Source organism: Mucilaginibacter sp. GW821-FHT07G05 (assembly GCF_059418565.1).
In genome coordinates, this window is the sequence record NZ_JBWKQC010000001.1 from 288,357 (window position 1) to 346,027 (window position 57,671).

Annotated in this window: 45 protein-coding genes (2 of these 45 cut by a window edge); 32 read left to right on the top strand and 13 right to left on the bottom strand. The window is 43.4% G+C overall.

Annotation, left to right across the window (positions count from 1 at the left end):
- The 11 genes from AC07NA_RS01095 to AC07NA_RS01145 all read left to right on the top strand — a co-directional run.
- Positions 1-2,025 carry the 3' portion of a SusC/RagA family TonB-linked outer membrane protein gene (locus AC07NA_RS01095; protein ID WP_494894926.1) on the top strand. It extends 1,236 nt beyond the left edge of the window, so the window shows 2,025 of its 3,261 coding nt (coding positions 1,237-3,261); its start codon lies off the left edge, out of view; its stop codon occupies positions 2,023-2,025.
- A 50-nt stretch (positions 2,026-2,075) separates the two neighbouring features.
- The gene (locus tag AC07NA_RS01100; RefSeq protein WP_494894928.1) at positions 2,076-3,971 is read left to right on the top strand and encodes a RagB/SusD family nutrient uptake outer membrane protein; all 1,896 of its coding nucleotides are present in this window, start codon (positions 2,076-2,078) and stop codon (positions 3,969-3,971) included.
- A 29-nt stretch (positions 3,972-4,000) separates the two neighbouring features.
- Positions 4,001-5,230: a DUF5000 domain-containing lipoprotein gene (locus AC07NA_RS01105; RefSeq protein ID WP_345208963.1), complete on the top strand. Its 1,230-nt coding sequence runs from the start codon at positions 4,001-4,003 to the stop codon at positions 5,228-5,230.
- A 28-nt stretch (positions 5,231-5,258) separates the two neighbouring features.
- The gene (locus AC07NA_RS01110; RefSeq protein ID WP_494894930.1) at positions 5,259-6,467 is read left to right on the top strand and encodes a DUF4998 domain-containing protein; all 1,209 of its coding nucleotides are present in this window, start codon (positions 5,259-5,261) and stop codon (positions 6,465-6,467) included.
- Between the two features lie 61 nt (positions 6,468-6,528).
- Positions 6,529-7,821, top strand: coding sequence for an alpha-L-fucosidase (locus tag AC07NA_RS01115; RefSeq protein ID WP_494894932.1), 1,293 nt, complete (start codon positions 6,529-6,531; stop codon positions 7,819-7,821).
- Positions 7,822-7,866: 45 nt separating this feature from the next.
- The gene (locus AC07NA_RS01120; protein ID WP_494894934.1) at positions 7,867-8,631 is read left to right on the top strand and encodes an SDR family NAD(P)-dependent oxidoreductase; all 765 of its coding nucleotides are present in this window, start codon (positions 7,867-7,869) and stop codon (positions 8,629-8,631) included.
- Positions 8,632-8,659: 28 nt separating this feature from the next.
- Positions 8,660-9,517 (top strand): fumarylacetoacetate hydrolase family protein, encoded by an 858-nt coding sequence (locus AC07NA_RS01125; RefSeq protein ID WP_494894936.1) that lies wholly within the window; start codon positions 8,660-8,662, stop codon positions 9,515-9,517.
- Positions 9,504-10,334: an amidohydrolase family protein gene (locus AC07NA_RS01130; protein ID WP_494894938.1), complete on the top strand. Its 831-nt coding sequence runs from the start codon at positions 9,504-9,506 to the stop codon at positions 10,332-10,334. Before AC07NA_RS01125 ends, AC07NA_RS01130 begins: the two co-directional genes overlap by 14 nt.
- 55 nt (positions 10,335-10,389) lie before the next feature.
- A complete protein-coding gene (locus tag AC07NA_RS01135) occupies positions 10,390-11,124 on the top strand; it encodes a (Fe-S)-binding protein (protein ID WP_494894940.1) in 735 nt (244 codons plus the stop codon).
- Between the two features lie 2 nt (positions 11,125-11,126).
- Complete coding sequence (locus AC07NA_RS01140; RefSeq protein ID WP_494894942.1) at positions 11,127-12,497, top strand: lactate utilization protein B; 1,371 nt, start codon at positions 11,127-11,129, stop codon at positions 12,495-12,497.
- A 2-nt stretch (positions 12,498-12,499) separates the two neighbouring features.
- A complete protein-coding gene (locus AC07NA_RS01145) occupies positions 12,500-13,078 on the top strand; it encodes a LutC/YkgG family protein (RefSeq protein ID WP_494894944.1) in 579 nt (192 codons plus the stop codon).
- Between the two features lies 1 nt (position 13,079).
- Here the strand turns inward: AC07NA_RS01145 and AC07NA_RS01150 are convergent, their stop codons facing one another.
- Positions 13,080-13,979 carry an AraC family transcriptional regulator gene (locus AC07NA_RS01150; protein ID WP_494894946.1) on the bottom strand — a complete coding sequence of 300 codons (900 nt, stop codon included), beginning with the start codon at positions 13,977-13,979 and terminating at the stop codon, positions 13,080-13,082.
- Positions 13,980-14,278: 299 nt separating this feature from the next.
- Here AC07NA_RS01150 and AC07NA_RS01155 point away from each other — a divergent pair, with 299 nt between their 5' ends.
- The 7 genes from AC07NA_RS01155 (at position 14,279) to eutC (ending at position 25,586) form a co-directional block, all read left to right on the top strand.
- Positions 14,279-16,231 (top strand): SGNH/GDSL hydrolase family protein, encoded by a 1,953-nt coding sequence (locus tag AC07NA_RS01155; protein ID WP_494894948.1) that lies wholly within the window; start codon positions 14,279-14,281, stop codon positions 16,229-16,231.
- A gap of 27 nt (positions 16,232-16,258) precedes the next feature.
- Positions 16,259-18,601, top strand: coding sequence for a glycoside hydrolase family 95 protein (locus AC07NA_RS01160; RefSeq protein WP_494894950.1), 2,343 nt, complete (start codon positions 16,259-16,261; stop codon positions 18,599-18,601).
- 71 nt (positions 18,602-18,672) lie between these two features.
- Entirely contained in the window at positions 18,673-20,706 is a 2,034-nt protein-coding gene (locus AC07NA_RS01165) for an alpha-amylase family protein (protein ID WP_494894951.1), read from the top strand.
- Positions 20,707-20,833: 127 nt separating this feature from the next.
- Positions 20,834-22,018, top strand: a complete 1,185-nt coding sequence (locus tag AC07NA_RS01170; RefSeq protein WP_494894952.1) for an MFS transporter — start codon at positions 20,834-20,836, stop codon at positions 22,016-22,018.
- Positions 22,019-22,095: 77 nt separating this feature from the next.
- Entirely contained in the window at positions 22,096-23,448 is a 1,353-nt protein-coding gene (gene eat / locus AC07NA_RS01175; protein WP_494894954.1) for an ethanolamine permease, read from the top strand.
- A gap of 1 nt (position 23,449) precedes the next feature.
- Complete coding sequence (locus AC07NA_RS01180; protein ID WP_494894955.1) at positions 23,450-24,832, top strand: ethanolamine ammonia-lyase subunit EutB; 1,383 nt, start codon at positions 23,450-23,452, stop codon at positions 24,830-24,832.
- Entirely contained in the window at positions 24,825-25,586 is a 762-nt protein-coding gene (eutC, locus tag AC07NA_RS01185; RefSeq protein WP_494894956.1) for an ethanolamine ammonia-lyase subunit EutC, read from the top strand. The genes AC07NA_RS01180 and eutC overlap by 8 nt, the downstream gene beginning before the upstream one ends.
- Here eutC and AC07NA_RS01190 read toward each other — a convergent pair.
- Both AC07NA_RS01190 and AC07NA_RS01195 read right to left on the bottom strand, forming a co-directional pair.
- Positions 25,583-26,083 (bottom strand): DUF4251 domain-containing protein, encoded by a 501-nt coding sequence (locus AC07NA_RS01190; protein WP_494894957.1) that lies wholly within the window; start codon positions 26,081-26,083, stop codon positions 25,583-25,585. The genes eutC and AC07NA_RS01190 overlap by 4 nt on opposite strands.
- Positions 26,084-26,159: 76 nt before the next feature.
- The gene (locus AC07NA_RS01195) at positions 26,160-28,238 is read right to left on the bottom strand and encodes a glycoside hydrolase domain-containing protein (protein WP_494894959.1); all 2,079 of its coding nucleotides are present in this window, start codon (positions 28,236-28,238) and stop codon (positions 26,160-26,162) included.
- A 143-nt stretch (positions 28,239-28,381) separates the two neighbouring features.
- Here AC07NA_RS01195 and AC07NA_RS01200 point away from each other — a divergent pair, with 143 nt between their 5' ends.
- A complete protein-coding gene (locus AC07NA_RS01200) occupies positions 28,382-29,359 on the top strand; it encodes a glycosyl hydrolase (protein ID WP_494894961.1) in 978 nt (325 codons plus the stop codon).
- Between the two features lies 1 nt (position 29,360).
- On the opposite strand, the gene AC07NA_RS01205 is transcribed toward AC07NA_RS01200, so the two are convergent.
- Positions 29,361-30,263: an AraC family transcriptional regulator gene (locus tag AC07NA_RS01205; protein ID WP_345208983.1), complete on the bottom strand. Its 903-nt coding sequence runs from the start codon at positions 30,261-30,263 to the stop codon at positions 29,361-29,363.
- A 394-nt stretch (positions 30,264-30,657) separates the two neighbouring features.
- Here AC07NA_RS01205 and AC07NA_RS01210 point away from each other — a divergent pair, with 394 nt between their 5' ends.
- From AC07NA_RS01210 to AC07NA_RS01240, 7 genes are all read left to right on the top strand, one after another.
- The gene (locus AC07NA_RS01210) at positions 30,658-33,906 is read left to right on the top strand and encodes a SusC/RagA family TonB-linked outer membrane protein (RefSeq protein WP_494894963.1); all 3,249 of its coding nucleotides are present in this window, start codon (positions 30,658-30,660) and stop codon (positions 33,904-33,906) included.
- An 18-nt stretch (positions 33,907-33,924) separates the two neighbouring features.
- Positions 33,925-35,832 carry a RagB/SusD family nutrient uptake outer membrane protein gene (locus AC07NA_RS01215; RefSeq protein ID WP_494894965.1) on the top strand — a complete coding sequence of 636 codons (1,908 nt, stop codon included), beginning with the start codon at positions 33,925-33,927 and terminating at the stop codon, positions 35,830-35,832.
- 57 nt (positions 35,833-35,889) lie between these two features.
- Complete coding sequence (locus AC07NA_RS01220) at positions 35,890-37,116, top strand: DUF4959 domain-containing protein (protein ID WP_494894967.1); 1,227 nt, start codon at positions 35,890-35,892, stop codon at positions 37,114-37,116.
- A gap of 32 nt (positions 37,117-37,148) precedes the next feature.
- Complete coding sequence (locus tag AC07NA_RS01225) at positions 37,149-38,360, top strand: DUF4998 domain-containing protein (RefSeq protein ID WP_494894969.1); 1,212 nt, start codon at positions 37,149-37,151, stop codon at positions 38,358-38,360.
- Positions 38,361-38,580: 220 nt separating this feature from the next.
- Positions 38,581-39,927: a sugar porter family MFS transporter gene (locus AC07NA_RS01230; protein ID WP_494894971.1), complete on the top strand. Its 1,347-nt coding sequence runs from the start codon at positions 38,581-38,583 to the stop codon at positions 39,925-39,927.
- A 63-nt stretch (positions 39,928-39,990) separates the two neighbouring features.
- Positions 39,991-43,341 (top strand): DUF5107 domain-containing protein, encoded by a 3,351-nt coding sequence (locus tag AC07NA_RS01235; RefSeq protein ID WP_494894973.1) that lies wholly within the window; start codon positions 39,991-39,993, stop codon positions 43,339-43,341.
- Positions 43,342-43,434: 93 nt separating this feature from the next.
- Entirely contained in the window at positions 43,435-43,653 is a 219-nt protein-coding gene (locus tag AC07NA_RS01240; RefSeq protein ID WP_494894975.1) for a VF530 family protein, read from the top strand.
- On the opposite strand, the gene AC07NA_RS01245 is transcribed toward AC07NA_RS01240, so the two are convergent.
- Together AC07NA_RS01245 and AC07NA_RS01250 are read right to left on the bottom strand one after the other, a co-directional pair.
- The gene (locus AC07NA_RS01245) at positions 43,650-44,951 is read right to left on the bottom strand and encodes a DEAD/DEAH box helicase (RefSeq protein ID WP_494895996.1); all 1,302 of its coding nucleotides are present in this window, start codon (positions 44,949-44,951) and stop codon (positions 43,650-43,652) included. The genes AC07NA_RS01240 and AC07NA_RS01245 overlap by 4 nt on opposite strands.
- 99 nt (positions 44,952-45,050) lie before the next feature.
- Positions 45,051-45,566 carry a DUF6265 family protein gene (locus AC07NA_RS01250; RefSeq protein WP_494894977.1) on the bottom strand — a complete coding sequence of 172 codons (516 nt, stop codon included), beginning with the start codon at positions 45,564-45,566 and terminating at the stop codon, positions 45,051-45,053.
- Positions 45,567-45,728: 162 nt separating this feature from the next.
- On the opposite strand from AC07NA_RS01250, the gene AC07NA_RS01255 reads away from it, so the two are divergent.
- From AC07NA_RS01255 to AC07NA_RS01265, 3 genes are all read left to right on the top strand, one after another.
- Positions 45,729-48,452, top strand: coding sequence for a carboxypeptidase regulatory-like domain-containing protein (locus AC07NA_RS01255; protein ID WP_494894979.1), 2,724 nt, complete (start codon positions 45,729-45,731; stop codon positions 48,450-48,452).
- A gap of 170 nt (positions 48,453-48,622) precedes the next feature.
- Positions 48,623-49,468 carry an aldo/keto reductase gene (locus tag AC07NA_RS01260; protein WP_494894981.1) on the top strand — a complete coding sequence of 282 codons (846 nt, stop codon included), beginning with the start codon at positions 48,623-48,625 and terminating at the stop codon, positions 49,466-49,468.
- 91 nt (positions 49,469-49,559) lie between these two features.
- The gene (locus AC07NA_RS01265; RefSeq protein WP_494894983.1) at positions 49,560-49,733 is read left to right on the top strand and encodes a hypothetical protein; all 174 of its coding nucleotides are present in this window, start codon (positions 49,560-49,562) and stop codon (positions 49,731-49,733) included.
- A 68-nt stretch (positions 49,734-49,801) separates the two neighbouring features.
- On the opposite strand, the gene AC07NA_RS01270 is transcribed toward AC07NA_RS01265, so the two are convergent.
- The 3 genes from AC07NA_RS01270 to AC07NA_RS01280 all read right to left on the bottom strand — a co-directional run bounded on the left by AC07NA_RS01270 (position 49,802) and on the right by AC07NA_RS01280 (position 51,749).
- A complete protein-coding gene (locus AC07NA_RS01270) occupies positions 49,802-50,239 on the bottom strand; it encodes a carboxymuconolactone decarboxylase family protein (RefSeq protein WP_494894985.1) in 438 nt (145 codons plus the stop codon).
- 74 nt (positions 50,240-50,313) lie between these two features.
- The gene (locus AC07NA_RS01275) at positions 50,314-50,886 is read right to left on the bottom strand and encodes a Crp/Fnr family transcriptional regulator (protein ID WP_494894986.1); all 573 of its coding nucleotides are present in this window, start codon (positions 50,884-50,886) and stop codon (positions 50,314-50,316) included.
- Positions 50,886-51,749, bottom strand: coding sequence for a YitT family protein (locus AC07NA_RS01280; RefSeq protein WP_494894987.1), 864 nt, complete (start codon positions 51,747-51,749; stop codon positions 50,886-50,888). The genes AC07NA_RS01275 and AC07NA_RS01280 overlap by 1 nt, the downstream gene beginning before the upstream one ends.
- 159 nt (positions 51,750-51,908) lie before the next feature.
- On the opposite strand from AC07NA_RS01280, the gene AC07NA_RS01285 reads away from it, so the two are divergent.
- Positions 51,909-52,382 carry a DUF4920 domain-containing protein gene (locus AC07NA_RS01285; protein ID WP_494894988.1) on the top strand — a complete coding sequence of 158 codons (474 nt, stop codon included), beginning with the start codon at positions 51,909-51,911 and terminating at the stop codon, positions 52,380-52,382.
- 76 nt (positions 52,383-52,458) lie between these two features.
- Here the strand turns inward: AC07NA_RS01285 and AC07NA_RS01290 are convergent, their stop codons facing one another.
- The 4 genes from AC07NA_RS01290 to AC07NA_RS01305 are packed head-to-tail and all read right to left on the bottom strand — an operon-like array spanning position 52,459 to position 55,698.
- Positions 52,459-53,715, bottom strand: coding sequence for an aspartate kinase (locus tag AC07NA_RS01290; RefSeq protein WP_494894989.1), 1,257 nt, complete (start codon positions 53,713-53,715; stop codon positions 52,459-52,461).
- On the bottom strand, positions 53,715-54,524 hold the full coding sequence (locus AC07NA_RS01295) for a DUF3298 and DUF4163 domain-containing protein (protein WP_494894991.1): 810 nt from the start codon (positions 54,522-54,524) through the stop codon (positions 53,715-53,717). The genes AC07NA_RS01290 and AC07NA_RS01295 overlap by 1 nt, the downstream gene beginning before the upstream one ends.
- A gap of 15 nt (positions 54,525-54,539) precedes the next feature.
- Complete coding sequence (locus AC07NA_RS01300; protein ID WP_494894992.1) at positions 54,540-55,007, bottom strand: GNAT family N-acetyltransferase; 468 nt, start codon at positions 55,005-55,007, stop codon at positions 54,540-54,542.
- Position 55,008: 1 nt separating this feature from the next.
- Entirely contained in the window at positions 55,009-55,698 is a 690-nt protein-coding gene (locus AC07NA_RS01305) for a YggS family pyridoxal phosphate-dependent enzyme (protein ID WP_345209002.1), read from the bottom strand.
- A gap of 41 nt (positions 55,699-55,739) precedes the next feature.
- On the opposite strand from AC07NA_RS01305, the gene AC07NA_RS01310 reads away from it, so the two are divergent.
- On the top strand, positions 55,740-56,327 hold the full coding sequence (locus AC07NA_RS01310) for a DUF4296 domain-containing protein (protein WP_494894993.1): 588 nt from the start codon (positions 55,740-55,742) through the stop codon (positions 56,325-56,327).
- Positions 56,311-57,671, top strand: the 5' portion of a protein-coding gene (locus tag AC07NA_RS01315; protein ID WP_494894995.1) for an endonuclease MutS2. Its footprint extends 1,000 nt past the window's final position; only the first 1,361 of its 2,361 coding nucleotides appear in the window; the start codon lies at positions 56,311-56,313; the stop codon falls past the right edge of the window. The genes AC07NA_RS01310 and AC07NA_RS01315 overlap by 17 nt, the downstream gene beginning before the upstream one ends.

A 57,671-nucleotide genomic window follows, 5' to 3' on the forward strand; every position in this document is an offset into this window, starting at 1 on the left:
TCGGGTACTTTCAACGAGTATAACGGTCCGCAAACACCTGATGGTGGTTTCTCGACTGATCTTTATAACCTGGCATCACATACCAGCCCGGTATTGTTCCCGGCATTTTACGAGCCCGATGCAGCCAATCAAAATGTTCAGCACATATTATTCGGTAATACGCCGGGCGTAAGCACAGGTTCAACCGAAAACATTAACCCTTATGCGTACTTGCTGCAAGGCCACAAAAACTCATCCGAATCGAGGATGCTGGCACAACTGGAGTTAAACCAAAACCTTGATTTTATTACTTCGGGCCTTAACTTCCACGGTATATTCAGCACCAACAGGCATGCAAGCTTCCAGTCGTCAACTTACTATAACCCGTTTTATTATAATATTGATACGTATGATAAGCTTTCAAATACTTATGTGCTTAAATGGTTAAACAACCAGCCCGGCCAGGCGCAGGAATACCTTTCCTACTATCCCGGTGCCAGCGTATTGGATAACTTCATTTACTTTCAGGGCGTGTTAGATTATGCCAAAACATTTGGTAAAGATCATAACATCAGCAGCGCGTTGATCGGCACACGCCAGCAAACGCTTTATGCTAATGCCAACAGTTTATTCAACGCTTTGCCTTTCCGTAACCTTACACTGGCGGGGCGTGCTACCTACTCATACAAAAGCAGGTATTATTTAGAGTTTAACTTTGGTTATAACGGTTCAGAGCGTTTCTCTTCGCAGCACCGTTACGGTTTCTTCCCAACCATTGGTGGTTCTTGGATCGTGTCTGAAGAGAAATTTTGGGGCGACCTTTCTCAAGTAGTCGACCGCTTTAAATTGAGAGCCAGCTACGGTTTAGTAGGTAACGATGCCATTAGCGACAGGAGGTTCTTCTACCTGTCCGACGTAAATCTTAACGGTGGTGCAGGCTCATCATTTGGTAGCAGCAATGGTTACAGCCGCAACGGGGTTACCATACGTAATTATCAAAACGATGACGTAACCTGGGAAACCTCAAAACAGATCAACTTAGGCGTAGAGTTTACTTTGTTTAAAAACTTTAACGTAGTTGCAGAGGTATACAAAAACAACAAATACAATATTTTACAAAACCGTAGCTTCAGCAGTATACCAAGCACTACGGGTTTAGAGGCCGCTATTGCAGCCAACATCGGTAAAGCCGAATCAAAAGGTATTGATATTCAAATTGATGGTAAAAGGCAAATAGGCAAAACAGGCTTTATATCGGCACGCGGTAACTTTACTTATACCGAAAACAAGTATACCAAATTTGAGGAGCCGGATTATCCAGAAGCTTATCGTCACCTGACCGGACAGGCCATTAACCGCAATTTCGGTTATGTAGCCGAGCGTTTATTTGTTGATGATGAAGAGGCCCGCAACTCACCTACGCAGATTTTCAGTACTGGTGGTATCGCGCCAATGGGTGGTGATATCAAATACCGCGATTTAAATAACGATGGTAAAATTGACGGTGCCGATCAAACGTTTTTAGGTAACCCTTATATTCCGCAAATAGTGTATGGTTTTGGTGTATCGGCGGGATACAAAGGTTTCGATATATCAGCATTCTTCCAGGGACAGGCTAAGGTATCCTTCTTTATCGATCCTGCTCGTACCAGTCCGTTCATCAAAAGCCCTGATTCATACTATACAGGTAACACCCAGCTATTGCAGGATTACGCCGACAATCACTGGTCGGAAGATAACCAAAACCTGTATGCCATGTACCCAAGGTTAGGTGCCAACGGCGCGCAAATTGAAAACAACAGGCAAACAAGCACCTGGTGGATGCGCGACGGCAGCTTTATTCGCTTGAAATCGGCCGAGATAGGTTACAGTTTAACCGCGACAGCTGCTAAAGTTTTAGGCTTAAGAACCGCGCGTATATATGTTAACGGCCTCAACCTTATTACCTGGAGCCCTTTCAAAATGTGGGATCCGGAATTGGGCGGTAATGGCTTCGCCTACCCTATACAAAAAGTGTTTAACATGGGTATAAACGTGGGTATATAACATTAACTGATAAATATTTAGATATGAAATCGTACTATAAATATATATACATGATAGTTATCGCTGTAACAAGCGTATCGTGTAAAAAGTACCTTGATGTTACGCCTGATAACGTAGGTACTATTGATTATGCATTCAGGAACAGGAACGAGGCCGAAAATTATCTGTTCACCTGCTACAACACCTTGCAAAATTTCGCGGGCACGCAAAACGATCCGGGTTTTACTACCTCGGGCGAGGTGATATTTCCGAATAATCTTACCGATAATCAGGGCGTTAACCCAACAGGCTTTAATATTATACGTGGCACACAAACCACGCAAAATGTAGGCCTTAACTATTGGGATGGTGAAAATGGAGGGCAGGCGATATTTGTTGCACTAAGAAGATGCAATACCATGCTGGAGAATATTGACAAGCCTATTGACCTTACCGTAGGCGAAAAAGCCAGGTGGATTGCAGAGGTTAAATTTTTGAAAGCCTACTATAATTACTTTTTGTACCGTATGTACGGTCCGATTCCTATTATGGATAAAAACCTGCCTGTAACCAGCCAGCCTGAAGATTTAAAGGTAAAACGTGCGCCGGCAGATTCTGTAGTGAATTATATAGTAAGGCTTATTGATGAAGCAGTGCCTGATCTGCCGCCTTTCATCCAAAACCAAACCCAGGAACTGGGCCGTATTACCAGGACTATAGCACTTAGTGTAAAAGCCGAAGTATTAGCCACAGCTGCAAGCCCGTTATTTAATGGCAATCCTGATTTTGTAGGTTTAAAAAATAAAGACGGTGAAGCATTATTTAGCCCTACTTATGATGCCACAAAATGGGACAGGGCTGCAATTGCCTGCAATGAGGCTATACAAAATGCTGAAGCCAATGGTTATCGTTTGCATACGTTGCTTACATCGGCATCAATCCCTCAAAACTTAACCGACTCATTAAAGAAAGTATTAAACCTGCAAACTACTATTACCGATAAATGGGAAACTAACCCGGAGATAATATGGGCGTTAAACCCAACCTTCGGCTTCGGCAACCAGGAATATTTTATGCCAAGGTTAACCTCAGACGCGGCTAAAAACCTGATTGCTCAGGGTACACTGGCAGCACCTATAAGTCAGCAGGAGTTGTATTATACCGAAAATGGCGTGCCTATTAATGAGGATAAGAACTGGGATTATAATGGACGCTACAATTTGCAAACAGGAGATGATGCTAACAGGTTCTACATCCACAACGGCTATCAAACTGTAAAAGCACACTTTCACCGCGAGGCTCGTTTTTATGCCGATCTTGCTTTTGATGGTGGTGTTTGGTATGGTAACGGCATCTTGGGCAACGGTGAAAACGCGTTATGGGTATCGGCCCGAAGCAGTTCGTCATTTGCCGGCCCTAAAGATAATATTCGTATTAACGTAACAGGGTACTGGCCTAAAAAACTGGTTAACTACTTAACAGTATACGATAAAACCATGACCTGGGAAGATTTTCGCTTGCCTCGTATCAGGTTAGCGGGCATGTACTTATTATATGCTGAAATACTGAACGAACAAGGCAGGCCTTATGCTGAGGTATTAAGCTATGTTGACAGGGTTAGGGCTCGTGCAGGTTTAGCAGGTGTTGAAGCGGCATGGACAAACTTCTCAAAAACGCCAACCAAATTCACCACTAAAGATGGCTTACGCCAGATCATTCACCAGGAAAGAAGAATAGAACTTTGTTTTGAAAAGCAAGCAGGCTGGGATTTACGCCGTTGGAAAGAATTGCAAACTGCCATGAGCAGGCCATTGCAAGGTTGGAACGTGGCCGAAGAATCGCCAATAAACTACTATCGCCCACGTACTATTGTAACACCGGTTTTCAATACACGGAATTACCTGTGGCCAATTAAAGCCGACGCGCTGATAGTAAATACTAACCTTGTTCAAAATCCGAATTGGTAACCTGTTATCCAATTAATAATTGTGAGATTATGAAAAATATTAAAAATTACTCATTACAGGTACTAATAGGCTTGTTAATGATTGGCATAGCTTCATGTAAGCGAAACGATGGTTACAACACCGGGCCTATATCAAATGATGGTACAAAACCGGGCGTGGTAACCAATATTAAGGTAGATAACTTTAACGGTGGTGCCAATATCACCTATGACCTGCCGAACTCCGACAATATTTTGTACGTGTTGGCTAAGTATCATATTAATGATAAAGCATCACGCGAAACAAAATCATCATACTACAAAGATACCGTTGTGGTAAATGGCTTTAAGGCCTCGCAAGATTATGATGTGACATTGTATACGGTTAGCCGCGCCAATGTAATGTCTGATCCTATTACAGTAAAAGTTCACCCCGAAACCCCGGTGTATCAACTGGTACGCCCAAGCGTGGCTATTACGCCCGATTTTGGTGGTGTTAACGTAAAGGCGCTTAACCCGTTACGTAAAGAAATAGGTATTATAGTAGTGGCTTATGATGATGTAACCAAAACACTGGAAGTGCAGGATCAGCATTTTACCAAGACCGATACCATTGATTATTCATTGCGTGGTTATAATACAGATGCCCGCGATTTCGGAGTTTACGTTACCGACCAGTGGGGAAACATTTCTGATACACTTAAAGCAAACCTGAATCCTCTTTTTGAAGAAATGCTTGATAAAAGTAAGTTCTTTAACTTTCCGTTACCAACAGACGCGCCCTTATATTCGGGCGGTGGTTGGATAGTTAGAAACCTTTGGGATGGCAATACCGGCGAACCGGGTTGGCATACAGATGGTTCTACTCCGCCGTTTACGTGCACATTTGGTGTAGGACCAACTTATAAATTAAGTCGTTTTGTAATGTGGGAAAGATCGGGTACCTGGTCTTATGGCCATGGTAACCCACGCGATTTTAGTATATGGGGTTCAAATGCTAACTCACCTGCCGATGCCAGGTTGCCGTTGCAAGCTCCGGTAGGCGCTGTTGTGGGCGATTGGATCAATATGGCTAATTATCATTTTCCTGATCCGCCATCTGGTTTCCCGCCTACAGCTATAACACCTGCCGATATCGATTTTGTAACCAAGGGTGTAAACTTTAATGTGCCGTTTAACGCGCCATCGGTTAAGTTCATCCGTGTTTCGGTAGCCAGAACATGGTCGGGTGGCGATTTTGCGCATATTTTGGAATTCTCCTTCTATGGCAAACCGGAATAAGTTTTTGAACTATTAAAATCAGCAAAAAATGAAAAAGATCATATATATCATATTTAGTTGCCTGGCGCTTGCTGCTGTGTACAGCTGTAATAAGCAGGTGACGGATTTTAAGGAATTTTATAAAGACCACGAAATTGTATATACCGGTGCAGTAGGTAATGTAACCACCCATCCGGGCAATTTACGTGTAGAATTGAAATGGAAATCGAGCACCGACCCAAGTATCACAAAGTATGTGGTTTACTGGAACAACAGGGCAGATTCGCAAGTGGTTAATATCACTGCTAAAACTGATAGCGTTAGCACTATCATCAATGGCCTTAACGAATTTGTTTACTCGTTTGTAATTTACTCTCAGGATGGTAAGGGTAACAGGTCAATATCCAAAGAAGTAAATAACGTTAAGGTTTATGGCCCAATTTATAATAGCACGCTGTTAAACAGGGCTTATGATGGCAATACCCCCTTTGTTAATTTAACAACAGGTGCTGTGCGTTTAAACTTTACCAATGCAGATACTATCAATATTGCTACCGAAATACGATACACTAAAACTTCCGGTGAAAATGTAACGCTCAATTTAAGCGGCGACAGTTCGAGTATCTTACTGCCCGATTTTAAATACGGTACTGATGTTACTTATAAATCATCATACATACCGGAACGCTCATCAATAGATGTTTTCCAGGTGGCCGATTATAGTACCTATCCTACAATCTTCAGGTTGGTTCAGTGCCCTAAATCATTATTTAAAGCGATAAGCCTGCCTAATGATGTACATGCCGACTTTGGTACCAGTCTCGAAAAAATGTGGGATGGTAGTGTAGGTCCGCAAACCTATCCTAATATCTTTCACTCCAATGAAGCAAGGTTACCGCATCATTTCACCTTTGATTTGGGAGCGGTATACAATTACCTGGCCCAGGTTGAAGAAACCGGCAGAGATCAATCGCATAATCCGCTTGATTTTGAAATATGGGGCATAGCTACAGATAATATCAATGCCGCGGCTACAAATTTACCATCAACCGATGCCGGCTGGAAAGATGAAATGGTAGCCAAAGGCTGGACTTTGCTTAAAGAAGTTGTAAGAACGGATGACGGAAAGGCTGCATATAAAACGGACTTGTTAAGCAGTCCTCATCCCGTACGTTATATAAGGATTCGTGTTAAAACAAACTTCTCCGGCGAAAACTACAGCAATATCAGCGAGTTTACCTTCTGGAATAGAGAATAAAACAATTGAATAACATTAGCCCGGCCAATCACCGGGTTAATGTTTTATAATAGCATCTGTTATGAAAAAATATTTATTAGCCATATTCCTGTTATCTGTATTAAGTACAAGCTTTGGGCAGGCACCGCCTAAAACACCCAAAGCGGTTATGGATAAGTTTATGGATCATCGCTTTGGTATGTTCATCCACTTTGGGCCGGTAACTTTACGCGGTACCGAAATAGGGTGGAGCCGAAACGAGCAAGTTCCGGGCGATGATTATGATAACCTGTACAAGGAGTTTAACCCGGTACTGTTTAATGCTGATGAATGGGTGAAAACGGCGAAAGATGCCGGTATGAAATACCTTACCATCACCAGCAAGCACCACGATGGTTTCTGTCTGTGGCCTACCGCTTATTCTGATTATAACATTACTAAATCACCATTTAAGCGCGATATAGTTGGCGAACTGGCCAAAGCCTGTAAAAAGCAGGGGATTGTATTCTGTATATACTTTACCGTGCTCGACTGGCACGATGCCGATTACCCCGAACACCGCAATGCTAAAGAGCCTAAGGTAAAAGGCGACATGAAAGCGTTCGTTGGCCGTATGAAAAACGAACTGACGGAAGTCATCACCAAATACCACCCGGCAATGCTTTGGTTTGATGGCTACTGGGAAGAGCCCTGGAAAAACGAATACGGCCGCGAAGTGTATAACCACATCAAAAGCCTTGATGTAAATATTGTGGTAAATAACCGCTTAGGTAAAGATCCAAATACCCTTTCGGGCGATGGCGCGGTAGGGGATTACCTCACTCCGGAACAACAAATTGGCAAGCTGAACATGGTTGAACCCTGGGAAACCTGCATGACTATTTGCAACCAATGGAGCTGGAAACCTAACGATGGCATGAAATCGGCCAAGGAATGTATACAAACCTTAGCTAAAACTGCCAGCGGCAATGGTAACCTGTTGTTCAATGTTGGCCCCATGATGGATGGCCGTATTGAACAGCGACAGATCAATCGTTTAAAAGAAATGGGCGATTGGTTAAAAGTATATGGTTCTGCTATTTACAGCACAAAGGGTGGCCCTTATGTACCTAATGATGTTTATGGAACTACACGTAAAGGGAATAAAATATTTGTTCACCTCTTTAAAAAAGAAGGCAATATGCTTACCTTGCCGGCCTTAAAGGATGCCGTTATTAAAAAAGCAACCTTTATGAATGGCACCGTATTGAGCTTTAAACAAGGCACTACGGTAACCATTGATCTGCCGGAGAATTTACCTGATGCAAACAGTAATGTTATTGTACTGGAATTGGATAAAAACGCTGAAAGCCTGCCGGTGGTTACAACCTCATAATTTTGTAATCAACACTTTATAAATATATAACCGTATAATAATTTAATGTTCAACTTACAAAACAAACATGCCGTTATTACCGGCGGAGGTAGTGGTATAGGCAGGGCAATATCTGTTCTGTTTGCCAAGCAGGGCGCTACAGTGCACATCATCGAATTAAACAAAGCCGCGGCCGAGCAAACCGTTGCCGAAATTGAGCAGGCCGGTTCAAAGGCTTTTTCTTATGAGGCAGATATCAGCAAGCAAGAGCAGGTATTAGCCGTATTTGAGGAAATTGGTAAGGTAGATATCCTGGTAAATAACGCGGGCATAGCACATGTTGGTAATCTCGAAAATACTACGGAGGCCGATCTTGACCGCCTGTACAATGTAAATGTGAAGGGCGCGTACAACGCGTTATATGCTGTTATTCCGGTGATGAAAGCTAATGGCGGCGGCGTTGTGCTCAATATGGCATCGATTGCATCGTCGGTGGGTATCAGCGACAGGTTCGCTTACTCCATGACCAAAGGCGCAATTTACGCCATGAGTCTTTCCGTAGCGCGCGATTATATTAACGATAATATCCGTTGTAATACCATTTCGCCGGCACGTGTACATACACCGTTTGTTGACGGTTTTATCGCCAAGAACTATGCCGGTAAAGAGGCCGAAATATTTGAAAAACTGTCAAAAAGCCAACCGATAGGCCGTATGGGCAAGCCTGAAGAGGTAGCAGCGCTGGCATTGTACCTATGCTCTGACGAGGCCGGGTTTATTACCGGTACCGATTACCCTATTGATGGCGGGTTTATCAAACTGAACAACTAATTTCCATATACCACAATACAAATACTTCATGAAACTGATAAGATACGGACAGCCGGGTAAAGAGAAAACCGGTGTGATTATAGATGATATAAAATACGATACATCTGCCTTCGGTGAAGATTATAACGAAGCTTTTTTTGAAAATGATGGCCTTGCCCGTTTACAGCAATATGTAGATGAGCACAAAGAAGGCTTAACTGCAATTGCCGACGCTGAAAGATTAGGCTCACCGGTAGCGCGCCCATCTAAAATTGTATGTATCGGTTTAAACTACCGCGATCATGCCGAAGAAACCAACGCGCCAATTCCATCAGAACCGGTGATCTTCTTTAAATCGACCACCGCACTGGTTGGTCCTAATGATGATATTACTATCCCTAAAAATTCGGTTAAAACCGATTGGGAAGTGGAGTTGGCTATCGTTATCGGCAAAAAAGCATCATACGTTGAAGAAGCGGAAGCGTTAGACTATGTAGCCGGTTATTGCCTGCACAATGATGTATCTGAACGTGAGTTTCAGTTAGAGCGTAACGGTACATGGGATAAAGGCAAAGGCTGTGATACGTTTGCGCCGGTTGGTCCGTTTTTAGCCACTAAAGAAGAAATAGCCGATGTGCACAACCTGCGTTTATGGTTAACCGTTAATGGCGAAACCATGCAGAATGGCTCAACCTCTAACTTTATATTCAATGTGCCTTATCTGATCCACTATGTAAGCCAATTCATGACCTTGCTTCCGGGTGATATTATTTCTACCGGCACACCGGCAGGTGTCGGTTTGGGCTTTAAACCTCCGGTATACTTAAAACCCGGCGACGTGGTTGAATTAGGCATTGACGGATTAGGCACTTCAAAGCAAACGTTGGTAGCTTATGCTAAAAATTGATTCGCATCAGCATTTCTGGATATATGACCCGGTAAAAGATGCCTGGATAACCGACGACATGAGCGTTATCCAAAGGGATTTTTTACCCGACGACCTCGCACCTCTACTGCAATACAATCATATAAGTGGTTGCGTCGCCGTACAAGCCGATCAATCTAACAAAGAGAGCGATTTTTTGCTTGGACTTGCAAAGGATAGCCACATTATAAAAGGCGTGGTAGGTTGGGTTGATTTTCAGGCTGATGATATTGAATCGCTTTTGAAGCATTACAGCCGGTTTCCGAAAATGAAAGGTTTCCGGCATGTTTTACAAGCCGAGCCTGATGTTAGGTTTATGCTTGGCGCCAAATTTATGCACGGTATCTCGCTGCTTAAAAAGTACGATTTTACCTACGATATTTTAATAAAGCCGCAACATTTACAGGCAGCAGCCGAGTTTGTTGCGGCTTTCCCCGAACAGCGCTTCGTTATCGATCATTTGGCAAAACCATTGATCAAAGACGGCCTGATAGACGAATGGCAGGAGGGTATAGGAAGGTTGGCCAAATTTCCGAATGTATATTGCAAGGTATCTGGTTTTGTAACCGAGGCCGACTGGCACAGCTGGCAGGCCGCCGATTTTATACCTTATTTTGATATAGTTTTTAACTCATTTGGTTTAAAGCGGGTAATGTTTGGTTCCGACTGGCCGGTTAATGTACTGGCGGGCGGATATAACCGGGCATTAAAGGTACTTACCGATTACACAGCTAAGTTTACAGAAACAGAGCAAGCGCAATTCTGGGGGCAAAACGCAATGGACTTTTATCGTCTTTAAAAAACCGATAATCCATGTTTTTGATGAAAGAAGGCAGCTATCTTTACCAATTACTATGAAGGTCGGATTATTTATTCCTTGTTATATTGATCAGTTTTATCCCAAGGTAGGTATAGCAACACTGCAACTATTAGAGAAGCTTGGGGTTGATGTGGATTATCCTCAAAACCAAACCTGCTGCGGGCAGCCCATGGCCAATTCGGGCTATGAGCATTTAACAAAAGGCACTAACGAATTATTCATTAACAACTTTAGCGGGTACGATTATATCGTCTCTCCGTCAGGGAGTTGTGCATTGCATATCAAGGATCACCTGCACTCTGATAAGCAGCATGCCGCGGGCGAAACCATCAGGAAAAGGATATATGAACTTACCGAGTTTTTAACCGATGTGCTGCATGTAAAGGAGTTAAAAGCAAACTTTCCGTACAGGGTTGGTCTGCACCAAAGCTGCCACGGGCAACGAGGTTTGAAGATATCGCAAATGACGGAATTAACTGCCGAACCTTTTTCAAAACCGGGTACCCTTTTAAATATGGTGAATGGTATACAAATGGTAAACTTAAGCCGTAACGACGAATGCTGTGGCTTTGGCGGTACATTTTGCGTTACCGAAGAAGCCGTATCGGTAAAGATGGGAAAAGACCGTGTTGCCGATCATATACAACACGATGCCGAGTACATTACAGCGGCAGATATGTCGTGCCTGATGCACATGGAAGGGATACTTAAACGTGGCAAAAGCCCGGTTAAAGTGATACATATTGCCGAAATTTTAAACGCCGAATAAGGATGAGTGAGATAAAAGACCATGCAGCCTTATCAGAGGTATTTAATAAGGATGAAGACCGTGTTAACTGGCACGACGAAACCCTTTGGTTTATACGCGAAAAACGTGACCGTGCCTCGCACGGCATAGCGGATTGGGAATTATTACGTGAAACCGCTTCGTTAATAAAGCATAATGTGCTCTCAAACATGCACAAATATTTGGTGCAGTTTGAGGCGAACGCGCAGGCAAACGGCATAACCGTACATTGGGCTGCCAATGCTGCCGAGCATAACGAAATTGTGTTATCCTTACTTAAAAAAAAGGAGGTGACACGCATGGTGAAAAGCAAATCGATGCTTACCGAGGAGTGCCACCTGAATGATTACCTGCAAAAGCATGGGGTAGAGGTGATCGACTCCGATTTAGGGGAACGCATTGTACAATTGGCCAACGAACCGCCAAGCCATATCGTACTGCCCTGCATCCATAAAAAGAAAGAAGAAATAGGCGATATATTCCACGAGCATTTGGGCACACCGGCAGGTATGTCTGATCCGCAGGTACTTACCGAAACAGCCCGGATCCACTTGCGCGAAACTTTCCTTACCCGTAAGGCGGCTTTAACCGGCGTAAACTTCGCTATTGCCGAAACCGGCGAGTTTGTGGTTTGTACCAATGAGGGTAATGCCGACATGGGCGCGCACCTGGCCGATATACATATTGCCAGTATGGGCTTTGAAAAGCTGATCCCGAAACGTGAAAATTTGGGTGTGTTTTTGCGCTTGCTTACCCGCAGCGCTACCGGACAACCTATTACCACCTATTCCAGCCACTTTAAAAAGCCAAGGCCGGGACAGGAAATGCATATTGTTATTGTAGATAACGGCCGCAGTGTGCAGTTGGGACGTGAAGATTTCCGCAATTCGCTGAAGTGTATCCGTTGTGGGGCTTGTATGAATACATGTCCGGTTTACCGCCGTAGTGGGGGGCATAGCTACCATACCGCGGTAGCGGGGCCAATAGGTTCTATCTTAGCGCCTAACCTGGATATGGAAAAATATTCCGATCTGCCATTCGCGTCAACGTTATGTGGTTCGTGCTCAAACGTATGCCCGGTTAAAATCGATATTCACGATCAGTTATATAAATGGCGACAGGTAATTGTAAAGAACGGTTACAGCAGCAAACAAAAAAGCCTGGGTATGAAAGCCATGACGTTTACACTGTCATCATCATTTGTATTTAAAACAGCAGGTAAGGCCGGGCGATTGGTAATGAAATACGCGCCTTTTGCCGTGAGTAATAAACTGAACCCATGGTACAAACAGCGCGATATGCCCGAACCACCGGCAGAATCGTTTGGGGAATGGTATAAAAAGAACAGGAAATAACAGTGAGCAGCAGAGATAAGATACTACAGGATATTCTAAAAAATCAGCCGGAACCTACCATATTGCCCGAAGGCGTAATATTCGGTTTCGCCGATACCGATCCGGTTTTGAAGTTTATTACCGCAGCGCAAACAATTGGCGCAAAGGCATATGAGGTGAACCAGCTTGAAGAAATAGCCCCACAAATAGCCGGATTATTTGATAAGGAAGGACGCATAGTTAGCGTGGTTGAAGGTGTAAATATCGGCGAAACTTATGCCGCCGCTGTACCGCATACCTTTGAAGATGTGAACGTAGCTATAATAAGAGGGCATTTTGGCGTTGCCGAAAATGGCGCAATTTGGATAACCGAGGATGTATTAGGCCATAGGGCTTTGCCTTTCATTTGCCAGCATTTAGTACTCATTATAGAGAAAAGCAAAATTGTACGGTTGATGCAAGATGCTTATGAAATCATAGCCGACAGTGATTATGGCTACAGCGCGTTCATTGCCGGGCCATCAAAAACTGCCGATATTGAACAATCGCTTGTAATTGGCGCGCATGGGCCAAGGAGCTTAAGCATCTTCCTGTTGCCCTAAATTACCGCTTGGCTGTTAACCGGTATTGCTCGGGCGATGTACCCATGAATTTCTTAAAGATCCGCGAAAAATAATAAGGGTCGTCATATCCCAGTTCCATCGCCACATTCTTGATCTTGGTTTCATCCGAATACAATAATTGGCATGCCTTCTGCATCTTAAGGTGAATAAAGTAATCAATAGGAGGCATCCCGGTTGATTTACGGAAGAGGATAGAAAAATAGGAACTGGAAAGGTTATGCTGTTTCGCCATATCTTCTACTGTTAATTTCTTATCTAAATTGGCACGCATGTGCACAATGGTAAGCGTAATTACATCGGTGCTTTCATCTTTGGCCACAGTAATATGGCTTTCGGGGAACAGAAAGGTAGCTATGAAATTATACAGACAAAAGTTAGCATTGCACAGGTTTTCAATACTATAACCCATCTCCAGGCACTGAAATATATTGTGCCATATATCAATTGCTTTATTATTGAAGGGGATGCTTACCGGCCCCTTATGCGCATCTAAATTAAGGAAACTGTTAAAGCCATTCATATTATCCCCGCTGAAATGCACCCAGTAAATAGTCCAGGGATCGTCGTTATCAGCCCAATAGCGTATATATTTATCGGTGGCGGGTATAAAAACATACTGGTTGGCTACTACTTCATAACGTTTGTCATCCAGTATATAATGGCCTTTACCTTGCAGGCAATAAAAGAAAATATTGTCCTCACAACCTTTGCGCCTTTCACGGTAATGAAAGTGTGCCCGGGGGAAATATCCTATGTGCGTAATGAAAATTTGAAAGAAAGAAGGATCTCTTTTAGATACATCCTTCCAAACCTTTTGCGGTATACTGATGAACTTTTCACCCTCAAAACCATCTCTTCTTTTTAAAACAACATTGCTCATCAAGAATATAGTAACAATATGTAACAATAATAGGATACTCCATTACAGGGTTTACGGCTGTATGGCAATGCTATATTAAAAAAATTAAACGGCAAATCAAATTTTGTCATACATATTGATAAAATGAATTAATACAAAGTATAAATCACTTAATTTATGCTTGCGGTAATGTTATAATTTCGTTTGTGAAATAAGTAGAACAGCATTATCCATCTAATTTAAAGGTTAATCCATTTTAGATAGAATAGTACAGTAATATTTTTATCAAACCGAATATAGCCATTTTAAAATCCTGATCAATGATCATCAAGTTCAAGTATTTAGTAATATTTATTGCTGCATTATCTTTTTGTATAAAAGCTAAAGCACAAACCACCACCGGTAAATGGAACGGGTTTGAGCAGGTAAATTTTACTATCGGTGCTCATAAAGCTTACTATGTAAAACCTGCAAAGCCGCTGCCGGGTAATCCGTGGGTATGGCGCGCCTCGTTTGCCGACTGGCATATCGAAATGGATACTATGTTGCTGTCGAGAGGATTTTATATTGCCTATTTGAGTGTAGACGATCAATACGGCAGCCCGTATGCTATGCAGGTTTGGGATAAATTCTATCAGTATCTTACTAAAAATATTGCTTTGGCACCAAAAACCAGTTTAGAGGCCGTAAGCCGTGGGGGTCTTTACGCTCTAAACTGGGCCAAGCGAAATCCGGATAAGGTGAACTGCATTTATGCCGAAACTCCGGTTTACGATTTTAAAAGCTGGCCGGGCAACAAAGGCAAAGGCCCCGGCGATACCACCTTATGGAAACAGCTAAAACAGGTTTATAACTTTACCGAGCAACAAGCCATCAGTTATAAGGATAACCCGATTGATAACCTCGAAGGGCTGGCATCTTTCAAAGTACCGGTAATGAATGTGATCGGCCTGGATGATAAACTGGCACCACCTGCCGAGAACAGCTTGCTGTTTGCAGAGCGTTATATCGCTTTAGGCGGCCCGGTTGCCACCTACCCGGTTACCGAAGGTCCGCAGGAATTGAGCGGACACCATTTTCCATTGAAACATGCTAAGGAGTATGCCGATTTTATTTATTACAACTCATACCCGGTAAAATCTGTACTGCCTTATAATAAGTACTATACTGTGCGCGGCGGCCTGCCTAATTTTTATAACGCGGTAACTGTTCGTAAACAAGCTACTGTTGGTTTCCTGGGCGGATCGATCACTTTTAACCCGGGATGGCGCGATAAAGTTTGCGCCTTTCTGAAAGAGAATTATCCGCAGACGGATTTCCGTTTTATTGCCGCGGGGATACCCTCTTTAGGCAGCCTGGCGCATACGTTCAGGGTGCAGCGTGATATATTGGACTCGGGCAAGGTAGACCTGCTCTTTGTTGAGGCCGCGGTGAACGATAGGGGCAACCTTACCGATAGTCTTACCCAGGTGCGCGATTTGGAAGGGATAGTACGCCAGGCAAAAAAGAGCAACCCGATGATGGAGGTAATCCTGATGTCGCTGGCTGATGGTGATAAAACCGGCGATTATACCAAAGGTATAATACCGATAGAGATCAAGAATCACGAACTGGTGGCTGCACATTACAATTCGCCATCTATCAATTTAGGCCGGGAGGTGTACGAAAAAATAAAGAACAACGAATTTAACTGGAACGACGATTTTAAAGATATCCACCCGGCTCATTTTGGGCAGGAGCTATACTTTGCCACTATAAAAGACCTGCTCTTCGCCGCTTTTAAAGAAGCTGCCAACACAAAATACAAACCAACTTCTGCTAAGCTACCGGCTTTACTAAACAAAGCCAGCTTTGAAAAAGGCACTTACTACAACATTACCAATGCCCAAACTGATAAAACCTGGACACTCGACAAAAACTGGGATCCGAAAGATGGGCTATCTACCCGTCCCGGTTATATCAATGTGCCGGTGTTGTACTCAACCCAGGCGGGTGGTACATTAACCTTGCCTTTTACCGGTACCGCCGTAGGCATGGCCATAGTATCAGGCTCTGACGAAGGTATTGTGTCGTACACCATTGATGGTAAAACTTATAAGGATATCGACCTTTTTACACCGCATAGTACCTGGCTGCATATACCAACCTACCTGCTTTTCGAGGGCGATTTAAAAATAGGCAAACACACTTTAGTATTAAAGATCACACCAAATAAAAACAATGCAAGCAAAGGCACTGCCTGCCACATTGTTTACTTTTTGGTAAACAAATAACCACAACCAATTTTATAACCTAATTAAATGACTGTTAAAAAACTCCTTGTAATTACCGCCGCTTTTGTAGCACTGTCGGCAGCGGCAATGGCGCAAACCAAGCCGTTAAAGCTATGGTATACCAAACCCGCCGCGATTTGGGAAGAAACCCTGCCGCTGGGCAATGGCCGTTTAGGTATGATGCCCGATGGCGGCGTTGACAACGAAAAGATAGTACTGAACGATATTACGCTATGGTCGGGCGCGCCGCAGGATGCCAATAATTATGAGGCTTACAAAAACCTGCCCGAAATACGCCGGTTGCTTCAGGAAGGTAAAAACGACGAGGCGCAAGCCCTCATCGATAAAAACTTCATCTGTAAAGGTGTTGGCTCGGGTAGTGAACCTTTTGGTTGTTACCAGGTATTGGGCGAGCTGAACATCCACTTTGATTATGGCAAGGGCAAAGATCAGCAGTCAGAGTTTAAAAGCTACCAGCGCGAATTGTCGCTCAATAACGCGATAGCTAAAAGCACGTACACTGTGGATGGCGTTACTTACAAAAGGGAATACTTCACCAGTTTTGGCGATGACGTGAGCATTGTAAAGTTAACTGCCGATAAACCCGGAAAATTGAATTTGAGTATCAGTATCAGTCGACCGGAAAGATCGGTTACAACGGCCACTAAAAATTCATTGCAGTTATTGGGCGACCTTAAAAGCGGTACGCCTGATATTGGCATGCAATATTTGGCCACGGTAAAAGCGCAGTTAAAAGGCGGTACTCAAAGCACTACAGATAACACGCTGGAAATTAAGGACGCTACCGAAGTTATCCTGTATATATCTACCGGTACCGATTTTAAAAATCCGGGATACAAACAAAAAATAGAGCAGAATTTAGCCGCGGCCATGAAGAAACCTTATGAGGTTCAAAAAGCGCAGCACATTGCTAAATTTCAAAAGCTGTTTAACAGGCTCAGCGTAAATTTGGGCGAAAGCACTGCCGCCGATGCTTTGACGACTGATAAAAGGTTAGTGGCTTTTCATGCTAACCCGGCATCTGATAAAGGCTTGCCTGTGTTGTTCTTTCAGTTCGGCAGGTATTTGAGCATCAGCAGCACAAGGGTTGGCTTATTGCCACCAAACCTGCAAGGCTTATGGGCCAACCAGGTGCATACCCCATGGAACGGCGATTATCACCTTGACGTTAACGTACAAATGAACCACTGGCCTGTGGAGGTAGCTAACCTTTCGGAACTGAATTTACCGCTGGCCGACCTGGTTAAAGGTATGGTTGCACCGGGCGAACGAACCGCTAAAGCCTATTATAATGCAGATGGCTGGGTAGCGCACGTCATTACCAATATATGGGGTTTTACGGAGCCCGGCGAAAGCGCATCATGGGGTATAACCAAGGCCGGTTCGGGCTGGTTATGTAATAACCTTTGGGATCATTACGCTTTCAGTAACGATAAAAACTACCTGAAAAAGATTTACCCAATACTAAAAGGTTCGGCACAGTTTTACAGTAGCATCTTAATTAAAGATGGTAAAACAGGTTGGTTGGTTACTTCACCTTCATCATCCCCCGAGAATACTTTTTACCTGCCAAACGGTAAACATGCCAGTATTTGCATTGGCGCTACTATTGATAACCAAATCATCAGGGAGCTGTTCAACAATGTGATTATCGCAGGTGAACAGTTAGGGGTTGATGCCGATTTCAGGAAGGTATTGAAAGAAAAGATCAAAGGTTTATCACCGGCGGTAAACATCGCAAAAGATGGCCGTGTAATGGAGTGGCTGGAAGATTATAAAGAAACTGACCCGCAGCACAGGCATATTTCGCACCTATATGGTTTATATCCGGCATCGCTAATTACTGCCGAAGGTACACCTGAATGGGCCGAAGCCGCTAAAAAGACTTTGGAAGTTAGGGGTGATGACGGCCCAAGCTGGACCATCGCGTACAAACTATTATTCTGGGCACGCCTGCACGACGGTAACAGGGCATACAAACTGTTTACCGAAATTATGAAACCAACCCAGCGTACCGATATTAACTACGGTGCAGGTGGCGGTATCTACCCGAACCTGTTATCTGCCGGTCCGCCGTTTCAAATTGATGGTAACTTTGGTACCACAGCCGGTATAGCCGAAATGCTGATACAAAGCCACGAGGGTTACATCAACTTTATACCTGCCATACCTGATAGCTGGAAAGCATCCGGGGAAATAAAAGGCTTTAAGGCACGCGGCAATTTTGTGGTCGACCTGAAATGGAAAGATGGTAAAGTGGTTAGCTATAAAGTAGCTTCAACCACGCCACGCAAAGTAAAGATTAAACTTAACGGAAAAGTTACCACAGTAATGGCTTCCAAAATATAAATTTACGCCTGTTACTGTCAATTGTACATTTTATGAGGAAATGCTTTTCTTTAATTATTTCAGCCGTTTTAATGAGTGGTGCTTTGTTAACGGCAAACACAGCAACAGCGTTACCGGTAGCGGCAATTCATATATCTGCGGAGCAGCAGGTTAAAATACCTTATGGCAAAAGCGGTTTTATTACTTATGATCTTACCAAAGGCCTGCTTAATGTAACCAATAATGGCGAAAGTATATTTACCAATGTTTTTTCGTCGGTTAAGTTGAATGATGCTACCATCACTTCAAAAGCTTACACGTTAAGGAAGTATAGTAAAACAAACGTTACCACAGGATTTGGGAAAGGTATAAAGCACCTGATTACTTTAACGGGGAGAGATCTACCGCAAATGGAGCAGGCGTTTTATACTTATCCCGGGTATGATTACTTCTTTATGGAAGTATTGGTAAAAGGTAATAACCTGCAAACAAACGATTTGGTGCCTTTTGAAGGTAACTTTAAAAATATTAAAGGCGACTCGCGTAGCCTGTTTATGCCTTTTGATAACGATACTTTTATCAGTTACGATGCCCGTCCGTTTAAGAAACCTACCGATGTAACCAGCGCCGAAGCCGGCGTGGTGTACGATAACACCGCTCGTAATGGCTTGGTAGTGGGTTCTGTTGAGCATTTGGTATGGAAAACGGGTGTTACCACCGTGGCATTTCCGGATAAGGCCAACTTTATACAGGTACAGGCCGGTTATTCTGCCGAAGCGGTTACCCGCGACAAAATTCCGCATGGAATGGTTAAAGGTAACACAGTTAAATCGCCATTGATCTTCGTTGGGTATTTTGCCGATTGGAGAACAGGGCTTGAAGCGTTTGGTAAAGCCAACCGTATTGCAGAGCCGCCTGTTGTTTTCAACTGGACTAAACCCACACCCGTAGGCTGGAACAGCTGGGGTGTAATGCAGGAACACCTAAACTATGAAAAAGTAACCAAAGTAGCCGACTTTTTTGCCGACAGCCTAAAAGATTTTAGATCAGGCAACACCGCGTATATCGATATGGATTCGTACTGGGATAACATGACCCGCGGCGGATTAAATGGTGATTTCAGTAAGCTGAAAGAGTTTGCCGATTATTGTAAGGCCAAAGGTTTAGAACCTGGCGTATATTGGGCTCCGTTTACCGATTGGGGTTGGGGTGGGGGGCCGGATAGAAAGGTAGATGGCGGCGATTATACCTTCGGTGAAGTTTGGACAAAAGTTGGCGACAAATATCACGATATAGATGGTGCCCGCGCGATGGATCCCACACATCCGGGAACTAAGCAGCGCATCGCCCTGGTGATCAAAAAACTGAAAGATTGCGGTTTTAAAATGATCAAGATAGATTTCCTTGGTCACGCCTCGGTAGAATCTACACATTTTTATGACACAACGGTAACCACAGGTATGCAGGCCTACCGCAAAGGGATGGAATACCTGATCAGCCAGCTTGGCGATCAGATGCTGATCTACGCTGCCATATCGCCAAACCTGGCAACAGGTCGTTATGTGCATACACGCCGTATCGCTTGCGACGCGTTTAAAACAATCAAGGATACGCAATACACCCTAAATAGTGTAACGTATGGCTGGTGGCAAACCTATTTGTACAATCATGTTGATGCCGATCATATTGTGCTGTCTACCGAGCAGGAGGGAGCTAACCGGGCAAGGTTACTGTCGGGCATTATCACCGGTACATTCATTACGGGTGATGATTTTTCGGCACATGGCCAATGGTCGGCAAGGGCGAAAGCATTCTACCAAAACCCCGAACTGCTTAAAGTAGTGGCCAATGGCAAAGCATTTAAGCCTGTGGATGGCAATACCGATAAAGGCGCTTCAGAAGTGTTTACCCGTAAAATCGGTAATAGTTATTATGTGGCGGTTTTTAACTACGGTAACGAGCCCAAATCATTTAAACTTGATGGCGCGAGGATCGGTTTGCCGGTATTGAAAAGTTATACTGCTACCGAGGTTATACAGAATAACAAAGCGACCTTTATAAATGCAGCCATCAATATCGACCTGAAACAGGCCGATGCTGCCTTATATAAATTTGATATTAAGTAAGCGCTTGCTGCTTATGTAACAAAAAGATCACCCAAAAACAGGTGATCTTTTTGTTTAGCGATGGTTTTGAAAGATATTATGGCAATACTTTAACAGAAAAATTAACGCCTAATAGCACCTTTGCAACATGCAACACAAGGGACTAAGCAAATCGCAGATCATTATTATGGCTATTACTGCCGGGGTTTGTGTGGCTAACATCTATTACAATCAACCCATACTTAAAGATATAGCCGCCAGTTTTCATGTACAGGAAGGGGCCGCGGGTATTATATCGGTGCTATCGCAGGCTGGCTATGGCCTGGGCTTGTTCTTCCTTACCCCACTTGGCGACAAGGTAAACCGTAAAAACCTGATCCAGTTTTTACAGATCGGCCTCATACTATCCCTCATCGGGATGACTTTTATACAAAGCCTTAGCGGTATTTATTTTATGAGCCTGCTTACCGGCGTGTTGGCTATAGCAGCGCAGGTAATATTACCCATGGCAGCTACGCTCGATCCGGCAAATAAAGGCAAAACAGTGGGAATCATCTTTACCGGTATTTTGGTGGGTATCCTCTCGGCACGGGTATTCAGCGGGTATATCGCGTTATGGTTAGGCTGGCGGTACGTATACGGCATATCGGCGATACTGGTAGGTGTAAGTGTTTTTATGGTAAGGTTTTCACTGCCCGATGTAAAGCAGGAGTTTAGCGGCCATTACGGCAATTTGTTGCAATCTATATTTGTACAGGTGAAAAGATTTCCGCTGCTAAGGCGCACGGCATTACTTGGGGCGCTGGTATTTGGTGTGTTTTGTTCCTTCTGGACAACTTTGACCTTTCACCTGAGCGCGCCGCCGTTTAATTACAATACCGATACCATCGGCTTGTTTGGTATTCTCGCTATTGGGGCGGCTTTGCTTGCACCCATTTTCGGTAAACTGGCAGATAAAGGCAACCCTGCCCGCTCGCAGGTGATCACGGTATTGATCGTACTGGCCGGAGTTTTGGTGGTGAAGGTCTTCCCGCATTCTATATATGCTTTCATTTTATCGGTATTATTGCTTGATATTGGTGTACAGGCCACTAACGTAACCAACGTAGCCACTATTTATACTTTGGATGCTACAGCGCACAGCCGTATCAACACAGTTTATATGACCACTTATTTTATTGGCGGCGCTTTGGGTACTTTTGCGGGCGTACAATGCTGGCGCATAGGCGGCTGGGATATGGTTACCTGGCAACTGTTACTTTGGGCCGTATTGGCATTAGTGCTGGCTTTAAGTAGTTTAAAGCAAAAAGCAGTACAAGCCACAGCCGCTTAATTACTGTTTAAACTTATTTTGAATTTACACCGGAGTTGAGTATTTTAAGGCGGCGCAAACGCCTTTAAAATACAAACATGGCCTCACCTGCAACTGAACAGTTAAAACGCGTTCTGAAACCGATCCATTTATGGGCGATAGCTGTTGGTTTGGTTATCTCGGGCGAGTATTTCGGTTGGAATTATGGTTGGGGTGTATCAGGCACCGTAGGCTTCTTAATAGCTACGCTTATCATTACGGTAATGTATGTTACCTTCATTTTTAGCTATACCGAATTAACCACAGCAATACCTCACGCGGGTGGTGCATTTGCCTACGCTTATCGCGCTTTGGGTCCTATTGGTGGCCTGGTGGCTGGTTATGCTACGTTAATAGATTTTTTGCTCGCCACGCCTGCAATCGCGTTCGCGTTGGGGAGTTATCTGCATTTTTTATATCCGGCTTTGCCTGTATTACAATCGGCCATGTTTTTTAATGTGGTGTTTATCCTGCTCAATATTTCGGGGGTAAAAGAATCGGCAACATTTTCGGTGTTCATTACCATACTGGCAGTGGCCGAACTGTTGTTGTTTATGGGCGTTATCGGTCCGCATTTTAAAATGAATAATTACCTGGCCAATCCAATGCCGTTTGGCTGGGGAGGCGTTTTCGCGGCCTTACCTTTCGCGGTATGGTTTTACCTGGCCATTGAAGGAGTAGCGATGGTGGCCGAAGAAGTGCAGGATCCTAAAAGAAACATTCCCCGCGGTTACATATCGGCCTTGGTTACATTGGTGCTATTGGCTTTAGGAGTGATGGTACTCACCGGCGGCATCACCGACTGGCGCAAACTTAGCAACCTCGACTATCCGCTGCCCGAGGCCATAGCCGTGGTATTAGGCAAATCAAACGGGTTAACCAAGATCTTCGCCAGTATTGGTTTGTTCGGGTTGATCGCGTCATTTCATGGTACTATACTGGCCTCGTCGAGACAGGTATTTGCCATGGCCCGCAGCGGTTATTTACCCCGCGGACTTGCAAAAGTTAACCATCGTTTTAAAACACCGCATTGGGCTATTGTGGCCGGGGGCTTTATTAGTTTTGCCGCCTTATACACAGGCACAACCAGCCAGATCATCATCTTATCCGTATTGGGCGCGGTGGTGATGTACATGATGAGCATGATCAGCCTGTTTGTCCTCCGCAAAAAAGAACCTGATTTAGAGAGGCCGTTTGCTTCGCCGTTTTATCCTGTATTTCCGGCTGTTGCACTGATCATCTCTACCGTATGTTTATTCGCCATAATTTATTATAACCCTGATGTAAGCATTGTTTTTATAGGTGGATTAATAACTTGTGTAGCCATATTTATAGCAATGGGCAAGCACAAAGTGAAAATTATGGACGATGTACTGCTTGAAAAGGCGGACGTAATAATTAAAGCCGAATAACATGAGCTACCGGTATACTATAAAAAATAAGGTTTACCGGTTTGATGACCTGAAAACCCTACTTGCAAAAGCATCGCCACACCGCAGCGGCGATATATTGGCAGGTGTAGCAGCCGAAAGTTATGAAGAACGTGTAGCAGCCCAAATTACCCTTGCCGATATTCCGCTACGAACTTTTCTTACTGAAGCCATAATTCCTTACGAAGAAGACGAGGTAACCCGTCTCATCATCGATACGCATGATTATGTGGCTTTCGACCCGATCAGTTCATTAACCGTCGGCGAGTTTCGCGATTGGTTGTTGAGCGACGAAACGGACAGCCATTTACTGCAAAAGATAACTAAAGGCATCACGCCTGAAATGGCCGCCGCGGTATCAAAACTGATGCGCAACCAGGATTTGATAGCGGTAGCATACAAATGCGAAGTGATTACCAAATTCAGGAATACTATCGGCCTGAAAGGGCATTTTTCTACGCGCCTGCAACCGAATCACCCGACTGACGACCCGAAAGGCATAGCAGCCAGTATTATCGATGGGTTGCTCTATGGCAGCGGCGACGCGGTGATCGGGATTAACCCGGCTACAGATAATCCGTCGGCAGTATTTAACTTGCTTAGGCTGATAGATGGTGTAAGGGAAAAGTTTGATATCCCAACACAATCCTGCGTATTAACTCATATTACCACCACGCTTGAACTGATCAATGCAGGCGCGCCTGTCGATCTGTGCTTTCAATCAATAGGGGGAACCGAAAAGACAAATTCGAGTTTCGGTATCAATCTCAATTTAATTGAGGAAGCTTACCAGGCAACACTTTCATTAAATCGCGGAACGGTTGGTAATAATGTAATGTATTTTGAAACCGGGCAAGGCAGCGCCCTGTCTGCCAATGCACATCATGGTATCGATCAGCAAACCTGCGAGGCAAGGGCTTATGCTATTGCCCGTCAGTTTAAACCACTGTTGGTGAACACAGTTGTAGGCTTTATCGGACCTGAATATTTATATGACGGTAAGCAAATTATTCGCGCAGCGCTGGAAGACCACTTCTGTGGAAAGCTCTTAGGATTGCCTATGGGCGTGGATGTTTGCTACACCAACCATGCGGAAGCTGATCAGGATGATATGGATAACTTGCTGACCTTGTTGGGTGTAGCAGGCTGTAATTTCATTATGGGTATTCCGGGGTCTGATGATATTATGCTGAATTACCAGTCTACATCGTTTCATGATGCACTGTATATCCGTAAGATGCTGGGCTTAAAACCCGCACCTGAATTTGAACAATGGCTGATCCGGCAAGGAATTACCAATGCCAGTGGTAATATTATAGCAGATAACAGCAATAAACTTTTAAAGAGCTGGGAGAGTTATGGCTGATATACCCGACGATAAACCGGCTCAATCGTGGCAATCATTGCAGCAATTCACCGCTGCCCGTATCGGTTTGGGCAGGGCCGGGGTCAGTATCCCGGTAAAACAATCGCTTGAGTTTAAAATGGCCCATGCCCACGCGAGGGATGCCGTTTATTCCAAACTGCATTTTGATGAACTGGCCGAAGCCTTTAAACAGTTTAACCTGCCGGTGGTACACTTGCATAGCAAAGCGGGGTATCGGGAGCAATACCTGCAACGCCCCGATCTGGGCAGGCGTTTAAGTGAAGAATCGTGCCTGCATTTAAGCGGGTACTCCGCAGAAAATGATATCGCCATCATTATAGCCGATGGCTTATCGGCCACGGCGGTTAACGAAAACATCATCGACCTATTAAAGTTATTTTTACCTTTATTAAAATATGCCAATATAAAACCGGCGCCTATTTGTCTGGTTAAGCAGGGCAGGGTAGCCATCGGCGACGATATCGGGTCGATACTGAAAGCTAAGATATCTTTAGTATTATTAGGCGAACGCCCGGGATTAAGTGCTCACGATAGTTTGGGTGCGTATCTCACCTATAATCCTCAACCGGGCTTAACAGATGAATCGCGCAATTGTATTTCCAATATTCGCCCTAATGGATTGAATTTAGAAGAAGCTGCCGCCAAAATGTTTTACCTTGTTCAGCAATCACTTAAGCGGCAGCTAAGCGGTGTACAACTTAAAGATGACACCGGGGCAGGATATTTTCCTTAATTATCGGTAACGATACTACCAATATAGGTAATAGGCTGGCGGTTAATGCTGCTGATCATCAATGTAGCGCTGCCATTAGCGAAAATGTCAATGGTTATTTTATCCTTGTTTTGGGTGTCCTTTGTATCGGCCCTTACTTTCCAGCTGCCCTTTTTACCGGGAGTTACTTTATAACTAAAATTTGTAGAAGTAAACTTTACACCACCATCAGTTGACGGGGTAATTGCCGCGCCCGAAAATGCCCTGCCGAAATAAGGCAAATAAGCGATGAGGCTGTCTTTGCCGATCTTCAAATCGTAATCGGCATTAAGGTAACGTTGCCCGCCGGCCAATGGCAAAACATAAGTGGCTTTAAACGTGTACTTTCCCGAATCTATTTTGTTTTTTACCTCGGTTGCTTTAGCGACGGCTTTTTCTTTTTTGGTAGTTTGGGCCGCAGCCGGGTTCATAATACCTATAATAAGGCATACAAACAATACTTTAATTAAGGTTTTCATATTTAGGATTTTATACATAAATATAGAACGAATATTATGTATAAATAATATTTACCTGTAAAAAGTTTTGTCTGCCTTATTTCATATTAATATCTGATACCCATTGGTTTGCCGTACCCCAGGTTTCAATAGGTGTATCTGATGTGGTAAATACCAGTGTGCCACCATCCATAATCTCCTTTTGGGTGATCCAGTTACGGTCGAGTTTTTTTCCATTCAGCGTTACCTGCTTAATGTAGCGACGGTTATCGGTATAGTTATCTGTTTTAATAACCAGCGATTTACCGTTAGTCCACTTAAAAGTAACCGACGGGAACAATGGCGCGTTCAGATAATAAACCGGCCAGCCTACGCAAGCAGGCGAGAAGCCGCAAGCGGCAAAAACATACCATGCCGACATGGCTCCTGCATCATCGTCCATAGTACGAACATAAGTATTCGGTTTATTTTGATAGATGACATCCACAAAAGGATCTATACCGCGGCTGTTATCATTGAAATAATATTGCACCACGGTATCTACAGCATATTTATGCATCAGGTTTTGCGATTTCCATGGTTTCGCAGTCATGTTATACATTAACGGAACCTGAATGTCAGGTTCGTTGGCGTGGTTATACAAATCGTTGTCGAAGAAACGATCTAACTGTTTGGTATATTCCTCCTTGCCGCCGGTTAATTCAATCAATCCTTTTACATCAAAAGGCAAAAACCAACGATATTGCCATATAGTACCCTGGTATAAGCCACGGGCCTGCATACGGTCGACATCATTTTTGGTAAGGTCTTTAAAATCCTTGTTCCAGCCTTCCCTGTAGCCTAATGCTTTTTGCTTATACTTTTCGCTCAACTCCTGTTTGCCGGTAATAGCCAGTATTTGCGATAGCGCCCAAGCGTCATAACTTGATTCCAGTGCCTTATCCGGGTGTGAGAAATCCAGCTTATCTACCTCGTTGATCAGCGAATCGGTGATCTTGCTAAAGTCAATAGGGTAGCCTTTGCGATAAGCATCCAGCAGAACAACTATGGCGTGTTCGGTACGTACGGTGTTTGATGGCTCATGCGTTGTAGCGTAATCTTTTTTACCATAAGGGTAAAGGTTAGCTATTGATTGCGCGATAGCTTTATATCTTTCAGGATAAGTAACTGATAATAATGGCAGTTGCGTGCGGTAGTTATCCCATATAGCCCAGCCATTATAAGCAGCATCTTTGCTTTGTTGTAGGCCGCCATCGATAGCGCGAAAGCTGCCATCATTTTCAGAAACCACATAAGGCGATTGCACGGTGCGGTATAGTAAAGAGTAAAAAGTTTTCTCCCGTTCAGGGTTGCCCTTTACTACTATGCGCCCCAGTATATCGTTCCAGGCCTGCTGGCTTTTTGCTTTATAATCGTTTACAGAGCCATTGTTGATACCTGCTTTGGCATGTTCAACATCAACCGATGAAAAATTGATACGGATATCGGCTTCATTATCAGCATTATTTAGCGTAGCTATTAATTTATGTTCGGCGGTTTGTTCAAACTTTACAGCCTTGTTAAATGATAGATAATAATAAACCCGGTAGATACCCGCGTTACAGGTTGTGCCCGATTCTATCCAGCCATTCAATGAGTTACCATCTAACTGGTGTTGCTCGGCTACAAAACGATTGGCCAGCGTATGGCTCAAATCTATCATAAAACCTTTACTGCCTGCGGGAAATGTATAATGCTCGATGCCTGCGTTTTGGGCTACCGCGATTGATGTTTTAATCCCGTTAGAAAAACCTACTTCATAATTACCAGGTGAAGCTGATTCAGATGCTTTTAATAGTTTGGTAGCAGCGGGATCGGCACCTAAAAAAGGTTTGATCAGTATATTACCACCGCTGCCCTGGCAACCTACACCCTCCATGCGGTTATGCGTAAAACCTAAAAAAACTTTGGCATTATGCTCGTAACCCATGTGCAGGTTAGGATAGGTTTGTGGCGCAATGCTCATCATGCCGAACGGATATGATGCAGCGGGCGACATCTGGCCATGATCGCCGGATGAGCCCAAGAATACATTAACCAGTTTTGCAGGTTGCGGTATGGTTGTTTTGGGTGATTTTGGCTGTGCTTGTGCCGCAAAAAAAGCAGATAGTAGTATAGCTGTAAAACGTAATTTCATGGTGCCCGAAAATTAAGAAAACTATAGCTAAATCGATCTGCAATATTGTGTTGAGTTTGTAACAAGTGTGTACATCGTTATCCGCAGTAAAAAACGTTATCTTAGTTTACTGAACTACAGGCCAATATTAACCCTATCCATTCATGAAAATGTCCCTGAAAGCTTGTCTTCTAATATGCCTGTCGTTGTTTGTATACGTATTTCAAGGCTATTCGCAGTCGAAAGTGCCCCGTACGCTCACCGGTAATAGCGGCAAAAGCATCGAAACGTATGGTATTAAGCAAGAAATATTAGGTACGTGGATGGGGCGTTCATCATGGAAAGATATTGCCGATGCCAACTGGTTGATGGTAGAAGGCAGCGGCGCCCCAAAATGGAAACGAGAACATTTTGACAGACCGATGGATGTTGGAGTGCCATTGATCCCGACAGATAGTAAAACTGAATTTAATGAGTTGCTGAAAGAAGCCATTTCAGGTTCGCAGGACAGTACTTACATTTCATTAGGCCGAAATTTGGCTAAGTATTGCAGTAAAACTGTTTATGCCCGTTTATGGTGGGAGTTTAATATGTACCCGGTTAAACAGGATGCAAACCTGTTTGTTAATGCATGGCAGCGTGCTGTTCCCTTAATAAGAAAAGGGTTTAAGCAAAAAGCATCCGAAGGGCAAACGCTTCAGATTGTTTGGTGTACTAACGCAGGGCAGCCCAATCCGGAACCATTTTATCCCGGTGATAATGTGGTGGATGTAATAGGCTCGGACACCTACGGGATGACCTGGGGCGATAGCGACCCTACAGCGGAACAAATAATACACCGCATAACAAAAGAACCGTACATGCTGGAGTGGCAAGCCAAATTTGCCGATCAACATAAAAAGCCAACCTGTATAGGCGAATGGGGAAACGTAGCTAAAAAGGGCAACAAAGCGCAAGATACTCATGGCATTGGCGATTGCCCCGAATATATTGATGCCATTTACAATTGGGCAAAAACCTGCAAATACGGCTGTATTTATGTATGCTACTTTAACCTGCCCGATGGCGGCATATTAACCATGCTTGATGAGCAACCAGAATCAGTTAAGAGGTTAAAAGTGAGGGCCGCGGCGGGGAAGTAACCTACTTTTTATGCTGTTTTTTATATTTAGCCGGCGACATACCAATAACACTGCGGAATAATCGGGAGAAATAAAATTGGTCGTCAAAGCCAAGTTCTGAACAGATCTCTTTAATACTGCGATCTGTAAAATAAAGGTACTGGCAGGATTTCTGCACCTTGAGTTGGTTAAAATAATTGATAGGAGACGAGCCTGTTTTTTGCTTAAATGAGCGGGAGTAGTGCGATACCGAAAGACTTTGCTGCTTAGCCAGTTCCTCAATTCCGAATTTTTCGTGAATATTCTTTTTCATGAAGGATATGGAATTGCTGATAGAATCGGTATTGTATACAGCCGGATTGGCTTCTTTATAGTAAATGAGCGAGGTGATAAAGTGCAGCAGGTTAAAGTTCATGATCTCCATTTCCTTTTCGTTAAAGCTATGCTCTAATATGGAATAGATCTGCTCAAATAGTGTGATGCGGTTTTCATCATAAGGTATGGCGTGTACGACGGGCTGATTATCGATCAGGAAACGCTCGTATATTTTTTCGGCGGTATCACCGGTAAAGTGCACCCAGTAAATACTCCATGGGTTGTTTTCGTTGCTATTGTAACGGTGTGGTACGTTTTTCGGGATGATGAAATAGGTATTGGGTTGTAATTCGTGCTGAATGCCATTGATGTATATATAACCGCCGCCTTCAACACAGTAAATAAGTATATATTGCGAGCTGCCGGTTTTCCTTTCCCTATCATGATGTGTAGCCTTTGGATAATGCCCTATAGCGGTAAGATAAAAATTCCGGATCAGTGGATTATGAATTATTCTGCGTTTAATATTGGGTGGCAGCACAATCATTCGTTGCCCTACAAAGCCTTCTTTCTTCCTTGTTTTTTGCACCACCGTCGAATTGTCCATCATTCTGCTAAATTGTTTTTTAGGGTTATATATGACATATAGCTTGCCGGGTTTAATTATCGTAAAGCATATATAAGCGCATATATAGCAATAATTTACCATTTTTTGATAGGGTAATATTATCCATATTTTTTTGAAATTTCTCCATTTCAACATGGACTATTTCATTCTATGTTTACAGCTCCATTTATAGAACCATTATTAATTTAAAGTATGAAAAGATTTTTTACGAAATCACAAAGCCATAATGCTTTGCACCTCATGCCATACCCGGCAACACCGTTTTTTAACTCCGTTAACCGATCAGACTGAGCATTTATTGAATGATGAAGGCTAATCCGCATTGGATATGCCCCGCCTTACATTGTGTTTAATAAACCTAATTACTAATCAAATTATGAAGTTAATTTACGATCTTAACAAAGGCCTGCTGCGCTTAAAAATCCCGGTGATCTTACTGTTCATGATCATCAGCAGCAACGCTTTTTCACAAACCAATATTACCGTAATAGGTACTGTAACTGATAGCACCAAGGCCACCTTACCGGGTGTAAGCGTATCGGTTGAAGGCAATACCAAGTTGGGTACCATGTCTGACAATAACGGTAAATTCATTCTCGATGTACCCAGCGGATCGGTCATCAGGATCTCTTACGTGGGTTATAAAACCCAACGGATTACCGTTACAGCCGATAACAAGATCTTAAAAGTCACGCTTAAAGAAGACAACATACTGGCCGATGAGGTGGTGATCACGGCTTTCGGCCGTAAGGAACGTAAAGAAGCGGTGGTGGGCTCGGTAACCAGTATTAAACCTGCCGATTTGAAAATACCGGCCAGTAACCTTACTAACGCGCTTGCAGGCCAGGCGGCAGGTATTATCGCTTACCAACGCAGCGGCCAGCCGGGGCAGGATAACGCGTCCTTCTTCATCCGTGGTGTTACTACGTTTGGTTACAAACGCGATCCGTTGATATTGATAGATAACGTAGAGCTTTCAACTAATGATCTTGCCCGTTTGAACGTTGACGACATTGCCAGCTTTGTGATATTGAAAGATGCCAGCGCGACAGCCCTTTACGGTGCCCGTGGTGCAAACGGTGTTATTTTGGTAAGTACCAAGGAGGGTAAAGAAGGTAAAGCGAAGATCAATTTCCGTTCGGAGTTTTCCTCGTCACAATCAGCACGAACACTTGATCTGGTTGACCCGATCGAGTACATGAACCTCTACAACGAGGCCACCCTGACACGCGATCCAAAACTGCCATTGCCCTTCTCTCCAACCAAGATCAGGAATACACAGGCAACCATCGACGGTGCTCCCGGCAGTAACGAATACGTATACCCGGCGGTTGACTGGCTCGATCTGTTATTTAAAAAGACGGCCACTACCCAGCGTAACAACCTGAGTGTAAGCGGCGGCGGTTCATTGGCCCGTTACTACATAACCGGCGCGTACAATATTGATAACGGTGTTTTAAATACCGATGTACGCAACAATAACAACAATAACGTAAAGTTTAAAAACTACCAGTTACGTTCAAATATCAACGTAAACCTTACCAAAACCACCGAGGTAATTGTAAGGCTATCGGGTACTTTTAGTGAGTACAATGGCCCGGTTACTACGGATGGTTCTTTTGCTTCGGATCTGTACAATGTGGCTATTCACACCAGCCCGGTATTATTTCCGGCTTATTTCCCGGCTGATGAGGCTAACCGTAACGCGCAGCACATATTATTCGGTAACAGCGGCGGGCCCGATGGCACCAGCAGCAACAATATCCAATACAATAACCCTTACGCGGCCTTGTTAAGAGGGCATAAAAACTCTTCGGAGTCGCGTATGTCGGCACAGTTGGAGCTGAACCAAAACCTCGAATTTATAACCGACGGCTTAAAGTTCAGGGGGATATTTAACACCAACAGGTATTCATACTTTACATCGCAGCTGGCTTACAATCCATTCTACTACAATGTGGGCAGTTATGATAAAGTTTCCAATCAGTATACTTTACAATGGCTTAATCCGCAGCCAACAGGTAATAATGTAGCTACCGAATACCTTAATTATTCGCGCAGCGAGCCGGAAGCCAATACATTCGTGTACCTGCAAACCGCTGTAGACTACAATAAAACCATCGCTAAAGATCACACCATTAGCTCAACGGTGATCGGTACCATGCAATCAACGGTTTATTCCAGCGCTAAAGATCCAAGGTTGGGCTATACTACCTTGCCTTATTCGTTGCCTTTCCGCAATTTGGGTCTGGCCGGCCGTGCTACATACTCATACAAAAACAAGTATTACGCCGAGTTCAACTTTGGCTATAACGGATCTGAAAGGTTTTCTAAAGAGCACCGTTACGGTTTCTTCCCAACTATCGGCTTATCTTATGTGGTATCAAATGAAGATTTCTGGAAAACCGACTTCTTTATCAATCGCTTAAAGATACGTGCCAGCCATGGTTTAGTAGGTAACGATGCTATTGGTAACCAAAGGTTCTTCTACCTGTCGGATGTTAACCTGGCTACAGGGCCAAATTATTCGCAATTTGGTTTTAACAACCAGTACGAGCGTAAAGGGGTATACATCAACAGCTACGCTAACCCTAATATTACCTGGGAAACTTCAAGGCAAACCAACCTTGCTATGGAGGTTACGCTGATAAAAAACCTGAACATCATAGCGGAAATTTATAAGAACCACCGTTACGATATCCTGCGCGAACGTAATATACCAACCAGCGAAGGTTTAGAGTCATCAGTTAGTACCAACTTAGGTGTCGTTGACTCAAAGGGACTTGATCTCTCTGCCGATTACAAGCAAAACTTTAGCAATGGCTTATGGGCATCGTTCCGTGGTAACTTTACTTATTCAACCAATAAATACACCTACATAGAAGAGCCTAACTATGCCGAATCATGGCGCCATTTCATCGGGCAGCCTATCAGCAGGGGATACGGTTACATAGCCGAACGCTTATTTGTTGACGACGAGGAAGCTAAAAACTCACCAACTCAAATATTTGGCGGTAACGGCAAACTACCTCAAGGTGGTGATATTAAATACCGCGATGTAAACCAGGATGGCAAGATCGATAACCTCGACCTGGTGTTTTTGGGCTATCCTCAAACACCCGAAATTGTGTACGGTTTCGGTTTTTCAACCGGTTATAAGGGCTTTGACCTTTCGGCTTTCTTCCAGGGACAGTCAAGGGTGTCGTTCTTTGTTGACCCAACAAGAGTGAGCCCATTCATCCCAAGTCCCGATCCTTATATCTACGGTAACACACAAGTATTACAAGCATTTGCCGATAGTCACTGGAGCGAAGAAAACCAGGATCTGTATGCACAATACCCACGTTTGGGAGTAAACAGCACTGTAATTGCCAATAACCTGCAACCAAGTTCGTGGTGGCTGCGTGATGCCAGCTTTATCAGGCTTAAATCGTTAGAAATTGGCTACACGCTGCCTATAAATGTATCGAAAAGAATGAAGCTCACCAATTGCCGTATCTACTTCAATGGGCTTAACCTTTATACCTGGAGTCCTTTCAAATTGTGGGATCCGGAGCAGGCAGGTAACGGCTTCGCTTATCCTATACAAAAAGTATTCAATGTGGGCTTAAATGTGAATTTATAACCGATCAAAACAGACGACATGAAATTATATCATAAACTAATTTGCCTGACACTGCTTTGTTCCATGAGCGTATCATGTAAAAAATATCTGGACATAGTGCCTGATAACGTGGGCACACTTGATTATGCCTTCAGAAACCGTAACGAAGCCGAAAACTACCTGTTTGGCTGCTACTCAACCATGCAGCAACTGGCTGAGGTTACGCGTAATGCCGGTTTTACTACTTCATCTGAAATTGTATATCCCATATTGCAGGCGCATTTCTTTGATGAATCGGGCTTTAACCTGATAAGGGGCGTGCAAAGCAGCGGTAACCCGATACTGAATTATTGGGGCGGCACTAACAACGGCTTATCCATGTATAAGGCTATTCGCCGGTGCAATATTATGCTCGAAAATATCGACAAGCCTATCGACCTTGGTGAACCCGAAAAAAAACGCTGGTTAGCCGAGGTGAAATTCCTGAAAGCATATTATCACTACTACCTCATCAGGATGTATGGCCCGGTGATTTTGATAAAAGAGAACAACCCGGTAGATGTTGACATTGAAGCCACCAAACGTAAAAGGGCTACGCTCGATGAATCGTTCGCTTATGTGCTATCATTAATTAACGAGGCTATTCCTGACCTGCCGGCACGAATCGAGAACCGTACCACAGAGTTTGGCCGTATCACCAAATTTATGGCTATGTCGGTAAAAGCAGAGATGCTGATCACCCAGGCAAGTCCGTTATTTAACGGCAACCCCGACTATACCAATTTTAAAGATAAAGATGGACGAAGCCTTTTCCCGGCAACTTATGACGCGCAAAAATGGCGCATAGCTGCCGATGCATGTAAAGAGGCTATTACCGAGTGCGAAGCGCAGAGCCTTAAACTATCAACACTCGTACCATCAAATGGTATTGGTAATGTATCTGATGAGTTAAAGAGCATCCTGAGCCTGCAAGCTATTGTTACCCAACGGTGGGAGGATAATCCCGAACTGATATGGGCCTTGAACTATGGTTTTGGTTACCAGGGCTATACCATACCTAAGCTTACCAGTAAATCGGTAAGTATGGCTAATACCTATCCGTCAAACTGGGCAGTGCCTATTTCAACAACCGATTTATTTTATACCGACAAAGGGGTGCCGATCACTGAAGATAAAACTTGGGATTATGCTAACCGCTTTACACCGCAAATTGGCGACGACGCGCATAAGCATTACATAAAACAAGGTTATGAAACAGCTAAAACCAACTTCCATCGCGAGAAAAGGTATTATGCCGATTTAGGTTTTGACGGCGGGATATGGTTTGGCAATGGCATAGTTGACGAGGATAAAGCCTACTATGTACAATCGCGCAGCCAGTTTGCCATAGGCGGGCCTAAAAGCCTTAACTCAACCAACGTAACCGGTTACTGGCCTAAAAAGATAGCCAACTATCTGTCAACCATGGACGAAAATTTTACCGCGGTTGATTTTAAATTGCCATTGATACGCTTAGGAGGCTTATATCTTTTGTATGCTGAAGCCCTTAACGAAGCCGACGGCCCATCTGCCGAAGCTTACGATTACATTGACAAAGTAAGAACACGCGCCGGTTTACAGGGAGTGGTAGCCGCATGGCAGGCATATTCTAAAAATCCGTCGAAGCCGTCAACCAAAGAGGGTTTGCGCCAGATCATTCACCAGGAAAGAAGAATTGAACTGTGTTTTGAAGGCCAAAGTGGCTGGGATCTTCGCCGCTGGAAAGAGTTGCAGGATGTATTGAGCCGCCCTATGCAAGGCTGGAGTATTTACGAAGCGAACGCGGTTAACTATTATCGCCCGCAAACAGTGGTGATACCGGTATTCGGGTTAAGGGATTACCTGTGGCCGTTTAGCAGCACCGACGTGGTTGTAAACGAAAATCTCACTCAAAACCCTTACTGGTAGGAGTTTAAGAAAGTATCACGATTAAATATTTTAATGAATAATATTAATATAAACGATATGAAAAGGATGAATAGCCGCAGAAGTTTAACATTACTGATGTTAGCTCCGGTGCTGATAATAATGCTTTGTGCGTCCTGTAAAAAAAGCGAATCGCCTGTTGAGGTGGTGTCTGACGATACCACAAAGCCGGGTATTGTTACCGATGTAAAGGTGGAAAACCTGAATGGTGCGGCCAAAATAACGTACAAGCTGCCCAACTCAAAAAACCTGCTGTATATTTTGGCCCGCTATAATATTAACGATAACCGGGTTCGCGAATCAAAAACGAGTTATTATAAAGATACCATATTGGTTGATGGCTTTGCACGGGCACAGGAATATGAGGTTACGCTTTACGCGGTGAGCAGGGCCAATGTAATGTCTGATCCGGTTACGGTAAAGGTTCAGCCCAAAACACCTAACTATATACTGATCAATGAGGGGCTTGATATAAAACCTGATTTTGGCGGTGCAAACTTTTTTGGTTTCAACATTAATAAAGCGCCTATATCAGTTCACATGATTACCTTTAACAATGCCACCAACGCTTACGAAGAGCAAGAGCCCGAATACATCAGCGGCGATACAGTGGATGTTTCGGTACGTGGTTTTGATGCTACTGAGCACAAATTCGGCGTGTATACTACCGATAGGTTCGGCAACGCGTCTGAAATACGCTATGTAACCTTAACCCCATTATTTGAAACCCTGCTTGATAAAAGCAAGTTCTCGGTATATCATTTGGCCAGCGATGCTACAATTGGCTTCGGCTGGGACACGCGCTTCTTTTTTGATGGCAACCTTGGCGACCCGGGATGGCATACCGTGAGTTCGCCTACCAAACAATGTACATTCAGTTTGGGCGTAAATGCTAAAATAAGCCGTTTTGTGTTGTGGAACAGGCTGCCGGATATGTACGGCTTTCAAAACCCACGAAAGATAACTATTTGGGGTACAGATAAAGATAATCCGCAGGATTCAACACTGCCTATCAACTCGGCACCTGGTACCGTTGCAGGCGATTGGTTTAACATGGGCAACTTTGTTTACCCTAACCCGCCATCGGGCTTACCGGCCAACCAGGCTAACGCGGCCGATATCGCTTTTGCCGCGGCAGGTGTCAATTTTAAAATGCCCAGCGCAGCGCCGCCAACCAAATTCATCCGCTTTGAATGTACGCAAACATGGGGTGGTTTAGATTATATTAACGCCAAAGAGATCTCGCTTTACGGCAGTCCGCTGTAGGCATTGTATTGATATATTAAAAAATTAAAGAAATGAAAATCACATATAACGTTGCTGTTTTCTTTTTGATATGCTTTGCAATGTTTGGTTGCAAAAAGTACGATGATGACTATAAAAAGTATCTCGATAACAGGGAAGTAACCTATCCGGGTTTGGCAACCAACCTGCATTACAATACAGGTAATCTGCGCGTTCAACTGATATGGCGCCCGAGTCCGGATCCAAGTATTAAAAGGTATGTAGTAATTTGGAACAACGGTGCCGATTCGCTGAATGTTGACGCTACCACTACAGATCCGGCCGATTCGATCACCGTAATAGTTCCCGGCTTAAAGGAGTATGTTTACAGCTTTAAACTTAAAGCTTATGATGCCGAAGGTCGCGTATCTGTAGGGCAGGAGCTTAATAACGTAAGGGTATACGGCAGCGCCTTTACAGCCACCTTGTTAAACCGTGGTTATAAAGTAGCCGGGCCGTACACTGTAAATAACGACGGAACGATCAGCCTTAATTTTAATAAGCCCGATACCGGTAACGTATATACTACCATTAAATATACCAACACCTTAAACCTTCCCGAAGAGAGGCGGCTCAACGTTAACCAAAGTTCAATAGTGATACCTAATTATAAAAAAGGTACAGCTGTACAATACAGATCGGCTTACGTGCCTTTGCAGGCTTCAATTGACACCTTTAACGTAGCTACTTATGAAGATTTCCCGGAGATCAAGATATATACGCCAATAGATAAATCGCTGTTTAAAACCTTTAACCTGCCTAACGATATAGGTTCGGCTTATGGCTGGGAGGTTTATTACTTATGGAACGGTAAAACAGACGAGAGCCAGGGACAAGGCTTCCATACCGGTAATGCGCCTGTACCATTTTGGTATACATTTGATATGGGGCAAACCACCAGCTTAACCAAAATTCAAATATGGCAGCGCATGTCGGGCTTGTTCAATTACGGCAACGTAAAACGCTTTGAAATATGGGGCAGCAATAACCCAGATCCAAATGGCGATTATAACAACTGGACAATGCTTGGTTCTTTTACTTCTGTAAAACCATCGGGCTTACCGGTGGGGCAAAATACCGATGCCGACAGGGATTATGCCGCCGCCGGCGAATCGTTCTTATTTCCGGATAACGTGCCCGAAGTAAGATATATCAGGTTTAAAATACTCGAAACATGGGGCAATACCAATTATTACCACATGATGGAACTTTCGTTGTTTAAATAAATGATAGTATACAACAAATTATAAATACTACACCCCGGCGCTGTACATTATCATGTATAGCGCCGGGGGCGTTTAATACCTATATTTTTGTGCTTTTTTAATGGATTATTCTTATTAGGAAATTTGATAAAATAATCCATGTTTTATAGTATTATATCCATTGCCCCGGCAACGGTAAAATTCCACCTTTAAAAACCGATTAAAACCATTAATTTTTGAAATGAACGATACTAAAGAAACATTTAATAACACCTATATCATAGGCATTTCATTCATATCGGCCCTTGGCGGATACCTGTTTGGGTTCGACTTTGCCGTTATAGCAGGCGCGTTGCCTTTCCTGCGCACCGAGTTCGCGCTTACTTCGGTGATGGAGGGCTTTTTAACAGGATCGCTGGCGCTGGGTTGTATCGTTGGCTGCCTGCTGGCAGGCGGCGTGGCCGAAAAGTATGGCCGCAAACCCGGACTGATATTGGCCGCGGCTATTTTCGCGGTGTCATCAGTTGGTATCGCCTTATCGCAGGGCCTTAACTACTTTTTGGTGATGCGCTTTGCGGCAGGTATTGGCGTGGGCATGGCATCCATGCTTTGCCCCATGTATATTGCCGAAGTATCGCCCGCTGCAGTGCGTGGTCGTAATGTGGCTATTAACCAGCTTACCGTAGTGTTGGGGATACTGTTCACCAACCTTATTAACTATTTCCTGGCAGATCTTGGTCCTGATGCATGGCGCTGGATGTTTGGTTTGGGTACAGTACCATCGCTTGTATTTTTAATAGGGGTAATGTGGCTGCCCGAAAGCCCTCGCTGGTTGGTAAAGGCCGGCAAGGATGCAAAAGCGAAGATCGTGCTGAATAAAATTGGCTCACCAAAATTTGTTGACGATACCTTAACCGCTATAGAACGTTCACTTGCCGGTGCAAACAAACAATCCATTTGGGCGGTGTTTGATAAATCGGTACGACCGGCGGTATTGGTGGGCGTAACGCTGGCGGTGTTCCAGCAGTTTTGCGGCAGTAATGTATTGTTCAATTACGCTTCCACCATATTTAAATCTGCCGGTTCGAGCCTGAATGAGCAATTGCTCGAAACCATTTCAATAGGAGGGGTGAACCTGATATTTACCCTGTTGGCCATGTGGCAGGTTGATAAATTAGGTCGCCGCCCACTGATGCTCATCGGCGCGCTGGGCTTATCTATTTCGTTTATAGTACTGGCCATATTGCTGCAAATGCACGCTCCGGTAATATTGATATCAACTTTTGTTCTGCTGGCCATCAGCGTTTATTCCTTTTCGCTGGCGCCGGTTACCTGGGTGCTTATTTCGGAGATCTTCCCTAACAAAGTGCGTGGTACGGCATCAACGCTGGCTGTGGTATCATTATGGGGCGCCTTTTTTATACTGGTGTTCACTTTCCCTATACTGGCCGAAAAGATTGGTACTTACGGGCCTTTCTACCTCTACGCCGTAATCTGCTTTTTAGGCTTCCTTTTTGTGAAGTATAAAGTGAAGGAAACCAAAGGCCAAACGCTTGAAGGCCTGGAAGATAATTTAATAAGACATTAACAAGAACAGGCCCGTGCGCTGCACCAACTGTTTTATCAGCTAATAAGAAAACAATAATTGTACATGAAAACATCTTACGTAAATGTTTGGGAAGAAAAGGTAACTATACCGACGTACGGCATTGGCAAACCTGATAAAAACCCTATGTTTTTTGAAAAACGGGTTTACCAGGGTAGCAGCGGCGTAGTGTACCCTAACCCGGTGATTGAAAAAATATACGACGAAAAGCAGGATAAAGAATACAATGGCCTGTTCCTCGAAAATGAATATTTGAAGATAATGATACTGCCCGAACTGGGCGGCCGCATACAAATGGCTTACGATAAGATAAAGGAGCGCCATTTCATATACTATAACCAGGTAATTAAACCTGCATTGGTAGGCTTAACCGGTCCGTGGATTTCGGGTGGCATTGAGTTTAACTGGCCGCAGCACCATCGCCCAAGCACATTTGATCCTATCGACTTTAAAATAGAAGAAAATGCCGACGGCAGTAAAACCGTTTGGGTGAACGAAATTGAGCAGATGTTCCATACCAAAGGAATGGCAGGCTTCACCCTTTATCCCGATAGGGCGTATATTGAAATAAAGGCGAAGCTATTAAACCGTTCAAGCCTGCCGCAAACCTTTTTATGGTGGGCAAACCCTGCTGTAAAGGTAAATGATGATTATCAATCTGTATTCCCGCCGGATGTGAACGCAGTTTTTGACCACGGCAAGCGTGATGTATCTACCTTCCCGATAGCTACAGGTACTTATTATAAGGTTGATTATTCGCCGGGCACGGATATTTCCATGTATAAGAACATCCCGGTACCCACATCATACATGGCCATCAATTCCGATTATGATTTTGTAGGCGGATATGAGCACGATAGCCAGGGTGGATTATTGCACGTCGCTAATCATCATGTATCGCCCGGCAAAAAACAGTGGACGTGGGGACATAGCGACTTTGGGCAGGCATGGGACAGGAACTTAACCGATGAAGATGGTCCGTATATTGAGCTGATGACCGGTATGTTCACCGACAATCAGCCCGATTTTACCTGGCTAATGCCGAATGAGGAAAAATCGTTCACACAATACTTTTTACCTTACAAAGAACTCGGTGTAGTTAAAAACGCCACCAAGGATATTCTGCTGACAATCAACAAATCAGGAGATAAAGCTATACTGAAAGTTTATGTAACATCACCACAGGCCGACCTTAATATCAATCTTAGCCATAATGGTGAAACATTATTTACCGACAACGTAAGCATCGATCCACGTGAGGTTTATGTAAAAGAGATAGCTGTTGATGCTGCTATTGACGAAGACCAACTGTTGCTGATCATTTCGGCAGTATCGGGTAAAGAACTGATCAGGTATGACCCTGCTACTAATCGTAAAAACGATATCCCGCAAGCGGCGAAACCGGCCGTTCATCCTGATGAAGTAGAGAATAATGAACAGTTGTTTCTGACCGGTCAGCATCTTGAACAATATCGCCACGCTACTTACAGCCCGGTGCCCTATTATCAAAAGGCATTGGAGCGCGATCCGAAAGATATTCATAACAATAACGCCTTGGGTTTGTGGTATTTGCGCAGGGGGCAGTTCGCTAAAAGTGAAAGTTATTTCCGCAAGGCGATAGAAACCATTACACAACGCAACCCAAATCCGTACGATACAGAACCTTATTACAACCTTGGTTTATGCCTGAAATTTTCAGATCAGCCTGATGAAGCCTATAAATCCTTTTACAAAGCCACCTGGGGTAATGGTTGGAAGGATAGCGGTTACTTCGCGGTAGCGCAGATCGATCTTTCGCGCAGCGATTACGAACTGGCTTTAGAACATATTTCATCGGCCATTGATAATAATGCCAATAACAGTAAGGCCTATGTGTTAAAATCAGCAGCATACCGTAAACTGAATAATTATGAGGCAGCTATCAATATATCAAACCAATCGCTTGAGAGGGATGGTTTTAACTTAGGTGCGCTATACGAAAAATCGTTAGCTTACAAAGCTTTAGATAAGTTTACTGAAAGTGATGAAGCACTTGATGCACTCATTAAATTATCAAGAGGCTTTGAGCAAAACTATATTGAATACGCTATAGATTATGCCGCCGCCGGGTTATATACTGAGGCCGTTAATTTATTGAGCTATGCTATTAAACCTGCGGATACAAATCCATTAGTTTTCTATTATTTAGGATATTTCAATTACCACCTGGGCAAACAGGATGTAGCGCTTAACTGGTTTAAAAAAGCAGCATCTGCAAATCCGTATCTGTGCTTCCCTAACCGTTTGGAGGAAGTAAAAGTGCTTCAACTGGCGCTTGAACTGAATTCTGCCGATGCCAAGGCAGCTTATTATTTGGGCAACCTGTTTTACGATAAACGACAATACGACGATGCCATTGCCAACTGGGAAATTTCGGCAAAACTGGATGATACGTTCCCTACGGTTTTGCGTAACCTGGGTATAGCGTATTTCAACAAGCTAAACAATGCCGATAAAGCACTGGAGTATTTTGAAAAGGCTTTTGCTTTAGATAAAACCGACGCGCGCATACTGATGGAATTAGACCAGTTGTACAAACGCCTAAACCGCACCCCGGCACAACGCAGCGTATTTATTGAAGAAAATGTTGCCACGGTAAACGAGCGTGACGATATGTACCTGGAACGTGTAGCTGTAATTAATTTTACGGGTGAATACGAAAAAGCTTTTGAACTGATCAGTAAACGCCAATTTCACCCGTGGGAGGGTGGTGAAGGTAAGGCATCGGGCCAATATGTTTATAGTTTGGTGCAAATGGCTAAGCAATTCATCGGTTCCGGGCAGTATAATGAGGCTATTGACCTGTTGGATAAAGCGCAGTTTTATCCACATAATTTGGGCGAAGGTAAACTATTCGGAACACAGGAGAACGATATTTTCTACTGGCTGGGTTGCGCCTACGAAGCCTTAAAGGATACTGCCAAGGCTGATATCTATTTCCAAAAAGCTACAGTAGGCTTGGATGAACCCTCGGCAGCGATGTTCTATAATGATCAGCAACCCGATAAGATCTTTTACCAGGGCCTTGCATGGAAAAAGCTGGGCGATGATGCTAAAGCAACGCAAATATTCAATAAGCTGGTAAACTATTGCGACCAGCACCTGAATGATGATGTTAAGCTCGATTACTTCGCGGTATCATTACCGAACCTTCTGATTTTTGAAGATGACCTTAACGTGCGCAACCAGGCCCATTGTTATTTTATAAAAGGCTTGGGTAAGCTGGGCTTGGGCAATATTGCTGAAGCTAAAGAAGCATTTTTACAAGTGCTTGCCATTGATGCCGAACACCTTGGCGCTAAAACGCATTTGGATATGGCTACGAAACCGGCCGAAATTGCGCAGCAAACCGCATAATATTTAACCAAACTTTACACCTAACCAAAAAGGGCAGGACGATCTTAAATGATCAGCCTGCCCTTTGTTTTTAAAACATTGCTATTTTTGCAAATGCAAAATCAGGTAAATAACCCGCTTCATGGTAAAACGTTAGAGAGCATTCTCAATGCGCTTGTAGCTCATTTTGGCTGGAAGGAGTTGGGTAACCGCATCCGCATTAATTGCTTTAACGATAACCCAAGCATACAATCGAGCCTGAAATTTCTGCGTAAAACCGATTGGGCACGCAAAAAAGTGGAAGACCTCTACGTTGAACACTGCGCCGCTTAGTGTTTGCGTTTATTGTTCATTTTAGCTTTGGTGCCCGAACTGTAGTTATATGTTTTTGAGTTAGCCGCTTTTTTCTCGTGAAAGGCAGCGCCTGTAACAGGCGCATCGGTTTTAGCCGGTTCTTTTTCTTCCTTCTTTTTGGCTTTTATTTCCTTTTCAATTACCAGATCTTCGGGTAAATCGGCAATTGTTATTTTTTCACCTATGGCCTGCTCTATCTTTTTAACATCACTCAATTCCAAATCGGTAGTGAAAGTAAGCGCGAGGGTTTCATTCTCCACATCCGGGAAATGATTGGTAATACGGCTAATGTAAGTTTCTTTCTCCGCAGGTACATCAAAGTGTATCAGGAAAGGGATATCATCCAAGTCTAAATCACCGGCATTATCGTTGCTTACCAATAATATACGGGCACTTTCATCGGCTTTAAAAGCTTCAATATCTTTATAACCTTTCAAATCAATAAACGGCGCGTTTAAAAAAGCCACTGCTTCTTTTATTTTACGGTGCAGATTATTATAAATGGTTTCGGCTGTTGATCGGCTGTTAACGAATACCACTACCTTGGTGAATACCTCATCGTCTGTAATAAACAAATTGAGCAGGTTAAGCTTGGTACCGAAGTTCGGCACATGATATAGCAGCTGCGAAAAGGTTTGTATGCCCTGTTCTTCCAGCTCATCAACCTCCACAATAGCCGGACTGATCATAAACGGTTCTATCACCCTCTCCAGCCTGCTGTGCAGCACATCGGTAAATAGTAAACGCTGACATTTGGTTACGCTATTAGCCAGTTCGGCTAAAGGTAATTGCATGCCTTTTTTAATCATCTGGTCGCCCTCGTCAATAATAAAGAGTTCTATTTTGTTTAGGTTAAGACCCAGTTTCAGGTAAATTGCCCGTGCACGGTCGGGAGTGGCAACAACAATATCGGCACCATCTGCAAGCTCATCCATTTGCGCTTCTATACCGGGGGTAACATACAGGCCAACTATTTTTATTGATTGGTTTTTGTTAAAGCGGTTAAACATTTCTAACACGGCCAATACCTGGTCTTTATCAGGTACCAGTATCAATACTGATGGTACACCTTCGGGCGCGTGATTGAAGCGGTTCAGGGTACCCAAAACGTAAGCGGTTGTTTTGCCCGCGCCTTCCGGAGCTATGGCAACAACATCCTGCCCGCCGTTTATCCGCGAGAGCGTTCTTAACTGTATCTCTTTAGGGCTTGTATAGCCAGCTTCATTTACAGATCTTACCAGCTGTTTTTTCAGCTTTAACTTATCAAACCACACCATCAAAATTGTATTTTATTTATAAAAGGCAAAAATACCATTTTAACCGCGCATATTATAGTTGTTTGCTAAGGTTATGTGCAATGTTATGATATTACGATGCTATTTCACCCTGGCCATCGGAAATTTAACCGACCGTGGCTGGCCTTTACTTATGCCCGAAATTTCGGCGATAATGCTGTCGCGGGTAATTTGAGTATAGGTTATTTTTTGCGGAAAATCATGTTCCGGGTTCTCAAAGATCATTTGTGTGGGTGTAATCGCTGTTGCTGTAAATTTAACCGGTAATCCGCCGTTTTGATTATTCACCGTTGGTATATAATACAATTCAGCGCTCCGTTGCTCCAAGCGGATAGTTTCTGTTGATAGGGTATCCGCCCCGCGTAGAAAATAACTCTTGCCTGTAAATGTGGAGTCGTTTACCTTTAACCATGTTTCAGATACAGTCCCGCGGGTAGTTTTATTTTGCCATTTGCCAATGAGCCATTCTGCCGGGCTAAGCTGATTTTGCTTTTTAGTTTGGGCCATTGCCGGTTTATAACCAACAAATATCACGAACATAAGCAGGCCGAAAATTTTTATATAATGAATGCTTCCTTTTGTAACAGTTATGTTCATAAATAGCAATTAGGATGGTAATACTAATATAATGCTTTAGTTTTATACATGCATGGGTTTAACCACGTTCATTTAATTGTTAAAATACGTTAAAGCAGGTTACACCTTAATATATTTGTTTTGCTAAAGCTATATTAGCACACGTTTACGTTACTTCATTTGATGAGAGCTTTAAGACCACTACTGTTTGCCCTGATTTTTTCGGCATTACCATTTTGCACTTTACTTGCACAGGATACCGTTAGTTTAACCAATATTATTGCCAAAACAGGTAAATATTATAATGATTACCCGGTTGAAAAGGTATACCTGCATTTTGATAAACCTTATTACGCGGTTAGCGATACCGTATGGTTTAAAGCCTATGTAACTATCGATGAAAACCAGTTTTCGGGCCTTAGTAAAATAGTACATATTGAAGTACTCAATCAGGACGATAAGCTGATGCAGGCGGTTAACCTGCCGGTTAAGAACGGTGTAGCCAGCGGCAATGTAGTATTAAGTACCGATTTTTATAAGAAAGGCAATTATCGCTTTGTAGCGCATACCAATTATATGAACAACAGCGATGCAGGATACTTCTTTAATAAGATTGTAGCGGTAGGTAACGCTATTGATAACCAGGTATCCACCAATATCAACCTGAAAAGCACTGTTGTAAATAAAGTAGCCAAAATTGACGCGGGCATATATTTTAAAGACGACCAGGGCAACCCATTAAGCAACCGTAAGGTGAACTGGATGGTTGATTCCGATCCTGATGTACTGGCGAAAGGGAAGGGAACTACCGATGCCAATGGAATGTTGCAGATCAATTTCACCAATACCAAAAATATTCCGTTAGATACCACACACATTGCCACCACTATTGAAATGGCCGATAGGAAAGAGGTTCGCCACGTGTTCCCGTTAAAAACGGTAGCCAAATCACCTATTATTCAGTTCTTCCCGGAGGGGGGCGATCTCATTAGCGGTCTGAATATCCGCGTAGCATTTAAGGCTTTACGTGCCGATGGTTTAGGTATTGATGCCAAGGGAACCATTGTTGACAATACCGGTAAGGTGGTGGCCAATTTTAACACCACACATGCGGGCATGGGCTTTTTCGAGCTGAATGCCGAAGAAGATAAAACCTACAAAGCCAATGTAACTTTTAGCGACGGCAATGCCGCCGAGGTCGACCTGCCGACAGCCTTGCGTTCGGGCATCAGTTTGGTGGTTGATAACAATGACCCTAACTTACTTTTATTCAAGATACAATCGTCTCCGGCTTATTTGGAGCGTAATAAGAATAAGATATTTTACGTAGTAGGCCAAACCCGCGGCATTATCAATTACGGCGCGCAAACCCGTTTAGAGAACCCGGTGTACAACGCCCGTGTGGCTAAAACCAAGTTCCCGGCGGGAGTATTGCAGTTAACGCTAATGTCGTCAACAGGCAGGCCTTTGAGCGAGCGTTTGGTATATATCAATCATCCCGACAGTCTTAAACTATCGTTAAAAACCGATAAACCTACTTATACTAAACGCCAAAAGGTACACCTCACCGTTGCCGCCAATGAGGGTGGTAAGCCGGTAGATGGCGAGTTTTCGTTAACGGTAGTTGATGAAAGCAAGGTGCCATACACCGAAGATAAAGAGATCACCATACAAACTTATCTGCTGCTAACATCAGATATTGCCGGGTATATTGAAAAACCCAATTATTACTTTAACGCTACCGACGATAAAAAAACAAAAGACCTTGATGTATTGATGATGACCCAGGGCTATCGCCGGTTTGAATACCGTGGTTTGCTGCGCGATAATAAACCCACCATCAACTTTTACCCCGAGCAGGGACTTGATATAACGGGCATTTTGCGCAGCGGTACAGGCATTCCTGTTAATAAAGGTAATGTGCGCTTACTTATTCCCGACAAAAGTTATTCGGCCAATGCGATTACCGATGCCGAGGGACGTTTCAGGTTCGCTAACCTTAATTTTTCAGATTCAACCAAGGTTATCCTGAGCGCGCGTAACAATTATCAGTCGGCAAATATGGTACTGTCTGTTGACGGGCAAATGGGTATCCGTATCCCGATCAATATTTATGCTGCTGATGAGATGACGAATATTGATAGCACCATAACCCCATATTTAAAGAACAGCAAAGTACAATACAGTAATTCGCACACGCTTAAAGAGGTAACCATCACCCAAAAGAAAATAGTAAAGGTGATAAGTCACCGCGATTACCCGGGACTGTCGGGTTTAAGCGAGGCTGATCACATGATCAGGGGCGACCAATTGAGTGCCTGTCAAAACCTGTACGATTGCCTTAGGGGTATGGTAGTAGGGATGACGTTTGACCAGGATAAGTTTTATGTGAGCCGTTCATACAATCAAGGTCAGCGTGTGCCTGCGCAGGTATTCCTGAGAGGGATGCCTATTGATGTTAATGACTTGCGCGGTGTAGATCCTAAAGACGTTGAATCGATAGAGGTGTTTGTGAAGGATGACCTGGGTACGGTTAACCGCGCTTACCAAAGTAACGGTGCTATCGTTATCAACACAAAAGAGAAACCTAAAGGACAAAAAATAAGCCTGGCGCAATTGCAGGAAATGCTGCCAAAAACTAACGAAATTACCTTTATGCCGCAAGGATTTGGCATTCAGCGCACTTTTTACTCACCGCAATATTTGGTAGCCAAAACGCTGCAAAATACCGGTTTTGATGCCCGCAGTACCATTTTCTGGAAGCCGGATGTTACCATTAATAAAACAGGTATTGCCGCTTTCGACTTTTTTAATGCAGATAGCAAAGGCACTTACCGGGTAATTCTTGAAGGCCTTAGCAACGGCGGTAATATTGGCAGAAAAGTATACCGCTTTAAAGTAGAATAAATGACTTGCGGATACTGCCTTGTTTATATTTCGTAATCATTGTAAATAGCATGTCATTGTTTAGCCCAACCTTAACCCGGTTGGGCTTCTTTATGCTTTTTGGTATAATAAGTGTTGTTAAAATAACACTCCGTTAACAGGGAGTATTTACCAGGAAACACAACAAAAACATGACAACAATTAATCAATCATTAACTTTTAAAATTGCCGGCGAACGCGAGATCAATCGTGTTGGATACGGCGCTATGCAATTAACCGGTAATGGCGTATTCGGCGAAGTGGCCGACCGCGAAAATGCCAAAAAAGTGTTACAGGAAGCTATAACGCTGGGCGTGAACTTTATAGATACCGCCGATGCTTATGGCCCACATTTTAACGAAAGATTAATAGCAGATGCTTTACACCCTTACAGAGCAGACTTATTAATTGCTACCAAAGGTGGATTTGAACGCCCCGGCCCAAATCACTGGGTGCCAAACGGTAATCCCGAATTTATCAGCAAAAACATTCAAGGCAGTTTGGAGCGTTTAAAGGTTGATACTATCGATCTTTGGCAACTACACCGTATTGACCCTAAAGTGCCTGTTGAAGATACCCTTGCACCAGTACTTGAAGCCGTTAAAGCCGGTAAGATCAAACATTTTGGTTTATCAGAGGTAAGCATTGCCGAGGTTGAGCGTGTACAAAAAACTATACCGGTTGTTTCGGTACAAAACCTGTATAACTTGGGTGAGCGTAAATGGGAAGACCTGATAGATTATACCAATGAAAATGGCATCGCGTTTATTCCTTGGTACCCGCTGGCTTCAGGTCCGCAAAAATTGGCCGATAAAATTGAGGCGATTGCCCACAAGCACAACGCAACCACAGCCCAAATTGCTTTGGCATGGCTGTTAAAACGTTCACCTAATATTTTGCTTATACCCGGTACCAAATCAATAGGGCACCTGTATGAAAACACAAAGGCCGGCGAAATTGAGTTGACGCAAGAAGAATACGACCAACTGGATAAATAATTTTTCATAACGGTACAGTTATTGTATTAAAAACAGGGATGAGGTTAAGTACTTCATCCCTGTTTTTATTTTTACCTATAGAACTAACGTTATGAAAAATCAACAAAACGGGGGTAACCTGCAAGGAAGCTCCACAGCCGACAGGGCATTTTTTGATCAGAAAGAAGCCGTTAAACAAAAAGGAATAAGTAACGGCGGCGGGCAACGGTCGGACCAAACATCGAACAAGGATAATACCCGCAAGCACGAGAACAAGAAACACTAACAGTGTTATCAATACAAAAAAGCAGGCCTCATAAAAGCCTGCTTTTTTGTTGATGAAGAAGAAACGAATTACAATTGCGGTTCAAGACCGGTAGCTATGCCTATACGGTTCCATGCATTGATGGTTACAATGGCCATAATTACCTGGCCTAAATAAGCTTTATCAAATAAAGCGGCGGCTGTATTATAAGTAGCATCTGATACCTTATTAGTAATTAATGTTACCTCTTCGGTAAGGGCCAGTATAGCGCGTTCCTGCTCGTCAAAAAATGGTGTTTCTCTCCAGGCGTTCAGCGCGTAGATCCGTTGTTCGGTTTCGCCGGCTTTACGGGCATCTTTAGTGTGCATATCAATACAGTATGAACACCCGTTTATTTGTGATGCACGAATCTTGATCAGTTCTTTGTGTGTTTTGGTTAATGCAGTGCTGTTAATGTAAGTTTCTAAAGCTATCAGTGCTTTGTATGCTTCAGGATCTGCTTGCGGAATTTTTACTCGGTTACTCATTGTCTTATTGTTTTTGATAAAACAAAGTTGGGCATTTAGGTGCCTCCAAAAAATGAACTGAGTTTAAGAAAACGCTAAACCTTTTTGGCTCTGAGCCTGCTCATGAACTGCGGTGTAAAGCCTAAATAGGAGGCCAGCATATATTGCGGTACACGCTGTAAAAATGCAGGAAACAGTTTTGAGAAGTGCCTGTAACGTTCTTCATCGGTCATGTTAAACATATAGCCAATGCGACGCTGTGCTGCCACGAATGATTTTTGCATCATGATCCTGAAATAACTTTCAAGTAATGGAATTTCCCTGAAAAGTTCTTCGCGGTGTTTTTCGTTCAGCAACAAAACCTCTGATGCTTCAACGGTTTGTATGTAAGTGGTTGACGGTTGCTTGTTCAGTAAACTATCCTGGTCGGCTATCCACCAGTTCTCTATCCCGAATTGTATTACCTGTTCGTTTAGCTTGGTATTTACAAAATATTGCCTGATGCAGCCTTTAAGCACAAAGTAATTACCTTGGCATAATTTGCCCGCTTCAAGCAGGTATTCTTTCTTTTTAAAAGATTTAAATTCGAGTTTATGGCAGAGCAGTTCCTGTTCATCCGCAGATAGTTTTACATACCGGCCAATATGATCTAACAGTTGCGGATACATTAATGCAAGCCTTTACGTTTTAAAAGCCCCCCGGTTGTATCGTCAATACTTTGTTGTACTATAAATGCGCGCGGGTCAATTTCAAGCACTATTTGTTTAATGGAAGGAATCTCTAAACGGGTAGCAACGGTAAATATAATATCGCGCGGATCATTGATCTGCCCGTCTTTACCGTAACCGCTTTTGCCTTGGTAAATGGTAACACCACGACCCAGGTTTTCGGTAATGATCTTGCGGATCTCTTCGCTTTTGATAGATACCACCGTTATACCTGTGTACTGCTCAATACCGTTCAATATGAAATCGATCATTTTAGAGGCGGCGAGATAGGTGAGGATGGAATATAAAGCGGATTCAACCCCAAGGAAGAAAGCAGCCGCCCCGAAGATCACCACGTTTAAGATCAGTATCACGTCGCTCACTTTAAGCAATTTCATGCTTTTGCTTACCAGCAAAGCAGCAATCTCGGTACCATCAAGCACCGCGCCGCCACGAATGGCCAAACCAATACCCACGCCAATAAACAAACCGCCGAATACCGCGGTAAGCAGTTTATCCGAAGTAATATCGGGCACGTGCATAAAAGCCAGGCATAACGAAAGGCCTGCGATACCCAATGTACTCCTGATGGCGAAAGATTGTCCTAACTTATTATAGCCCAGCAACAAAAATGGCAGGTTGATCACGAAGATAAGTACAGATATAGGGATAGCGAAAATATCAGACAACAGCATAGAGATACCGGTTACCCCGCCATCAATAAAGTGACTTGATAACAGGAAGCCTTTTAAACCTACAACCGCGCATAAAATCCCAATAATAATTAGTACCGAATCCCGTAATATTGAAGTATTGTGTGCCATATTCCCAAATATAACCTATCTCGGCTAAAATGGCGAATTTTTAGGCCGCCAAATGTCTGCACCCCCACCTGATTACGTCTATAAGTAGTTTACACACAGCAAGCTTGCTAATGATATTTTTATTATTTTTGCATGCAATTACAATTAACTATGAAACTTATGAAATACATTGTTTTACTATTGGCCGGTATGTTTTTTACCACGCTAAGCTTCGCGCAGGATGATATTACACCTGCTGCTCCCGGTGTTACTTATGGCAATAAAATTACCGCCGCGAAAGCCATTAAGGTAGCCGAACTAAACAAAAGCCTTAACGCCGATTCAGTTTATAAAGGCAAAGTTACCGGCAAGGTAGTAGAAGTATGTAAAAAGAAAGGTTGTTTCATGACACTTGCCCAGCCAAATGGCGAAACCATTATGGTGAGGTTTACCGATTACGCTTATTTTATGCCGCAAAATATTGTAGGCAAAACAGTTGTGGTTGATGGTACGGCTAAATTAAAAACCATCCCGGTTGAGCGTTTACAACATTACGCTGCTGATGCTGGTAAAAGCAAAGAAGAGATAGCTAAAATAACCCAGCCTAAAAAAGATATCCAGATAATGGCCGACGGCGTTTTGGTGATGGACTAAAACATGCCGTCTCTATATAACAAAAATGCCCTTGCAAATAGTAAGGGCATTTTTGTTATATGTAGGTTATGAATATTTATCGCACAACCATTTGCGCGGTATTACGGCTCAATTGCTCCAGCAGTATTTGCTTACCTGCGGTAATCTCTTTCAGCGCATCTTCACGATAATGCCTTACAGTGTACAAAGTAAGGCTGTCGTTATATTTCACTTTAAAATTCTGTTTCAGGCTGCTTAGTAATTTGCTAAAACGCTCTTCGTTAAAATCGATACAAGTAGTAAAGCTCAATGCCGAAGTTTGCATTACGTTGATCTTCACCTGGTTTTTAGCGAAGAGTTTGAAAATATCGCTCAAATGATCTTCGGTAATAAAAGAATAATCATTGGCAGATATGGATAGCAATACCTGGTTTTGCTTAACAATGATCACCGGTTTTTCAAAAACGGTTTTGCCATCCTCCTTAATTACCGTACCCGGCGCTACTGGATCGGTAAACGGTTTCACCAATAATGGAATATTGGCATTTTGCAGTGGCTTTATTGTTTTGGGGTGAATAACGGTTGCGCCGTAATAGGTCATTTCGATGGCTTCGTTATAGCTTAGCTCATCAAACTTCACTGTGCCGTCAAACAATTTCGGGTCGGCATTCAATACGCCCGGTACATCCTTCCATGTGGTTACCGATTCGGCCTTCAAACATGCCGCGAATATGGACGCGGTATAATCCGATCCTTCACGACCTAAAGTAGTTGTAAAGTTTTCAGATGTTCCACCTAAAAACCCCTGCGTTACCACAACTCCTTTTTGCAGCAGGGCAGGAATATCTTTTTGTATGCTTTCGGTAGTTTTAGTCCAGTCAACCACACCTTCGCGGTAGGTATTATCGGTATGTATATAACCACGTACATCAAGCCACTGGCTTTTAATGCCTGTGTGGTTCAAATAAGCACTAACGATGCGTGTAGAAACCAGTTCGCCGATGGAAACCAGCTGATCGTAAATAAAGTCGAAATCGTCGTGCGGTTCGTCTTCAATCATCCAGTCTATCTCCACAAATGTATTTTGTATCTCATCAAAAACCAGGTGCGATGCTTCAAAAAGCTGCGCTACAATATCAAAGTGATAGGCCTTTATCTCATCGTAAATCCCGTGCATATCATCGGCCTGAGTAACATACGCTTTAGTCAGTTTTTCGAGCGCATTAGTAGTTTTACCCATGGCCGATACCACGATCAGCAGTTCATTGCCCGCATAGCTGTTAACCACGCGCGACAAATTGATTATTCCTTCGGCATCTTTAACCGATGCCCCTCCGAATTTAAAAACAAGCATTATTTATTTTTAACGTATTGTGATACAACCGAATTAGGCTGCAATAATGATTTGATATCGCCGTAAGGCACCAGCAACTCCGTTTGGCCGGCAGCATAAGGCTTTATCTCGTATTGATTGTACAGAAACTTAATACCCAGCGGCGTAAGCGAAAAGTTATTGTTCAATGCGAATTTATTGTCCTTAAAAAAGTAATCGTTAGCCAATGACGCGGTATCGCTTAGTTTTTCATTCTTACGGAAAATACCTTCGGCAATTTTGTTCAGCTTGTCGTTATAACCCGCAATTAAAATATCACCCAGTGTAACGCTCTTATCCTTTTTAATATCCCAGTTAATATAGCCGGTATACGAACCACCGTGCGCGCCTCCCTGGTAGGTATAACCGCCAACTTCCAACGCTACCAGCGCCGAATCCTGGGCTATCAGTTTTGCGTGGCTGTCTAAAGTGTAAAACATTTGCGTTCTCGGGTCATCCTTTTTAGCATCAAGGTAGCTTTTAATAAAGTGGGCCGCCATGCTTTTCAGGCTGGTATCAGGTTTTTCAGATAGCATAAACATGGTAAGCAGGTTACGTTTAATACTATCGTTCAGCGCTTTTTTACCTGCAAATTCAGGATAGTTTAGCGTTACTACCGTACAGGCACTGTCGGGCTTGGTTCCGCAATCCGGCGCACGTTCTTTAAGCGTTTGGTACTGGTAGGTAAGGGTATCCTTTAATATCCCATCTGTTTGTTTGGATGTATTACCCCACTGGCACGATCCAAGCGCCAGCAGCGATACTATTGTTGCATAATTAATTAATTTCATAGGTATTGGTAGATTTTAATAATTAAGTAGTTGTTCTTTTGATAACGATGCATTGAGCCAACCTGCATCGATAGCGGCATTGTACTTTTTGTAAAAATTAATAGCCGGATCATTCCAATCCAGTACCTGCCAGCTCATGCCGTTAAAGCCTAATTCAACGGCTTCCTGTATCAGTCGGTCAAATAATAGCTTGCCAATGTTGCGGCCGCGCATCGTTTCGGTAACCAGCAAATCTTCTAAATACAACCTGTTACCTTTCCATGTAGAAAAGCGGATATAGTATAAAGCAAAGCCAACTATCAGCCCGTCTATTTGTGCAACAAACGCTTTCCAAACAGGTTTTGGCCCAAAGCCGGCTTCTTCAAACTCGGCCAGGGTTACAGTCACTTCTTCGGGGGCACGTTCATAAAGCGCCAGTTCGTTCACCAGTTCAAGCAGGCGAATACAATCTTCTTTAACGGCTACTCTTAAATGTACCTGCATGTTAATTATTTTTCCAGTGTTTAATTACGCGGCTGCCAAATATGGTACTACCCAGGCGCACCATATTACTGCCTTGTTCAATAGCTATCTTATAATCTGACGACATACCCATCGACAGCGTATCAAAGCTATCTTCCTTACGGAAAAAGCTCAGTTTTATACCATCGAAAAAGGTTTGCAGCTCATAATACTCTTCCTTAATCTGCTTTTCGTTATCGGTGTTGGTAGCAATTCCCATCAGTCCGCGTATGCGGATGTTAGTCAAAGCCGTAAACTCTTCGGAACGTAACAACTCAATTGCCTCATCAAAACCCAAACCAAACTTGGTATCCTCATCAGCTATATATATCTGCAACAGGCAATCGATCACACGCTTATTTTTAAGTGCATGTTTATCTATCTCTTGCAGTAGTTTTATACTATCAACAGATTGTATCATACTCACAAAGGGGGCAATGTATTTTACCTTATTGCTTTGCAGGTGCCCAATCAGGTGCCATTCAATATCTTTTGGTAGTTGTTCATACTTTTCAACCATCTCCTGCACGTTGTTTTCACCAAACAGGCGCTGCCCGGCATCGTACGCTTCCTGCAAGTCTTCAACAGGTTTTGTTTTGGATACAGCCAGTAGTTTTACTTTAATTGTGTCAGTTTCTTTTTTCAGGCTGATGATATTATCTGCAATGCTCATTTATACGTATTTTTGGCAAAATTAAACCGCTAAATTACAGAATGCGTAAATATATAAGCTTGTTTTTTTCTGCATTACTTTTTTTGTGTGCCTGTGGTGACAGTGATTCATCGGGAGTTATTGAAAAGGATAAAATGGTAAACCTGCTCGTTGATATCCATATTGTTGACGGCAGTATTTCAGAGCTGATACAAATGCCTGATACCCTGTATAAATATGGCACGGCTAAATATCTTGATCTGTTTAAACGATACGATACCGATTCGGCCCAGTTCAATAAAAGCTTCAGATATTACAGCTCAAACCCTAAAGAGTTTGCCGTAATGTACGATACCGTTGTGAACAGGCTAAAGATTCAAACTGATGTATTGACCAAAAAGTTTGAAAAGCAAAGGGCTGCCGAACAAAAGAAAATGCTTGAAGAGCAAAAGAAATCAAATGCTAAAAAAGCCGGACCAACATCAGTACAATTAGATAGCATAAAGAAAGCTGATAGCACTAAAGCCGCGGCCTTAAAAAACCGACCCGTTGGTGCTATAATATTAAAAGAACGATTAAAAAAACTAAAGGCTGCCAAAGCCGCCAAAAAAATTAAAGACTCTACAAAGAAAAATGCTTTACCCCGATAATAGTGCAGATAAACTTGGGTTTACCGAGGTAAAGGAATTGATAAAAGCGCATTGCCTCAGTATTATGGGCCAGCAAATGGTTGATAAGATACAGGTAATGAACAATTACGATAACATCCGTAAATTCCTTAACCAGGCAAACGAGTTTAAAAATATATTGCAGAATGATGCCGCCTTGCCCATTCAGCATTTTTACGATATTAAATCACTGGCCAATAAGGCCCGTATAGAAGGCGCTTTCCTTTCCGAAGAAGAATTTTATCAGGTACAAGCCTCTCTTACTACGGTTTTTGCCGTAATCGCTTATTTTAATGAGCGCGAAGGCCAATATCCTAACCTCGAAGCTTTGTTTGAGCACTTGCCTATTGAAAAAGCGATACTGAAAAAGATAGACCAGGTAATTGATAACAAAGGTAAAATTCGGCCTAACGCGTCGCGCGATCTGTTAGATATTACAACAGGTATAGCCAAAGCCGAGCAGGATGCCCGTAAAAAGATAGACCAGATATTTAAAAACGCCAGTGCCAATAACTGGACAGCCGATGGCTCACTAACCATTCGCGATGGCAGGTTGTGTATTCCTTTATTGGCCGAAAACAAACGTAAGTTAAAAGGTTTTGTACACGACGAATCAGCATCGGGCCAAACCGTTTATATGGAACCCGAGGAGGTATTCACGCTCAATAACCGCATCCGCGATCTGGAATTTGAGCGCCGCCGCGAAATTGTGCGCATACTTACCGGCTTAACGGATGAGCTGCGCCCTTATGTGCCTTTGCTGCTGTCGTATCATGGCTTGCTTACCAAGCTTGACTTTGTACGTGCCAAGGCGCTTTTCGCTATAGAAGTGGAAGGAGAGATGCCCGAGGTAGTGAACGATGCGCATATAAAACTGGTGAACGCGCGTCACCCTTTGTTGTATCTTAACTTTAAAAAAGAGCAAAAAACGGTGGTACCGCTTAATGTACAAATTGACGATGGTACTCGGGTGGTAGTAGTATCCGGCCCCAACGCGGGTGGTAAATCCGTGTGTATGAAAACCGTTGGCTTGCTGCAAATGATGGTACAGGCAGGCTTGCTTATCCCGGCATCTGAAACGAGTGTAGTCGGAGTGTTTAAGCAGCTTTTTGTAGATATCGGCGACGATCAGTCTATTGAAAGCGATTTGAGTACTTACAGCGCGCATCTATCTAAAATGAAACATTTTGTAGAAAACGCTAACGGTAAAACGCTGATATTGATAGATGAGTTTGGTACAGGTACCGATCCGCAATTTGGTGGCCCTATAGCCGAAGCCGTGCTGGAAGCCCTGAACCACAAAAAGGTACGCGGTATGGTTACTAC

Excerpts from the sequence above, each read along its gene's own strand:
- AC07NA_RS01240 (WP_494894975.1), top strand. The coding sequence starts at position 43,435 with ATGCAAAATCAGGTAAATAACCCGCTTCATGGTAAAACGTTAGAGAGC.
- AC07NA_RS01235 (WP_494894973.1), top strand. The coding sequence starts at position 39,991 with ATGAAAACATCTTACGTAAATGTTTGGGAAGAAAAGGTAACTATACCG.
- AC07NA_RS01280 (WP_494894987.1), bottom strand. The coding sequence starts at position 51,749 with ATGGCACACAATACTTCAATATTACGGGATTCGGTACTAATTATTATT.
- AC07NA_RS01160 (WP_494894950.1), top strand. The coding sequence starts at position 16,259 with ATGACTGTTAAAAAACTCCTTGTAATTACCGCCGCTTTTGTAGCACTG.
- AC07NA_RS01255 (WP_494894979.1), top strand. The coding sequence starts at position 45,729 with ATGAGAGCTTTAAGACCACTACTGTTTGCCCTGATTTTTTCGGCATTA.
- AC07NA_RS01290 (WP_494894989.1), bottom strand. The coding sequence starts at position 53,715 with ATGCTTGTTTTTAAATTCGGAGGGGCATCGGTTAAAGATGCCGAAGGA.
- AC07NA_RS01265 (WP_494894983.1), top strand. The coding sequence starts at position 49,560 with ATGAAAAATCAACAAAACGGGGGTAACCTGCAAGGAAGCTCCACAGCC.
- AC07NA_RS01195 (WP_494894959.1), bottom strand. The coding sequence starts at position 28,238 with ATGAAATTACGTTTTACAGCTATACTACTATCTGCTTTTTTTGCGGCA.
- eutC (WP_494894956.1), top strand. The coding sequence starts at position 24,825 with ATGGCTGATATACCCGACGATAAACCGGCTCAATCGTGGCAATCATTG.
- AC07NA_RS01260 (WP_494894981.1), top strand. The coding sequence starts at position 48,623 with ATGACAACAATTAATCAATCATTAACTTTTAAAATTGCCGGCGAACGC.
- AC07NA_RS01150 (WP_494894946.1), bottom strand. The coding sequence starts at position 13,979 with ATGAGCAATGTTGTTTTAAAAAGAAGAGATGGTTTTGAGGGTGAAAAG.
- AC07NA_RS01135 (WP_494894940.1), top strand. The coding sequence starts at position 10,390 with ATGAAGGTCGGATTATTTATTCCTTGTTATATTGATCAGTTTTATCCC.
- AC07NA_RS01165 (WP_494894951.1), top strand. The coding sequence starts at position 18,673 with ATGAGTGGTGCTTTGTTAACGGCAAACACAGCAACAGCGTTACCGGTA.
- eat (WP_494894954.1), top strand. The coding sequence starts at position 22,096 with ATGGCCTCACCTGCAACTGAACAGTTAAAACGCGTTCTGAAACCGATC.
- AC07NA_RS01120 (WP_494894934.1), top strand. The coding sequence starts at position 7,867 with ATGTTCAACTTACAAAACAAACATGCCGTTATTACCGGCGGAGGTAGT.
- AC07NA_RS01245 (WP_494895996.1), bottom strand. The coding sequence starts at position 44,951 with ATGGTGTGGTTTGATAAGTTAAAGCTGAAAAAACAGCTGGTAAGATCT.
- AC07NA_RS01215 (WP_494894965.1), top strand. The coding sequence starts at position 33,925 with ATGAAATTATATCATAAACTAATTTGCCTGACACTGCTTTGTTCCATG.
- AC07NA_RS01305 (WP_345209002.1), bottom strand. The coding sequence starts at position 55,698 with ATGAGCATTGCAGATAATATCATCAGCCTGAAAAAAGAAACTGACACA.
- AC07NA_RS01155 (WP_494894948.1), top strand. The coding sequence starts at position 14,279 with ATGATCATCAAGTTCAAGTATTTAGTAATATTTATTGCTGCATTATCT.
- AC07NA_RS01310 (WP_494894993.1), top strand. The coding sequence starts at position 55,740 with ATGCGTAAATATATAAGCTTGTTTTTTTCTGCATTACTTTTTTTGTGT.
- AC07NA_RS01190 (WP_494894957.1), bottom strand. The coding sequence starts at position 26,083 with ATGAAAACCTTAATTAAAGTATTGTTTGTATGCCTTATTATAGGTATT.
- AC07NA_RS01220 (WP_494894967.1), top strand. The coding sequence starts at position 35,890 with ATGAAAAGGATGAATAGCCGCAGAAGTTTAACATTACTGATGTTAGCT.
- AC07NA_RS01140 (WP_494894942.1), top strand. The coding sequence starts at position 11,127 with ATGAGTGAGATAAAAGACCATGCAGCCTTATCAGAGGTATTTAATAAG.
- AC07NA_RS01200 (WP_494894961.1), top strand. The coding sequence starts at position 28,382 with ATGAAAATGTCCCTGAAAGCTTGTCTTCTAATATGCCTGTCGTTGTTT.
- AC07NA_RS01130 (WP_494894938.1), top strand. The coding sequence starts at position 9,504 with ATGCTAAAAATTGATTCGCATCAGCATTTCTGGATATATGACCCGGTA.
- AC07NA_RS01115 (WP_494894932.1), top strand. The coding sequence starts at position 6,529 with ATGAAAAAATATTTATTAGCCATATTCCTGTTATCTGTATTAAGTACA.
- AC07NA_RS01275 (WP_494894986.1), bottom strand. The coding sequence starts at position 50,886 with ATGTATCCGCAACTGTTAGATCATATTGGCCGGTATGTAAAACTATCT.
- AC07NA_RS01285 (WP_494894988.1), top strand. The coding sequence starts at position 51,909 with ATGAAATACATTGTTTTACTATTGGCCGGTATGTTTTTTACCACGCTA.
- AC07NA_RS01230 (WP_494894971.1), top strand. The coding sequence starts at position 38,581 with ATGAACGATACTAAAGAAACATTTAATAACACCTATATCATAGGCATT.
- AC07NA_RS01180 (WP_494894955.1), top strand. The coding sequence starts at position 23,450 with ATGAGCTACCGGTATACTATAAAAAATAAGGTTTACCGGTTTGATGAC.
- AC07NA_RS01210 (WP_494894963.1), top strand. The coding sequence starts at position 30,658 with ATGAAGTTAATTTACGATCTTAACAAAGGCCTGCTGCGCTTAAAAATC.
- AC07NA_RS01295 (WP_494894991.1), bottom strand. The coding sequence starts at position 54,524 with ATGAAATTAATTAATTATGCAACAATAGTATCGCTGCTGGCGCTTGGA.
- AC07NA_RS01300 (WP_494894992.1), bottom strand. The coding sequence starts at position 55,007 with ATGCAGGTACATTTAAGAGTAGCCGTTAAAGAAGATTGTATTCGCCTG.
- AC07NA_RS01100 (WP_494894928.1), top strand. The coding sequence starts at position 2,076 with ATGATAGTTATCGCTGTAACAAGCGTATCGTGTAAAAAGTACCTTGAT.
- AC07NA_RS01110 (WP_494894930.1), top strand. The coding sequence starts at position 5,259 with ATGAAAAAGATCATATATATCATATTTAGTTGCCTGGCGCTTGCTGCT.
- AC07NA_RS01225 (WP_494894969.1), top strand. The coding sequence starts at position 37,149 with ATGAAAATCACATATAACGTTGCTGTTTTCTTTTTGATATGCTTTGCA.
- AC07NA_RS01105 (WP_345208963.1), top strand. The coding sequence starts at position 4,001 with ATGAAAAATATTAAAAATTACTCATTACAGGTACTAATAGGCTTGTTA.
- AC07NA_RS01125 (WP_494894936.1), top strand. The coding sequence starts at position 8,660 with ATGAAACTGATAAGATACGGACAGCCGGGTAAAGAGAAAACCGGTGTG.
- AC07NA_RS01170 (WP_494894952.1), top strand. The coding sequence starts at position 20,834 with ATGCAACACAAGGGACTAAGCAAATCGCAGATCATTATTATGGCTATT.
- AC07NA_RS01250 (WP_494894977.1), bottom strand. The coding sequence starts at position 45,566 with ATGAACATAACTGTTACAAAAGGAAGCATTCATTATATAAAAATTTTC.
- AC07NA_RS01205 (WP_345208983.1), bottom strand. The coding sequence starts at position 30,263 with ATGATGGACAATTCGACGGTGGTGCAAAAAACAAGGAAGAAAGAAGGC.
- AC07NA_RS01270 (WP_494894985.1), bottom strand. The coding sequence starts at position 50,239 with ATGAGTAACCGAGTAAAAATTCCGCAAGCAGATCCTGAAGCATACAAA.